Annotated in this window: 40 protein-coding genes (2 of these 40 running past the window's edge); 22 read left to right on the top strand and 18 right to left on the bottom strand. The window is 72.7% G+C overall.

Annotated features, from left to right (window positions below; all coding sequences use genetic code 11):
* Together WMF19_RS39695 and WMF19_RS39690 are read left to right on the top strand one after the other, a co-directional pair.
* Positions 1-364, top strand: the end of a protein-coding gene (locus WMF19_RS39695; RefSeq protein ID WP_437895101.1) for a metallophosphoesterase family protein. Its footprint begins 896 nt before the window's first position; only the last 364 of its 1,260 coding nucleotides appear in the window; its start codon lies off the left edge, out of view; the stop codon is at positions 362-364.
* A 203-nt stretch (positions 365-567) separates the two neighbouring features.
* On the top strand, positions 568-1,785 hold the full coding sequence (locus WMF19_RS39690) for a cytochrome P450 family protein (RefSeq protein WP_437895100.1): 1,218 nt from the start codon (positions 568-570) through the stop codon (positions 1,783-1,785).
* A 12-nt stretch (positions 1,786-1,797) separates the two neighbouring features.
* Here WMF19_RS39690 and WMF19_RS39685 read toward each other — a convergent pair whose 3' ends face one another.
* The 5 genes from WMF19_RS39685 to WMF19_RS39665 form a co-directional block, all read right to left on the bottom strand.
* Entirely contained in the window at positions 1,798-3,870 is a 2,073-nt protein-coding gene (locus tag WMF19_RS39685) for an amylo-alpha-1,6-glucosidase (RefSeq protein ID WP_437895099.1), read from the bottom strand.
* On the bottom strand, positions 3,860-5,806 hold the full coding sequence (gene treZ, locus WMF19_RS39680) for a malto-oligosyltrehalose trehalohydrolase (RefSeq protein WP_437895098.1): 1,947 nt from the start codon (positions 5,804-5,806) through the stop codon (positions 3,860-3,862). Before treZ ends, WMF19_RS39685 begins: the two co-directional genes overlap by 11 nt.
* 349 nt (positions 5,807-6,155) lie before the next feature.
* Entirely contained in the window at positions 6,156-8,447 is a 2,292-nt protein-coding gene (locus WMF19_RS39675) for an ATP-binding cassette domain-containing protein (RefSeq protein ID WP_437895097.1), read from the bottom strand.
* Positions 8,444-11,440, bottom strand: coding sequence for an ATP-binding cassette domain-containing protein (locus WMF19_RS39670; RefSeq protein WP_437895096.1), 2,997 nt, complete (start codon positions 11,438-11,440; stop codon positions 8,444-8,446). Before WMF19_RS39670 ends, WMF19_RS39675 begins: the two co-directional genes overlap by 4 nt.
* Positions 11,437-12,606: an HlyD family secretion protein gene (locus tag WMF19_RS39665; protein WP_437895094.1), complete on the bottom strand. Its 1,170-nt coding sequence runs from the start codon at positions 12,604-12,606 to the stop codon at positions 11,437-11,439. Before WMF19_RS39665 ends, WMF19_RS39670 begins: the two co-directional genes overlap by 4 nt.
* Positions 12,607-12,774: 168 nt before the next feature.
* On the opposite strand from WMF19_RS39665, the gene WMF19_RS39660 reads away from it, so the two are divergent.
* The 7 genes from WMF19_RS39660 (at position 12,775) to WMF19_RS39630 (ending at position 23,388) form a co-directional block, all read left to right on the top strand.
* A complete protein-coding gene (locus WMF19_RS39660; RefSeq protein ID WP_437895092.1) occupies positions 12,775-12,999 on the top strand; it encodes a microviridin/marinostatin family tricyclic proteinase inhibitor in 225 nt (74 codons plus the stop codon).
* Positions 13,000-13,355: 356 nt separating this feature from the next.
* A complete protein-coding gene (locus WMF19_RS39655) occupies positions 13,356-13,592 on the top strand; it encodes a microviridin/marinostatin family tricyclic proteinase inhibitor (protein WP_272103913.1) in 237 nt (78 codons plus the stop codon).
* A 45-nt stretch (positions 13,593-13,637) separates the two neighbouring features.
* The gene (locus WMF19_RS39650; protein ID WP_437895090.1) at positions 13,638-14,636 is read left to right on the top strand and encodes an MvdC family ATP-grasp ribosomal peptide maturase; all 999 of its coding nucleotides are present in this window, start codon (positions 13,638-13,640) and stop codon (positions 14,634-14,636) included.
* Complete coding sequence (locus tag WMF19_RS39645; RefSeq protein ID WP_437895089.1) at positions 14,633-15,658, top strand: MvdD family ATP-grasp ribosomal peptide maturase; 1,026 nt, start codon at positions 14,633-14,635, stop codon at positions 15,656-15,658. Before WMF19_RS39650 ends, WMF19_RS39645 begins: the two co-directional genes overlap by 4 nt.
* A gap of 185 nt (positions 15,659-15,843) precedes the next feature.
* A complete protein-coding gene (locus WMF19_RS39640) occupies positions 15,844-19,830 on the top strand; it encodes an AAA family ATPase (RefSeq protein ID WP_437895088.1) in 3,987 nt (1,328 codons plus the stop codon).
* A gap of 205 nt (positions 19,831-20,035) precedes the next feature.
* Positions 20,036-21,124 (top strand): AAA family ATPase, encoded by a 1,089-nt coding sequence (locus WMF19_RS39635; RefSeq protein WP_437895087.1) that lies wholly within the window; start codon positions 20,036-20,038, stop codon positions 21,122-21,124.
* Between the two features lie 1,556 nt (positions 21,125-22,680).
* A complete protein-coding gene (locus WMF19_RS39630; protein WP_437895086.1) occupies positions 22,681-23,388 on the top strand; it encodes a hypothetical protein in 708 nt (235 codons plus the stop codon).
* 72 nt (positions 23,389-23,460) lie between these two features.
* Here the strand turns inward: WMF19_RS39630 and WMF19_RS39625 are convergent, their stop codons facing one another.
* The 4 genes from WMF19_RS39625 to WMF19_RS39610 all read right to left on the bottom strand — a co-directional run bounded on the left by WMF19_RS39625 (position 23,461) and on the right by WMF19_RS39610 (position 26,737).
* Positions 23,461-24,561: a hypothetical protein gene (locus tag WMF19_RS39625; RefSeq protein ID WP_437895085.1), complete on the bottom strand. Its 1,101-nt coding sequence runs from the start codon at positions 24,559-24,561 to the stop codon at positions 23,461-23,463.
* A 531-nt stretch (positions 24,562-25,092) separates the two neighbouring features.
* Positions 25,093-25,812 (bottom strand): molybdopterin-dependent oxidoreductase, encoded by a 720-nt coding sequence (locus WMF19_RS39620; RefSeq protein ID WP_437895084.1) that lies wholly within the window; start codon positions 25,810-25,812, stop codon positions 25,093-25,095.
* 43 nt (positions 25,813-25,855) lie between these two features.
* Positions 25,856-26,236: a dihydroneopterin aldolase gene (locus WMF19_RS39615; protein WP_437794710.1), complete on the bottom strand. Its 381-nt coding sequence runs from the start codon at positions 26,234-26,236 to the stop codon at positions 25,856-25,858.
* A gap of 189 nt (positions 26,237-26,425) precedes the next feature.
* Positions 26,426-26,737 carry a hypothetical protein gene (locus WMF19_RS39610; RefSeq protein WP_272103899.1) on the bottom strand — a complete coding sequence of 104 codons (312 nt, stop codon included), beginning with the start codon at positions 26,735-26,737 and terminating at the stop codon, positions 26,426-26,428.
* A 216-nt stretch (positions 26,738-26,953) separates the two neighbouring features.
* Here WMF19_RS39610 and WMF19_RS39605 point away from each other — a divergent pair, with 216 nt between their 5' ends.
* Positions 26,954-27,580 (top strand): cupin domain-containing protein, encoded by a 627-nt coding sequence (locus WMF19_RS39605; protein ID WP_437895083.1) that lies wholly within the window; start codon positions 26,954-26,956, stop codon positions 27,578-27,580.
* Entirely contained in the window at positions 27,577-28,212 is a 636-nt protein-coding gene (locus WMF19_RS39600; RefSeq protein WP_437895082.1) for a sigma-70 family RNA polymerase sigma factor, read from the top strand. The genes WMF19_RS39605 and WMF19_RS39600 overlap by 4 nt, the downstream gene beginning before the upstream one ends.
* An 8-nt stretch (positions 28,213-28,220) precedes the next feature.
* On the opposite strand, the gene WMF19_RS39595 is transcribed toward WMF19_RS39600, so the two are convergent.
* The gene (locus WMF19_RS39595) at positions 28,221-28,961 is read right to left on the bottom strand and encodes a Crp/Fnr family transcriptional regulator (RefSeq protein ID WP_437325033.1); all 741 of its coding nucleotides are present in this window, start codon (positions 28,959-28,961) and stop codon (positions 28,221-28,223) included.
* Between the two features lie 93 nt (positions 28,962-29,054).
* On the bottom strand, positions 29,055-33,089 hold the full coding sequence (locus tag WMF19_RS39590) for a hypothetical protein (RefSeq protein WP_437895081.1): 4,035 nt from the start codon (positions 33,087-33,089) through the stop codon (positions 29,055-29,057).
* Positions 33,090-33,533: 444 nt separating this feature from the next.
* Here WMF19_RS39590 and WMF19_RS39585 point away from each other — a divergent pair, with 444 nt between their 5' ends.
* Positions 33,534-34,370 carry a ferredoxin--NADP reductase gene (locus WMF19_RS39585; RefSeq protein WP_437895080.1) on the top strand — a complete coding sequence of 279 codons (837 nt, stop codon included), beginning with the start codon at positions 33,534-33,536 and terminating at the stop codon, positions 34,368-34,370.
* Between the two features lie 135 nt (positions 34,371-34,505).
* Here WMF19_RS39585 and WMF19_RS39580 read toward each other — a convergent pair whose 3' ends face one another.
* Both WMF19_RS39580 and WMF19_RS39575 read right to left on the bottom strand, forming a co-directional pair.
* Positions 34,506-36,773 carry a hypothetical protein gene (locus tag WMF19_RS39580; RefSeq protein WP_437895079.1) on the bottom strand — a complete coding sequence of 756 codons (2,268 nt, stop codon included), beginning with the start codon at positions 36,771-36,773 and terminating at the stop codon, positions 34,506-34,508.
* Between the two features lie 301 nt (positions 36,774-37,074).
* Positions 37,075-38,223, bottom strand: coding sequence for a vWA domain-containing protein (locus tag WMF19_RS39575; RefSeq protein ID WP_437895078.1), 1,149 nt, complete (start codon positions 38,221-38,223; stop codon positions 37,075-37,077).
* 245 nt (positions 38,224-38,468) lie between these two features.
* Between WMF19_RS39575 and WMF19_RS39570 the strand changes: the two genes are divergently transcribed.
* Positions 38,469-40,307, top strand: a complete 1,839-nt coding sequence (locus WMF19_RS39570) for a PE-PGRS family protein (protein ID WP_437895077.1) — start codon at positions 38,469-38,471, stop codon at positions 40,305-40,307.
* 23 nt (positions 40,308-40,330) lie between these two features.
* Here WMF19_RS39570 and WMF19_RS39565 read toward each other — a convergent pair whose 3' ends face one another.
* From WMF19_RS39565 to WMF19_RS39555, 3 genes are all read right to left on the bottom strand, one after another.
* Entirely contained in the window at positions 40,331-41,839 is a 1,509-nt protein-coding gene (locus WMF19_RS39565; RefSeq protein WP_437895076.1) for a hypothetical protein, read from the bottom strand.
* Between the two features lie 469 nt (positions 41,840-42,308).
* On the bottom strand, positions 42,309-42,890 hold the full coding sequence (locus WMF19_RS39560; protein ID WP_437895075.1) for a hypothetical protein: 582 nt from the start codon (positions 42,888-42,890) through the stop codon (positions 42,309-42,311).
* A 98-nt stretch (positions 42,891-42,988) separates the two neighbouring features.
* The gene (locus tag WMF19_RS39555; protein WP_272102892.1) at positions 42,989-43,699 is read right to left on the bottom strand and encodes a helix-turn-helix domain-containing protein; all 711 of its coding nucleotides are present in this window, start codon (positions 43,697-43,699) and stop codon (positions 42,989-42,991) included.
* A 457-nt stretch (positions 43,700-44,156) separates the two neighbouring features.
* Between WMF19_RS39555 and WMF19_RS39550 the strand changes: the two genes are divergently transcribed.
* Together WMF19_RS39550 and WMF19_RS39545 are read left to right on the top strand one after the other, a co-directional pair.
* Positions 44,157-45,191 carry a serine/threonine-protein kinase gene (locus WMF19_RS39550; protein ID WP_437895074.1) on the top strand — a complete coding sequence of 345 codons (1,035 nt, stop codon included), beginning with the start codon at positions 44,157-44,159 and terminating at the stop codon, positions 45,189-45,191.
* 85 nt (positions 45,192-45,276) lie between these two features.
* Complete coding sequence (locus WMF19_RS39545; RefSeq protein WP_437895073.1) at positions 45,277-46,959, top strand: serine/threonine protein kinase; 1,683 nt, start codon at positions 45,277-45,279, stop codon at positions 46,957-46,959.
* Positions 46,960-47,032: 73 nt separating this feature from the next.
* Here WMF19_RS39545 and WMF19_RS39540 read toward each other — a convergent pair whose 3' ends face one another.
* Positions 47,033-49,276 carry a cyclic nucleotide-binding domain-containing protein gene (locus tag WMF19_RS39540; RefSeq protein WP_437895072.1) on the bottom strand — a complete coding sequence of 748 codons (2,244 nt, stop codon included), beginning with the start codon at positions 49,274-49,276 and terminating at the stop codon, positions 47,033-47,035.
* Between the two features lie 228 nt (positions 49,277-49,504).
* Here WMF19_RS39540 and WMF19_RS39535 point away from each other — a divergent pair, with 228 nt between their 5' ends.
* From WMF19_RS39535 to WMF19_RS39510, 6 genes are all read left to right on the top strand, one after another.
* Positions 49,505-50,641, top strand: coding sequence for a hypothetical protein (locus WMF19_RS39535; RefSeq protein WP_437895071.1), 1,137 nt, complete (start codon positions 49,505-49,507; stop codon positions 50,639-50,641).
* A 121-nt stretch (positions 50,642-50,762) separates the two neighbouring features.
* Entirely contained in the window at positions 50,763-51,761 is a 999-nt protein-coding gene (locus WMF19_RS39530; protein WP_437895070.1) for an NAD-dependent epimerase/dehydratase family protein, read from the top strand.
* Between the two features lie 58 nt (positions 51,762-51,819).
* The gene (locus tag WMF19_RS39525; protein ID WP_437895069.1) at positions 51,820-52,746 is read left to right on the top strand and encodes a hypothetical protein; all 927 of its coding nucleotides are present in this window, start codon (positions 51,820-51,822) and stop codon (positions 52,744-52,746) included.
* On the top strand, positions 52,743-53,894 hold the full coding sequence (locus WMF19_RS39520) for a peptidase MA family metallohydrolase (protein ID WP_437895068.1): 1,152 nt from the start codon (positions 52,743-52,745) through the stop codon (positions 53,892-53,894). Before WMF19_RS39525 ends, WMF19_RS39520 begins: the two co-directional genes overlap by 4 nt.
* The gene (locus WMF19_RS39515; RefSeq protein WP_437895067.1) at positions 53,876-54,709 is read left to right on the top strand and encodes a CPBP family glutamic-type intramembrane protease; all 834 of its coding nucleotides are present in this window, start codon (positions 53,876-53,878) and stop codon (positions 54,707-54,709) included. The genes WMF19_RS39520 and WMF19_RS39515 overlap by 19 nt, the downstream gene beginning before the upstream one ends.
* 392 nt (positions 54,710-55,101) lie before the next feature.
* Positions 55,102-55,869 carry a hypothetical protein gene (locus WMF19_RS39510; protein ID WP_437895066.1) on the top strand — a complete coding sequence of 256 codons (768 nt, stop codon included), beginning with the start codon at positions 55,102-55,104 and terminating at the stop codon, positions 55,867-55,869.
* 75 nt (positions 55,870-55,944) lie between these two features.
* Here the strand turns inward: WMF19_RS39510 and WMF19_RS39505 are convergent, their stop codons facing one another.
* On the bottom strand, positions 55,945-56,856 hold the full coding sequence (locus WMF19_RS39505) for a zinc metalloprotease (protein WP_437895065.1): 912 nt from the start codon (positions 56,854-56,856) through the stop codon (positions 55,945-55,947).
* Between the two features lie 761 nt (positions 56,857-57,617).
* Between WMF19_RS39505 and WMF19_RS39500 the strand changes: the two genes are divergently transcribed.
* On the top strand, positions 57,618-57,671 hold the beginning of the coding sequence (locus WMF19_RS39500) for a Fur family transcriptional regulator (RefSeq protein WP_272102881.1). It continues 399 nt past the right edge of the window; only the first 54 of its 453 coding nucleotides appear in the window; its start codon is at positions 57,618-57,620; the stop codon falls past the right edge of the window.

Raw genomic sequence — 57,671 nt, 5'->3', positions numbered from 1 at the left:
GCTCCGCGCCGATTTCGAGCGCTGGACGGGGCAGATCCGCGCGATCGCCAACGACCTCGGCGGCGCGCTCTGGATCGAGCGCGTCCTCTCCCGGACGATCTCGCCGCTCCAGGTGGGCGCGCTGGACGAGCGGGACGACGCGATCGGCCAGCTCACGCGGTCGCTGCGCGCGCTGCGCGACGACGAGGCGGGCCTGTCCTCGCTGCTGCGCGAGTTCGCGAGCCTCAGGAACAAGCTGCCCGTCGAGGCGCGCGAGGGGGACGACACGATCCGCCTCGACGACCCGGCGTTCCTGCGCGAGGCGCTCGACGACGTGGAGCACACGCTGATCTCGCGGCTGCTCGGCGCGAGCGACGCGCCCTGAAGGCCGGCGCGGCCCCGCGGCGCGCCCGAGCTCCGACGCCGCAGCGTGACGGCGCGCCCGAGCTCCGACGCCGCGGCGTGACGGCGGCGCGCAGCGCTCCGACCGCCGCTTGACGGCGCGCGGATCTCCACCATGCACACCTCGCGATCCGGCGTGACGCGAGCATCACCTCGAACGTCCGGACGCCATCGAACGGGGGAATCATGGTCGACCAGGACGCTTTTCCGGAGCTGTTCCATCCGAGCAGCCGCGCCGAGCCTCACGCGATCTACGCGCGCATGCGCGCCGCGGGGCGCCTGCATCGCCTCATTCACCCCCGCCTCGACGTGCCCATCTGGGTGGCCGTGCGTCACGACGACTGCGTGGAGCTCCTCAAGGATCCGCGCCTGATCCGCGACTTCCACAAGCTCCCTGGCGAGGTGCGCCGGCGTTACTTCCCGCTCAGCGAGCGCACGACCTTCATGGATCGGCACATGCTCGACGCCGATCCGCCGGATCACACGCGGCTCAGGGGCCTCGTCCAGCGGGCCTTCTCGCCGCGGATGATGGAAGCGCTGCGCCCGCGCATCCAGGAGATCGCGGACGGGCTCATCGACGCCGTGATCGACCGGCGCCGGATGGAGCTCGTGGCAGACTTCGCGTTTCCGCTCCCCACCGCGGTGATCGCCGAGCTCCTCGGCCTCCCCGTCGAGGATCGCGACCGGTTCCGCCGGTGGACCAAGGTCCTCCTCGCGCCCGCGAACAATCGCGAGTTCGTGGAGCGCGGGCAGTCCGTGGTGGAGGAGTTCGGGGCGTACTTCCGGGCGCTCTTCGAGGTCCGCCGCAAGGCCCCGCGCGACGACCTGATCAGCGGCCTCGTGCTCGCCGAGGAGCAGGAGCACAAGCTGAGCCCGACCGAGCTCTCGAGCATGGTGTTCCTGCTGCTCGTCGCGGGCCACGAGACCACGGTGCACCTCATCGCGAGCGGCATGTTCCTCCTGCTCTCGCACCCCGAGGAGCGGCGCCGGCTGGCCGAGGACCCCGGGCTCGTCGGCTCCGCGGTGGAGGAGGCGCTGCGCTGCGAGGGGCCGGCAGAGCTCTCGACGATCCGCTGGGCGCTCGAGGACATCGAGCTGTTCGGCGCCCGCGTGCCGGCGGGAGAAGGGGTCGCGGCGGGGCTCCTGGCCGCAAACCGAGATCCGGAGCACTTTCCGGATCCGGACCGCTTCGACATCGGCCGCTCGCCGAACCGGCACATCGCCTTCGGGAGCGGGATCCACTTCTGCCTGGGCGCGATGCTCGCGCGGATCGAGGCGGCGATCGCCTTCTCGACGCTCCTGCGGAGGCTGCCGCGCATCGAGCTCGCCGTCTCGCCCCGCGACATCGTGTGGAGCGAATGGCCCATCATCCGCGGCCCGGCGGCGGTGCCTGTGGGATTCTGAGCGGGCGAGCGCTCAGCCCCCCGAGGGGGCCGTCCGGGCGTAGGCGCGCAGCACCTCGGCCACGCTCCACGCCTGGGCGACGCACCCGCGGGGCGTGAACGGCGGCTCGGCGTCGAAGATCTCGCTGATCGAGCCGGCGCACGCCTCGTCGAGGTGCGGCGCGAAGCCCTCGAGCAGGCGCCGAGCCCCGCCGAGATCGGTGGGATACACCTTCAGCCAGGCGTCGATGAACGGGCCCATGAGCCACCCCCACACGGTGCCCTGGTGATAGGCCATGTCCCGCGCGCGGAGGTCGCCGAAGTACTTCGGTTTGTAGTCCGGATGCCCCGGCGCGAGCGACCTGAGGCCCACGGGCGTCCAGAGCCGCTCCTTCGCCTGATCGACGATCCCCTTCCAGCGCGCGGGATCGAGGACGGGGTGAGGCAGAGAGATCGCGAGGAGCTGGTTTGGCCGGAAGGCGTCGTCGACGCCCTGCTCGCCGTCGATCACGTCATAGAGATAGCCGTGCTTCTCGGACCAGAAGCGCCGGTTGAAGGAGGCCTTGACCTGCTCGGCGGCCGCGCCGTAGCGCTTCGCCGCGCCGTCGCCGTCGGACTCGCGCGCCCAGCGCTCGATGAGGCGCAGGGCGTTGTACCAGAGCGCGTTGATCTCCACGGCCTTCCCCCGGCGTGGCGTGACCACGTAATCGCCGACCTTCGCGTCCATCCAGGTCAGCTGATATCCCTCTTCCCCCTGGCGGATCAGGCCGTCCTGCGGGTCGGCGCGGATCCCGAAGCGCGTCCCGCGGGTGTGGTGCTCGACGATGTCGATCAGCGTGGGGAGGATGAGCCGGAGCGTCTCGCGATCGCCGGTGGTCGCCAGGTAACGATCGAGCGCGTGGAAGAACCAGAGGGTGGCGTCGGCGGTGTGGTAGAGCCCGTCGTTCTTGCCCTCCGGGAACATGTTGGGGATGAGCCCGTCCTTCACGTAATGGGCGAACGTGCGCAGGATGTAGCCCGCCTCGGTGTGGCGCCCGGTGACGAGCGTCAGCCCCTCCAGGCTGATCATGGTGTCCCGGCCCCAGTCGGTGAACCAGTGGTAGCCCGCGATGACGGTGCGCACCTCGTCTCCGGCGGCCCGGGCGCGGGCGGCGTCCTCGACGCGGCCCGCGGGGCTGATGAGGAACTGATCGGCGCCGAGGACGAGCTCCGCCGCCGGGCCGGTGCGGACCTCGGGCGCCGCGGCGAGCAGGAGCCGTTTCCGGCGCTTGCGCTCCGCGCGCTCCACCTCGTCCGTGGAGAGGGCGTTGAGCGTCTCCCAGGCCTCCGTGGACGCGATCAGCGTCGCGCTGCCGGAGACCGGGAGCTCGAGGCTGAAGCGGCCAGGGCTGTAGAACTCGCCCACGGCGTCGTATCCGCGGCTCTGCTCGATCCGGTAGCGCACGTTGCGCAGCCGGGCGCTCTCGATCCTGAACTCGGCCCGAGCGCCCTGGACCTTCAGCCGGAGCGGCGGCAGGTCGCCGGGCGACGCGAGCTCGTAGCGATCCTCGACCACGGTGAGCGCATAGGGGCCCGCCACCGGCCGATCGAGCGCGCCCTCGTGCGGCCGGAAATTCACCCACGGCTGGAGCTCGATCCGCACCGGCCCCGTCCCCTCGACGAGCGTGTACGTGACATGGACCGTGTTCTGCGCGTGGGGCATGAGGAGGCGCCGCTCGATCGCCATCCCCGCGCCCTCGTAGCGCCAGACGGGGAGCCCGGCCTCGAGGCGGAACTCGGCGAGATCGATGACCTGCGCGGCGCCGTCGTCGAGCCAGGGCTCCTGACCGCCCACCTGGTACACCCTGTCCTCCGCGGTGAAGATCCGGGTGGAGAGATCGCTGAGCATCATGGTGCGGCCGAGGGGGGCCGGCAGCGCGGAGATCAGCAGTCCATGGAAGCGGCGGGTCACCGCGCCGGAGACGGTGCCCGACGCGTAACCGCCGAGGCCGTTCGTGACGAGCCATTCCCGCGTGAGCGGGTCCGAGCCGCGCTCGGCGTCCTCCTGCGAGGTGGGGGCGGCGCCCCGGGACCAGACCATCCTCCGGCAGATCTCGTCAGCGTACATTCTTCTTGGGCTCCTCCGGGCGCGGGTTGGCGCTCGTCTTCTCGGGCACCGGCGTCCCGACCACGGGGTGGAGGAGGATCGCCGCCTCGCCCGGGATATGGACGCCCTCTTCGGTGATGACAGGTGGGCTGCCTTGGCCCCCGTAGCGGGGGGACTCGCTGGACCACGACGTCTCCCAGCGGCGCCCCGGCGGCGGGGCGAAGAGCGGCTCCGGCAACGAGCCTCGGTGGATGTCCCGCCCGAGGTTGACGAGGAGCAGCCGGTCGTCGCCGTCGTCGCCGAAGTAGCGCAGGAGGAAGGCGTGGGCCGAGAGGACGGCCCCGTCGACGCCGCGCGGGCGCTGGGCCCGGATCACCGGATCGCGCCGGCGGAGCGCGATGAGGTCCTCGTGGAGGGCGTAGATGGCGGCGTTGCGCTCGCGCTCGGAGAAATCGAGCTTGCAGCGCTCGAACGTCCGCGGGTCGCTCGGATCGTCGAGCTGCTCGCGGACCTCGGGCGCCGCGCAGGACGGGAACTGCTCGAGGAACTCCGCCCTGCCCTTGCGCACGAGCGGGGCGAGCTCGGGGTTGTGGTCGGCGAAGAAGAGGAACGGCGCCGAGGACCCGAACTCCTGCCCCTGAAAGAGCATGGGTGTCCCCGGGGCGAGGAGCAGGGCCGCCGACATCGCCCGGAGCCTGCCCGGGCTCACGATGTGGCAGAGCCGCTCGCCTCGCGCGGTGTTGGCGACCTGATCGTGGTTCTCCAGGAAGAGGACGAAGCGGGCCGGATCCACGCCGAGCGCCGGCGTCCCTCGCCGCTGCTTCTGCCAGTGGTAGCGCTGCCCCTGGAAGAGGAACCCGTGCTTCAGGGCGGAGAGGAGCTCCTGGGGCGAGCCCTCGTGATCGCTGTAATAGGCCTCGTTATGGCCGGTGAGCGCCACCTTGGCGCTGTGGTGGAAATCGTCGTTCCAGATCGCGTCGAGCCCGTAGCCGCCCCGATCGGCGGCGCGGATCAGCCACTCTTCCTGGGACTCGTTCTCGGCCACGAGGAACGTCTCCTTGCCCTTCGCCGCCTCCCGCACGCGGCGCGTGATGGCGGCGAGGATGTGGTCCTTCGAGCCATCGTAGATGTTCTGCGTCGCGTCGAGGCGGAGCCCGTCGAGGTGGAACTCGTCGATCCAGTAGCCGGCGTTGGAGATGAAGTATTCCCTCACCGCCTCGGACCGCGGGCCGTCGAAGTTGATCGCCGCTCCCCAGTCCGTCTTGTGACGATCGGTGAAGTAGTCCGCGGAGAACTGGCCGAGGTAGTTGCCGTCCGGGCCGAGGTGGTTGTAGACGACATCGAGGATCACCGCGATCCCGGCGCGGTGCGCCGCGTCCACGAAGCGGCGGAGATCGTCCGGGCTTCCATAGAGGCGCGTCGGCGCGAAGAGGTTCACGCCGTCGTACCCCCAGTTGAAGCGGCCGGGGACCTCGGCGATGGGGAGCAGCTCGATCAGGGAGACGCCGATCCGCGCGAGCTCGGGCAGCTCGCGGGCCGCGGACTCCCACGTGCCCTCCCGGGTGAACGTCCCGATGTGCATCTCGTAGACGACTTGCCCCTTCAGCGGGGCGCCCCGGAATGCCGCGTCGCTCCATGAGAACGCGCCGGGATCGATCACCTCGGAGGGCCCGTGCGGCCCCTCCGGCTGCGACCGCGAGGCGGGATCGGGATAGAGCGCCTCGCCGTCGTCGAGCCGGAACCGGTAGCGGGTGCCGCTCGCGGCGGACGCGACGAGCCCCGCGAAGTAACCGCCCTCCTCGGGCCGCAGCGGGGCGGCCCCGCCGCTCCCCGGCCCGGCCTCCAGGACGACCTCGACCTTGCGCCGGCCCGGCGCCCAGACACGGAAGTGGACTCCTTTCCCGGTGAGCACCTCCGCGCCAATGGGCAACCGCCTCTCCGTCTTGAACTCCAGCATTGAAATGAATTCTAGGCTCAACACAGATGACGTCCAGCGCCTATATGCACATGACGACGCTACCGCTGTCACTGCTCAGCTGTCGAGCGCAACGTGCCTTACGGAGCTGCCTGAGAGCGATCAGGGGCAAACCGACATCGAGGTCAGCGCTGCCTGTGTGGCGAAATTGCGCGACGTGAGCTCGCCCTGACGCGCGCGCGCCGCTTGGGCTTCCTCCTTGCCCAGGGCGTGTGTTCGTGAACACGAAAGAGATAGAGCGAGACAGGAGTCGACCCGTCGAGATGGGGAGAGGCCATGGAGTGGGCTTGACGACCGTGCGATGGAAGGCGATGAAGCGCGCTCTCCGCGGCTACGGGTGGGCGATGACCACGAGGGTGCGCGCGCGCCGGAGCACGCAGCGCAGCGCTCGCTCCAGCGTCTCCGGGTCGAGCGCCGCGAAGCTCTCGTCGAGCACGACGACCTCGGCGCCCTGCAGCAGCGCGCGCGCGATGTAGAGCCGGCTCCGCTCGCCGTGCGAGAGCTGCCAGCCCGTCTCGCCCACCACCTGCTCCAGCCCTCCCGGCATCCGGCCGAGCAGCTCGCCGAGGCCGAGCTCGTGGCAGATCTCCTCGGCCTCCGCGAGGTCGTCGGGCCTCGGCGGCCAGCGCCTGCCCATCAGCAGGTTGTACGCGAACGTCCCGGCGAGGACGTGGTTCTCGTGGAACTGCGGCGCCGCGGCCACGCGGCGCCGCCACGCGGCGGCGCCCAGCATATGGCGGTCGAGCCCGTTCAGCAGCAGCAGCCCCGCGTCGGGCGCGCGCAGCCCGGAGAGCAGCGCGCTCAGCGTCGACTTTCCGCCGCCCGAGGGCCCCTCGAGCAGGATGCGGTCGCCCGCAGCGATCCGCACCGACACGTCGATGACCGCGGGGCGCGCCCGTCCCTTGTGCCGGAACGACAGCTCGTGCGCCTCCAGGACCGCCGCGCGGGCCTCGGCGTCCGCCGCGCCAGCCGGGCCGCCGGCGATTTCCTCCACGCCGGGCGCGCGAGCCGGCGATCGCCCCGCGTCGGGGGGCAGCGGAGGCGGCGGCGGTCCGCCGCGGGCGGCCGCCTGGAACAGCGTGGAGACCTGCTCCCACGCGATCGCCGCGCTGGCGAGGCTCGACAGGCCACCCGACAGGCCCTGGAGCGCGCGGCTCGCGAGCAGGACGCCCCCCAGCGCCACGGCGTACGCCCCGGCGGAGCCGGTGCCCGCGAGGAACGGCGGCAGGAGGCCGGCGATGCCCGCGATGAGCCAGCCGCGCGGCATCAGCGCGCCGATCTCGATCTGGCTGCGGTCGATGTCGCGCGACCGCAGCAGGTACTGGGCGAGCGCCTCGTCCTCGCCGTGGTGCCAGCGGCCGTGGCGCTCCTGGGCGAGGCGGGTCCGGTGGCCGACCAGGCGCTCGACGAGGTCGTGCGTCATCGCGAGCCGCGCGGCGGTCCAGCGCGCGCGCCGCCGGTAGAACCGCACGCAGAGCGCGACGACCAGGACCGCCCAGGCGGCGAGCAGCAGCGCGTGGATCGGGCCCGCCGCGCCCTGGGCGAGCACGGCCGCCGCCGCCGCGAGCTCGAACGCCGAAGCGACCGCCGCGACGCCGCCGCCCATCGCGAGCCCCTCGATCGCCTCGGACTCGATCACGCGGCCGAGGAAGCGGCCCGCGCCCTCGCCGCGCACCTCCTCGGCGTCGAGCGCGAGCGCGCCCGAGAGCAGGCGCTGCTTGACCAGCGCGCTAGAGTCGATCGCGACGAGGCCGGACAGCCACGCCATGAGCTGGCGCAGCGGCACGACCGTCGCGAGCAGCAGCGCGCCGGCGACGAGCCATCCCTCGTCGAGGTGGTCGTCGAGGATGCTGCGCCCCACGGTCATCCACACAAGGATCCAGAGCGTGTAGGCCGCCGCGTGGGCCGCGAGCAGGCCGAGGAGGCGGCGCGGGATCCGCGCGGCCGCGGCCTGCCGCGCGAGCGGCGCGCCCGGCGGCAGGCGCAGGCTCCAGATGCCGTCGACGATCACGGGCCCGAGGCGCTCGTCGAGCAGGGCCCGCCGTGCGCGCCCGCGACGCCGCGGCCGCACGGCTGCGCGCGCGAGGACGCGCTCGATCTCCGGGAGCACCTGCGCCTCGATCGGGCGGCAGATGCGGCCGGCGATCGCCTCGACAGGGACGCGCGCCGTGGAGCGGTCGGCGCGGAGCGCCGCGAGGTCGCGCCCCCTGCGCCCCACGACGGCGAGGAAGCGGGGCGTGCCGCCGTCGCGCAGCCACACGAGCGCGGGCGCGACGCGGAGGAGCGCCTCGCCGATCTCGTCGTAGCGCGCCGCGATCGGCTCCGCCTCGACGCCGAGGTACGCCGCGGCCTGATCGATCCACGCCCCGAGCGCGTCGGCGCTGCGGAGGTGCCCGGCGGTCGGGACGGGCGCCGCGGCCGCGCGCGGGCCGAGGCCGCTCTGCGTCGCGAGCGCCTCGAGCGCGTCGCCGAGGCGCTCCGCCGGCCACTCGAGGGCGCCGAGCGGATCGACCGCCTGGTCCGGCCGCGCTCCCCACCCGGGTTGCGGCCTGGCCCCCCACCCGGGTTGCGCCTCCGCCCCGTCCGGCCGGGCTTCCCACCCAGGTTGCGCCTCGGCGGTCACCTCCGCTCGCCCTCCGCCGGCGCTCCGGCGCCCTCCGCCGGCGCTCCGGCGCCCTCCCCCGGCGCTCCGGCGCCCTCCGCCGGCGCTCCGGCGCCCTCCCCCGGCGCTCCGGCGCCCTCCGCCGGCGCTACGGCGCCCTCCCCCGCCGCCTCGGCGATGCGCCCGCGCGCGACCCTCAGCCGGCGCCACCCGCCGCTCGACCAGAGCCCTCGCTGCACGGCCGCCTCGGCCTCGAGCAGCGCGCGGTAGCGCGAGCCGGGGCGCGCCGCGAGCTCGGCCGGCGTCCCGTCCTCGACGACGCGCCCGCCGTCCACGACGAGCACCCGCTCGAACGATCGCGTCTCGCCGACGTCGTGCGTGACGCACAGGAGCGTCGCGCGGCGGAAGCGCCGCCGCGCCCGGGCGAGCAGCGCCCGGCGGCGCTCTCGATCGAGGCCGCGGAACGGCTCGTCGAGGATCGCGAGCCGCGCCTCGCTCCGCAGCATCGCCCGGCCCAGGCGCAGCCGCTGCCCCTCGCCGCCGGAGACGAGCCCTCCGCCCTCGCCGAGCAGGGTCTTCTGCCCCTCCGGAAGCCGCTCCAGCACCTCGCGCAGCTCGGCCTCCTCGACGACGGCGCCGAAGTCGGCCGCGTCGTCGGGCGCGCCGTAGCGGAGGTTGTCGAGGAACGATCGGTTCCAGATCTGGACCGCCGGGTCGACCCACGCGGTCTCCTCGCGCAGCGCGCGCACCCGCTCGCCGTCGAGGGGGCGGCCGTCGACGAGCACCCTGCCCTCGCTCGCCCTGTGCCAGCCGAGCAGGACCCCGACGAGGCTCGACTTCCCCGCGCCCGAGGACCCCACGATCGCCACGTGGCTGCCCGCCGCGATCTTCAGATCCACCCCGTCGAGGATCACATGACCTGCCGCCTGGATGCGCACGCGCTCGAAGGTGATCGCGCAGCCCGCGCCGCCGGCGCCCCCTTGCGCGAGCGGCCCCGCCGCGGCGGGCGCGCGCAAGGGGGCGCCGGCGCGCGGCTCCTCGGGCGCGCCGAGCGGCTCGAGCAAGCGCAGCGCCGTGTTGCGGTGCCCCGGGTACTGGAGCAGCGTGCTCGCGAGCGCCTGCCCGATCGCGGGCAGCGCGAGCGCCCAGTAAAAGAGCAGGAGCGCCCGCGAGAGGGCGCCCCCGCGGGCGAGGAAATCGCCGAGGATCCACGCGGCGAGCGCGAAGCCGATCAGCGCTTGCGCCCCGTCGACGGCGAGGGCGGCGCGGAGGAGCGCGCGGCCGGCGAGCGCCCACTCCCCGAGCAGGCCCGCGTGCTCGCGCCGCACGGCCCGCTCCGCCGCGTGCGCCCGGATCGGCACGAGGCCGAGGAGCGCGTCGAGGTAGAAGCCCGTGAGCGCGCCGGCGTGGGTGCGGACGCGCAGGTCTCGCTCGACCAGGACGCGGTTCCCCGCGAACGGCAGCGCGAGCGCGAGCGCCGCGCCCGGCACGGCGAGGCGCGCGCTCGCGGGATCGATCCAGACGATCGCGGCCGTGGTGACCGCGAGATCGAGCGCCGAGCGCGCGATCTGGCCGCCGAACGCGGGCAGGCCGCGGAGCACGTGCAAGCAGTGGCCGCGCTGCGCCATGTCCGAGGCCGGGCGGCTGTGGAAGTAGCGATCGCCGATGCGCGGGATCTTCGCGAGGAACGCCATCCGCAGCCGGACCTCGAGGTGGCGCCCGAGCCGGATCATCCCCGTGGTCAGCGAGAGATCGAGGGCGAGCTCCACCGCGAGGAACGCCGCGAGGGCGACGATGGCGGCGAGGCGCTGCTCGAACAGCGCGAGATCGTTCGAGATCTGGAGCAGGCCCCGGAAGAGGAGGCTCTCCAGCACCACCGTCGCGACGCTGAGCAGGAGCGCTCCGGCGAGCACGGCGGGCGTCAGCAGGCCGTCCTCGCGGATCATCCGGAGGAGCGCGCGCCCAGGCGGGATCTCGCGCTCCGCGAGGGCGGCTGCGAGGTCGGGGGGGAGGTGCGCCTCGCCGCGCGCAGCCGCCTCGCCGCGAGCCCCCGCCTCGGTATTTGCCGGAGGCGCGGGGGTGCCGGCGCCCGGCGCGCCGTCGCGGCCTGCCGGCGCGTGGGCGAGGCTGAGCGGTCTCCGCCCGCGGATCCGCACGAGCACGGCGCCCCGCGTGAGGACCTGCTCCTCCCCGCGCAGGCCGACCGGCCCCGGGCGTGCCGTCCAGAAGCCGGGCGGGATCATCTCCTCCCGGGCGGCCCCGGCGTCTCGATCGAGCAGCGCGCCCAGCACGCGCGCGGCCTCGCGTCCGCGCCCGAGGCCGCCGGAGCGCACGAGCGACGTGACAAGGCGCGCGCCGGCGTCGAGCGCGGCGATCGCTCGCCAGTCCCGGTCCGACAGCGCCGCCTCGATCGGCCCCCTCCCTGCGCCGAGCCACGCGAGCCGGCGCCCGAGCGGCCGCGTGAACCCGTCGCTCGCGGCCCACGCGCGGAAGTCCGCCGCGGACAGGGGCAGCTCGTGCTGGTAGAGCTCGGCTTCGAGCTGCCGTCGCGTGACCCAGCGCCGCCCCGTGCCCGGGTCCATGATCTGCGCGAGGCCGCCGTGCCGGCGCCAGATCACGACGATGTGGAGCGGCCCGGTCGACTGCCGCACGATCGCCAGGGCGGGCAGCGCCTGGGCCTCGTCGAGGAGCACGTGCTCCGGCGGCAGGAGGATCTGCTGGGCCACGAGCCCGAGCTGCTCCGCGAGGTCCTCCAGGGTGTCGATGGAGGTGCCGTCGACGTCGGTCTGGCAGGCCTCGCGCAGGCGCCCGTAGCTCACGCCGACGCCGAAGCCCTCGAGCACGCACTTCAGCGTCGCTGGCCCGCAATCCATCGCCGAGGTCTGCACGACCTCCGGCGCGAGGAGCCTCCGCCTCGGGCTCGGCGGCCTACGGCGTGGATCGGCGCTCGCTGCGCGCTCCGGCGCGGGTCGTGGCGAAGAACGTCGATCGGCGCCCGCCGTCCCCTGGCTCACCCGTCCGCTCCGCCGCGGACCCTCACGATCTGCCCTGCTGCCCGCAGCACGAGCGACGCCGGCGAGACGCGCTCCATCTCGATGACGACGTTGCCGGGGAGCCCGTGCTGCATGGGGATCGGCGACGCGGGATCGGGGCGCACGCCGAGCTCCACGCGGATGCGGCCCTCCTGCGCCTCGCTGGCGACGCGCTCGACGGTGGTGGCCAGGGTGCCGTATTCGGTCCAGGGGAACGCGTCGAGGCGCAGGCGCCCCGCCTGCCCCGCGCGGATCCGCCCGACGGACGAGGGCGGGAACTCCGCGATCACCCTGAGCTCGCCGGGCGGGACGACGGCGGCCACGACGTCGCCTTCGCGCACGAAGGAGCCGGCCCGCAGCACTGTGATCTCGCCGACCCGCCCGGCGATCGGCGAGCGGATCTTGCGCCGCTCGATCTCGGCGAGCAGCCCCTCGATCGTCGCCTCCAGCACGAGCCGCTCCCCCTCGAGCGAGGCCGCCTCGCGGTCGAGCCGCGCGAGCTCGGCCTGCTGCTCGCTCTGCCCGGTGCGCCGCTCGACGTCGGCCCGCGCGGCGGCGCGATCGAGCGCCTCGGTCGCCGAGCGCCTCGACAGCGCCTCGGCCGCGAGCCGCGCCGCCTCGGCCTCGGACACGAGCCCGTCCTGCCGGAGGCGCACGGCCCGCGCCGCCTCGATCTCCTGGAAGCGCGCGCCCGCCTCCGCCTCCTTGAGCCGCGCCTTCGCCTCGTCGATGCGCGCGCGCGCCGCCTCCGCCCCGTCGCGCAGCGCCTGCGAGCGCGCCGCGATCTCGGCCCGGAGCGGCCCCATTTGCCCCGCGATGGCCGAGAGCCGGGCCCGCTTGTCGTCGATGTCGCGGCGGAGCGGCTCCACGTCGAGCTCGACGAGGACGTCGCCCTCGGCGACCTCGGCTCCGAGGAGGTCGAGGCGGACCGCGGCGACCCTCCCACCGAGGGGCGCCTCGACGCGGTGTGCCGCCTGCCCCACCTCGAGGCGCGCGCTCACGCTCGCCTCGTACTGCCCGACGCGCGCGAGGAAGAACCACGCGAGCCAGCCCCCGAGCAGAAGCGCGCCGATCGCGGCGCCCGCGATCGAGCCGCGATGGCCGTCGGTCGCGATCACGTGGATCGAGCGTGAGAACCCGGCGGGCATGAAGGGTCGCGACAAGGTACACGAGCGAAGGATGCGCAGGAAGTCGCACCCATCGCCCGGGTAAAGGCGTTGAGCCTGGCAAAACTTCACGTGCAGCGCAGACCGATCGAATGAATGCTCTCCTCCGCGGCTCCGCCGCAAAGCAGTCATTCCATCTGGAGGTCCCCCATGGCTGATATCGATCGTGATCACGAGCAGAACGAGCAATCGGAGCAGGAGGAGCAGACGGAGACGGTGCCGTTCTTCGCTCGCTACCTGGAAGATCAGAAGCGAATCCGGACCGGCGTCAAAGCCGGCGGCATCTACCAGACCCTCAAGTACCCCTCGGACCGGGACGAGGACGTCACCCTGAAGTACCCCTCCGACGGCGACGAAGAGCTGGCCCTGAAGTGAACCGCGAACGCCGCGCGGCGGGTGACCACCCGCGGCCGAGCGGAACCCACCGAAATCGCCCGCAACATCGCGTACCTTCCGCAACGACGCAGCGACGCAACGACGTCGTGACAACGCGTAACCAAGCTCAACACGATTCAACACAATCAAGCGCCCGTGATTGAAAGATGGCCGCAACAGCGGAATCGCAGCGATCACGGGATCGCGGAATCACGACATCGAGCCGCCGCAATTGTGCTGAAAAGCGCCGAAATCGTCCCCGGGCTCTTGCACCCCCGCCCGGTTGCTCGCTACGGTAGCTCTCTTGTCCTCGGCGGCTCCGTCGCCGCGGCAACGCAACCATCTGGAGGTATCCCATGGCCGATATCGACAACCGTGAGCCCGAGCAGCAGGAGCAGAAGGACGACGCCGAGGCGGTGCCGTTCTTCGCTCGCTTCCTGGAGGATCAGAAGCGCGTTCGTACCGGCGTCAAGGCCGGCAGGCCGCCCTTCCAGACGTTGAAGTACCCGTCGGACCAGGAGGACGGCGGGGGCGGCGGGAAGGACCCGATCTTCACCACGCTGAAGTACCCGTCGGACGGCGACGAGGCCTGAGCATCGCATGGACCGCCCGCGCCCGTGCAAGAGAGGCACCCTGACGTGACGACGGCGAGCGCGAGCGTCCTCCTGGTCTCGCACTCACAGGACGACTTCGGGATCGGGCGCGTGGCGGAGGCGCTGCGGAGGCGCGGCGCTCGCCCCGTCCGCCTCGACGTCGACCGGTTCCCTCGCGACATCACGCTCTCGACGGCGCTCGGGCCGGGCGGCGTGCGCCGCCGCCTGGAGGACGCCGGGGCCGAGATCGGCGGAGACGAGATCTCCGCGGTCTGGCTCCGGCGCCTCTGGGCGCCGAACCTCGGCGAGGGCATCCCCGAGGCGTACCGCGGCGCCTGCGTGCGCGAGTCGATGGCGGCGCTGGCCGGGTGGCTGCGCGGGCTCCCCGCGCGGCGCTGGATCAACGAGCCCGAGGCCGAGGAGCGCGCCCAGGACAAGCTGCGCCAGCTCGCGGCGGCCGCGTCGGTCGGCCTTCGCATCCCCGAGACGGTCGTGACGAACGACCCGGCCGAGGTCCGCGCTCTCTTCGCGCGCCTCGGGGGGAACGTGGTCGCCAAGATGCTCACGCCCTTCTCGACGAGCCTCGCCGGCGGCGCGCCCTTCGTCTTCACGCACGCCGTCGCGGAGGCGGACCTCGACGCCATCTCCGGGCTGCGCCAGAGCCCCATGGTCTTCCAGGAGCGGATCCCCAAGGCGCGCGAGCTGCGCGTCGCCTGCGTGGGCGACCGGTGCTTCCCGGGCGCGCTCGACGCGACCCGCTACGAGTCGATCGCGGTCGACTGGCGCCACCCGGACGTGAGCGAGGTCGGCATCGGGTGGGAGCCGGACGCCCTCCCGCGCGACGTCGAAGCGCAGCTCGGCGCGCTCCTTCGCGCCCTCGGGCTGGTCTTCGGGGCCGTCGACCTCATCCGGACGCCCGACGGAGAGCACGTCTTTCTCGAAGTGAACCCCGCCGGCGAGTGGGGCATGCTGGAGCGGGATCTCGGCCTGCCGATCGCCGACGCGCTGGCGGAGGCGCTGCTCGCTCCGACGGAGAACCGGTGACAGTCCTCATCATCACGCACAGCGAAGACAACGAGTGCATCGACCGCGTCGCCGCCGCGATCGCCAGGCTGGGCGGCCGGGCCTTCCGCTTCGACACCGACGCTTTCCCGGCGGGGGCGCGGCTCTCGCTCTCGTCGGGGACCGGGGCGGGCCGCTCCACGCTGACCACCCGGGACAGCGCGCTCGACCTCGGCGACGTGACCGCCGTCTGGTATCGCCGGGTCGCCTACGGCGCCAGGCTGCCCTCGTCGATGGATCCGCAGCTCCGGACCGCGTCGGTCCACGAGGCGAAGCAGACAGCGGAGGGCATGCTCGCTGCGTTCCGCGTCCCGCAGGTCGACCCCTTGCCGGCGGTGCGCTTCGCGTCGAACAAGCAGGTGCAGCTCGACATCGCGCGCGAGGTCGGCCTCGACACGCCGCGCACGCTCACGACCAACGACGAAGGCGCGGCGCGGGCCTTCGCCGCGACCTGCCCCGGCGGGGTGATCGCCAAGATGCTCTCGTCGTTCGCCGTCTACCGCGACGGCGAGGAGCAGGTGGTCTTCACGAACGCCCTCGAGGCCAAGGACCTCGCGGACATGCGGGGGCTCTCGCTCTGCCCGATGACCTTCCAGGAGAACATCCCGAAGGCGCGCGAGCTGCGGGTCACGGTCGTTGGCGAGCGCGTCTTCACGGCCTCGGTCGACTCGCAGGCGGCGCCCGGCGCCGAGGTCGACTGGCGCCGGCAGGGGATCGAGCTCATCGACGCCTGGCGCAAGGACACGCTCCCGCCCGACGTCGAGACCGGCGTGCTCCGGCTGATGGATCAGCTCGGCCTCAACTACGGCGCGATCGACATCCTCCGCACGCCGGACGGCCGGCACGTCTTCCTCGAGGTCAACCCGTCCGGCGAGTTCTTCTGGCTGGAGCGGACCCCCGGGCTCCCGATCAGCGAGGCGCTCGCCGAGGTCCTGCTCGGCAAGGCGCCGCGGCGCGGCTCGTGGAGCGCCTTCCTCCACGCGCCGGCGACGCATCCCCGCTGAGCGGACGCTCGGCGCCGCCCGCCCGCCGCTTCCAGCACGACACGACCTGCCGCTCCGTGATCGGACGGACGGGCGCCGCGCAACGCGCCCCGTCGCAGCGCGTGCGGCTTGACAACGCCCGGAGGTTCCGCACTTGCTATCCGTTCAGGGGAGGGCACCGTCCCCTGCGCCCGGCAAGCGATCTCGTGAAGATCCTAGAGCTCCACCTCCTCGCGTTCGGCCCCTTCACGGATCTCCGGCTCGATTTCTCCTCGCCGTCGCCGGGCCTCCACGTCGTCTACGGCCCCAACGAGGCCGGAAAGAGCACCGCGCTCCGGGCGATCCGCGGCCTGCTCTACGGCATCCCGCACATCACGCCCGACGCCCACCTGCACCACAACACCGATCTCCGCGTCGGCGGCCGGCTCGCGGGCAGAGGCGACGCCGCGCTCGCGCTCGTCCGCCGCAAGGGGCGCGTGAAGACGCTCCGCGACCCGGACGACAACCCCCTCGACGACGCCGCGCTCGCGCCGGTGCTCGGCGGCGTGACGGAGGAGCTCTTCCGGACCTCCTTCGGGCTCACCCACGAGACGCTCCGCCAGGGCGCCGAGGCCCTGCTCCAGGGCAAGGGCGACGTCGGTCAGAGCCTGTTCGGCGCAGGGCTCGGCGGGCCGGGGCTGCAGCAGCTGCTCACCACGCTGCGCCAGGAGGCGGACGAGATCTTCACGCCCCAGGCGAGGACCCGCCCCCTCAACGAGGCCATCAAGGCCTTCGAGGCGGCCCGCAACGGGGCCAGGAGCGCCGCTCACCCGCCCGCGGACTGGACGCGCAAGCGGCAGGAGATCGACGAGCAGCGGGCCGAGCAGGAGCGCGTCGACGCGGAGCTGCGCGCGCTCCGGTCGACCGACAAGCGGCTCCGGCGCGCGCTCCGGGTGCTCCCGCTGCTGGAGGCGCGGCGGGCGATCCTGGGCCGGCGCGCCGCCCTCGGCCACGTCGTCCTGCTGCCCGAGAGCGCGCAGCGCGACCGCGAGGACGCCCAGGATCGCGCCGCCGACGCGAGCGCCCAGGCCTCGCGGCTCCGCGCCGACATCGCGGAGCTCGAGGCCCGCCACGCCGCGCTGGAGGTCCCCGCGTCGCTCGCCGACCTCGACGCGGGCGCGATCGACGGCCTCGTGACCCGGCTCGGGAGCCACCGCAAGGCCGCCGTCGACCTGCCGCGCGTCCGGGCGGAGCTCCACGGCGTCGAGGAGGACGCGCGCGCGATCCTCCGCAGGCTCGGGCGGGACGCCTCGCTCGCCGGCGGCGACGACCCCGAGCGGCTCGAGGCGATGCGCGTCGATGTCGCGACCGAGGCGCGCATCAAGAAGCTCGCCCGCGAGCGCGGCGCCGCCGAGGCCAAGCCGCGCGAGGTGGAGCGGCTGCTCTCGGCGCACCGCGCGCGGCGCGACGCCTGCGCGCGCAGGCTGGCCGAGCTGCCGTCGGGTGAGGACCCCGCCCCGCTCCGCGGCGCGCTCTCTCGCGCGCAGAAGCAGGGCGACCTCGAGCACCGCCTCCGCGAGGCCGCCGCCGCGGCGGCGCAGCTCGCCCGCGACGCGGACGCGCAGCGCGATCGGCTCGGCCTCGCGGCAGCGCGACGGGCGCGCCTCGACGACGGCGACGCGCTCGAAGGCCGGCCGCTGTCCGCGGCCGAGGCGAGCGCCCTGCCCGTCCCCCTTCCGGAGACGGTCGACCGGGCGGCCGCGCAGTGGGGCGCGCTCGCCCGGGAGCGCGAGCGGCTCGGCGAGCGCGCCGCCGAGATCGAGGCGCGCCTCCGCGAGAGCGCCCGCGAGATCGACGCGCTCCAGCGCGCCGGCGCCGTCCCCACGGAGGCCGACCTCGCGGAGGCGCGCGAGCGCCGAGACGCCGCCTTCAAGGCGCTGGTGCGCGCCCTCCAGGCGAAGGCGGGCGCCCGCGCGGCGGCGGCGACGATCCACACCGCCACGCTCTTCGACATCGGCGCGGACGCGCCCGCCTCGCCCGGAGCGCGGCGCAGGCCGTCGCTCGCCGCGCGCGACGAGCCGCCGGCCGCCCGGGGGAAGCCCGACGACTACGCCGACCTGGTCCGAGCCGCCGACGCCCTCGCCGATCGGCTGCGCCGCGAGGCCGACCGGGTCGCCCGCCTGGCGCGGCTGCTCGCGGACGAGGCGCGGGCCCAGGCGGACCAGGCGCAGCTCGCCGCGGAGCGCGCCGCGCTCGCGCGCCGGGCCGAGGAGGCCGAGGCCGCGTGGCTCGAGCTGTGGCGGCCCGCGGGCGTCGCCCCGCGCTCCCCCGAGGAGATGCGCGGCTGGCTCGGCCGCTACGCGGTCCTCACCGCCACGGTCGATCGGCTGCGCGCCGCGGAGGCCGAGGCCGAGGCGCTGCGGGCCCGGATGCAGGCGCACGCGGCCGAGCTCCACGCGGTGATCCAGGGCGCCCGCGCCGCGCCGGGCGCCTCGCGCGGGGACGCGGCCGGCGTGGGCTCGCGCAGTGATGCGGCGAGCGTGGGCGCGCGCGGCGATGCGGCCGGAGCGCCGGAGGACGCGCCCGCGCGCCTCCCGGCGCTCGTCGAGGCCGCGGAGCAGGAGCTCGCGGCCATCGAGGGCGCGGCCCGGGAGCGCAAGGAGCTCCTGCGGGAGCGCAAGGAGCTCGAGCGCGAGATCGAGGACCTCGAGCGCGAGCAGGCGCAGCACGCGCGCGCGCTCGAGGCGTGGCGTGCCGAGTGGGCCGAGGGCGTGCGGCCGCTCGGCCTGCCCGGCGACGCCTCCGCGGACGAGGCCACGGCGATCCTCGACGAGCTCGGCGCGCTGTTCCGCAAGGCGGACAGCGCGGCCCACGAGCGCCGCCGGGTGCGCGGCATGGAGCGCGACGCCCGGGCGTTCGCGGCCGACGTCGCGGAGCTCGCGTCCCGGCACGCGCCGGACCTCGCCCCGCTGCCGGCGGATCAGGCCGCCGATCAGCTGATCAAGCGCCACCACAAGGCGCGCGCCGACCTCCGCGAGCGCGGCGAGATCGCGCGGAGCCTGGCCGACAAGCGCCGCGAGCTGGATCAGCAGGAGGCGCGCCGCGCGGCCGCCGAGGCGCGCCTCGCCAAGCTCTTCGAGGCGGCGGGCGTCCCGCGCGGCGACGACGACGCCGACGACGTCGCCGCCCTCTCCCTGGCGGAGGAGCGCTCGCGCGAGGCGCGCCGGCTCGATCGCGAGCTCGTCGAGAACGAGGGCAAGCTCCTCGAGGCGGGCGAGGGCGCGGGCATCGCCGCGCTCGAGCAGGAGACCGCGGGGGTGGAGCGGGACGCGCTCGCGCTCGAGCTCGACCGGGCGGAGGAGCGCCTCGCGGCGCTCGAGGACGAGCGGCGCCGGATCGACAGGGCGCTCGGGAGCCTGGAGCAGGAGCGCGAGCACCTCCGGGCGACGGTGGGCGCCGCGGAGGCCGCCGCGGAGGCGCAGATCTGCCTCTCGCACCTGCGCGGCGAGGTGCGCCGTTACGTGCGGGCGCGCCTCGCCGCGGTGCTGCTCGAGCGCGAGATCGAGCGCTACCGCGAGCGCAACCAGGGTCCGATCCTGGCGCGCGCGAGCGCGCTCTTCCACCGCCTGACGCTGGGCGCCTTCGCCGGCCTCCGGGTGGGCTACGACGAGAGCGAGCAGGCGATCCTCCGCTGCGTCCGCGCCGCGGCGTCCGGCGCGGGGGTCGGCGGGGCAGCGGCCGCGAGGGCGCCCGGGCCGGACGGCGCCGTGGAGCCCGCGACGACGCCGGCGGACGCAGCGGCAGAGCCCGCGAAGGCGTCTGTGGATGCAGCGGCGGAGCCCGCAAAGGCGCCAGCGGACGCAGCCGCGAAGCCCGCGAAGGCGCCGGCGGACGCAGCGGCAGAGCCCGCGAAAGCGCCGGTGCAGCGCGAGGTGGACGTGACGGGCCTGAGCGACGGCACGCGCGACCAGCTCTACCTCGCGCTGCGCCTCGCGAGCCTCGAGCACCACGCCCGGACGGGCGAGCCGATGCCGCTCATCCTGGACGACATCCTGATTCACTTCGACGACGACCGCGCCCGGGCTGCCCTCGCGGTGCTCGGCGAGCTCGCGGGGACGACGCAGGTGCTGTTCTTCACGCACCACGCGCGGCTCTGCGAGCTCGCGCGCGAGGCGGTGCCGGCCGATGTGCTCCGCGAGCACCGCCTGCGGTAGAGGACCGCGGCGGGCGGGGCCAGCGGCTCCTCGGGGATGCCGGGGAGTTGAATCCCGCAGGTTGGCCCGAGCAGCGAGACGTGGAAGCTGAGCGCCGTTTCGCCGGTGAGCCAGATACGACCCGAGTGCGCCGGTTCGCTCCCCCGCAGTCAGGCTGAGCGACTCGTTTCAAGGCCGGTGACCTCGATGGGCTATCCTGGGCGGGATGACGGTCCAGGAGCTCCACGTCGCGGGATACCGCTCGATCCGTGAGCTGACCCTCCCCCTCGCGCAGGTCAACGTCATCGTCGGACCGAACGGCGTCGGCAAGACCAACCTCTATCGCACCATGGTGCTGCTCGGCTCCGCGGCGAGCGGGACCTTTGCGCGCACGCTGGCCGAGGAGGGGGGGATGCCCTCGGTGCTCTGGGCCGGCCAGCGCAGCAAAGGCCCGGTGCGGATGACGCTGCGGGTGCGGCTGGATCAGCTCGTCTACGAGCTCCAGTGCGGGCTGACGCCGCCGCCCGGAGGGCCGTTCGAGCTGGATCCGGACATCAAGGAAGAGAAACTCTGGTTGCTCGACAAGCGCCGCCGCCTGCCGATGCTGGAGCGGGCCGCGGGCTCGGCCTTCGCGCGCGACGCGGACGGCCAGCGCGTAACCTTTCCCTTCTCGCTCTGGGGCTCGGAGTCGGTGCTGGCGCAGGTGGTGGAGCCGCACCGCTTTCCATTGCTCTCGGTGGTGCGGCAAAAGCTGATGAACTTCCGGTTTTATCACCACTTCCGCACCGACTCCGGCGCACCGTTGCGGGTCGAGCAGGTCGGGGTGCGGACGCCGGTGCTCAGCACCGATGGCCACGATCTGGCCGCGGCGCTGGCGACGATCCTCGATATCGGCGACAGGAGCGCCTTGAAGGATGCCGTCTCCAGCGCGTTTCCCGGCGCGTCGCTCGAGGTCTCGTCGACGCAGGGGCGGTTCCGCGTCGAGCTCGGCTTGCCAGGGATGTCGCGGCCGCTCGACGCCCGCGAGTTCTCGGACGGCACGGCGCGCTATCTCTGCCTCCTGGCGGCGCTGCTGAGCCCGAGGCCGCCGCTGCTGCTGGCGCTGAACGAACCGGAGACGAGCCTGCATCCGGATCTGCTCGGGCCGCTCGGGGATCTCCTTGTGCACGCGGCATCCCGGAGTCAGCTGTGGATCACGACGCACTCCCGCCCGCTGGCAGAGCGGATCCGGAAGGCGACGCCCTGCCGGCTCATCGAACTCGACAAGAACGGTGGAGAGACGGTGCTGGCGCACGGCGCGGCGGAGGATGAATGACGGCCGCCCCCGCGTGAGCGCTGCGAGCGGAGCCGGCGCGGGGGAGGAGATCTTCAAGCGGAGGGCAGCGACGTCGCGGAGCTCGATCACATCGCATGGACCGCGACGGAGCCGGGCTCGCCGATGCCCGCCTCGACCTCCGCGCCCGCGCCGCAGCGGAGCCACCGCGGAGTGAACGCCGCCGAACTCGCCCCGAGCTCCTTACCGGCCCGGCGCACCCGTGCACGCCGTCAGTGCGGGTATCCAGCGCGAGCTGCACACGTTCTCCTTGACGTTCCCCCCTGAAACCACGTAGGTTTCCTCACAGTTCTCAGGCGTGTTGCCAAACGCTGGGGAGACCTACGGGAGTCAAAGAGATGTCTTGTCTCGCGCGCGTGACATTCATTGTCATGAGGCCGCCCAGCAGCCCGGACGCCCTAAGACATCATAGCCGATATACGTGTCGTTCCGGCAGGACCCCGCTACCATGTTTCTGCCAGCAGGATCGATGCGTACCATGAAACGCATTTCCCTCATCCGCTTGCTCGCTCCGCTGCTCGCTCTCCCGCCGATGATGGTGGCAGTGGTTCCTGGATGCACCCAACCCGAGCCTGATCCCTGCACTGTTCCGGGTGAGACGATCTGGTTGTGCAGGTTCTTGATCCAGCGGAAGGGGTGTGGGTGCTTCGAGCCGATGGAAGAGGCCAACTGGGCCTGCGCCGACAACCCCGGGACGGCCAGGGAGCGGGCAGAGCTCGTCCTCAACGCGGATTTTAATACCGTGGTGCTCTCCAGCAGGGGCTGCGTCAACACCGGAAGCGCGTACCCCCAAGCCGCAGAGCCGGAGCTTATCGTGGAGCATCTCCCGTGTGAGCCGGCTCCGCGCGACGACGCCTGCCATGCGTGCGCGAAGGCATCCTGCTGCAGCGAGTACGACGCATGCGTCGGCAATGCGAACTGCGCCTGTCTTATCGACTGCCTGTCCGATGGGAGAGCGCCATCTGTGTGCACGTTGCCCGAGAATTGTGGGCCAATTGATGACACCTTCGCGGCCACAGCCGTGTGCCTGGACAGTGCTTGTCGGGCCCCGTGCCCGACCCCGGGCTCGCTGGCCGGCGCCTCGACTTCCAGCTCCACGGACCCCAGCACGAGCACCGAGGAGGCGAGCACCGCATTCAAGGGAGAGATACCATAGAACGCTAACGCCAAGCACGATTCGGGTAGGCTACAGCGCTCCGAGGGCTCTCAGCCACGCGAGCAACCAGGAAGGACCAACGATGGTCAAGGCCGCTGAATCCCTCGAACGCAGAGCGCTGGTCACGCTCGGGGACGAGCTCGCCCGCGCTCACGGCGCGCGCACCCTGAGTCATGCCTTGAAGGTGAGGCTCGGCCTCGACAGGCGCGGAGGCCTGGCGACGCTCCTCAGGGCCAGCGAGGAGCGAGAGGCCGACGGACCGTTCACGGAGTCGGGGCGCTTCGCGGCGGCCCTGGTGGGGCGGCTTCGCCTTGATGGGCGCGCGGAGCTCGCGGACGCCCTGGTGTCGTTGCTAAGGAATGGCCCGATCGACTGCGACCCGATGCTCTGGCTGAACGAGATCCAGGCCAAGCTCGCGCAGAGAAGCGAAGCAGCCGCCGAGCTCCGCGCCCGCGGCCGCCATGAGTCCGCCCGTCTTGTCGAGTCCACGCTGTCGATGGACCTCCGGATCGGGCTCATCGTGCGGCTCCGTGCGGAGGGCCGTCACGATCTTGCGGACGCCATCTCGGCAGCTGCGGACGCGCTCGAAGCTCAAGAACGGCGCGAGGACGCGACGCCCGTTCCACATCGCGTGCCCGCGGGCGAGCACGCGCCACCCCCTGCTGAGCTCGCCGCCCTCCGGGCTCTCGGCGGCGAGCTAGGGCACACCCATGCCGCGGAGGTCCTAGCCTATGCGCTCGTCACACGACTTCGTGCCGAGGGGCGCCAGGAGCTCGCGGGAACCCTCATGATGTTCTGGGCGCGCGACATCGCTGGGCCAATCGCCGACCCGGCACGACTCGCGGCCGACCTGATCCTGCAGCTCCGCACCGAGGGACGTGGCGAGCTCGCGGATACGATCGCATCGTTGCTCCGCGGGACCGCCATCGACCGCGATCCGTGCGACATCATGGCAGTGTGGCTGGAAACGCTCGCCGGACCCGTCGTCGACCCGGGATCGATCGCCGCCGCCCTGGTCGCGGCCCTCCGCAAGCAACACCATGAGGATCTCGCGGATGCGGTCGAGGTCCTGCTGAACGCCCGCGGTTGAACGCTCACCGTTCAGGGAGTGATCCGGGAAGCCCCGGCGTCGACGTCTCCCAGGTGGCCGCCGATGACACGCTCACTCCGGACACGGCCCGGCGCACCCCGCACCGCCGCAATCGACGCCGGCCTCGTCGCCGTTCTTCACGCCGTCCGTGCAGGTGGGGGCCTCGCAGACGCCGGCCCAGCACACGCCGCTCGTGCAGTCCGCGCCGGTCTGGCAGCCCCGGCCCGGCGCGCAGCGCGGGCAGTACTGCTTGCCGCAGTCGACGCCGGACTCCCGGCCGTTCTTCACCCCGTCGCTGCAGGTCGGGATCACGCATGTCTCGTTCGTGCACACGCCGCTCATGCAGTCCGTGGCCGCGCGGCAGCGGTCCCCCGCCTGGCAGGGCCGGCACGGGCCACCGCAGTTGAAGCCTGTCTCTCCGAGGCCGGCGTCCTGCACGTCGTTCACGCAGTGCTCCGGCACGCACCAGACGCCATCACACGCGCGCCCGCCGGGACAGAGCAGCGACGCGTCCGTAGCGACACACTGCACGCAGGCGCCCTCATGGCACCGCCCCTCGCCCGAGGCAGGACACGTGACCTCATTCAACAGGAGATGCCGCGGCTCATCGATCTCGCAGACGTCGAGGGTGCACTGGTTGCCATCATCGTAGATATCCTGGGCCGCCACGCTGACCACACGGCCGTCGGCTGTACACTTCTCGATCTTGCAATCGCCGCGGAGCTGCGACTCGATGGGGCCCTCGTGGATCTCCACCGCGCACGCGCCGTCCACGCACCGCCCCGCGCCGCACCGCGGGTCCGGCGGGCCAGGGCACTCCGCGTCGCTCTCGCAGCCGCCGGGCGGCACGGACACCCCGGAGCACTTCTCGGTGCCCACCTCGGTGCCCTCCGCGCACTCGTCGCAGGTGAGGCACGCCTTGAAACACTCCGAGTCCTGCTCGCCGCGCGAGCCCTCCTCGCCGCGCGCGCAGCAGATGACCTTGCCCGGCTCGCCGCACACGCAGCGCTCATCGACGCAGACCGTGCCCGGCACGTACTGGTGGTCCGACTCGCAGTCATCCGTGACCGCGCAGTCGCCGCCCATATAGGGCACGTCACCACATGCAAAGAACGTCGCTGGGCCGATGAGAAGAATGCAACCAACAAACCAAGGCGCGATGGGCTTACCCATGCTCCAGTCCTCCGGCACGAGGCTGAGGCGCCGGCACCCTGGCGGCCCCAATCCGCCGGGGTGTCGTTTGCCTGTCATCCGAGGCGCGCACTATGCCGCGTCGGGCCCGCGGCCGTCACGCAAGTTTTCACCAGAATGCGCCGCTGGCGAGGCAGCCTTCCAGCAGGGCAGGCGCGAGGTCGAAGGGAGGAAAAGCGGTGCTCGTCAGCGGAAAGCCGCTGACTGACACCGTGTCCTCCGCCGAGCCGCGAGGAGGGAACGCCCGCAGCCGTGCGCCCCTGCTCGCCGGGCCGCGCCTCGTCGCACCGGGACGCTTCGCCTCCGGCTCACGAGGCGAACAGCCAGGCGATGCTCGCCGCGCCGGCCAGGAAGAGCGCCGCCGTGAAGATCAGGATCGCCTTCCGGTCAGGGCGGTACTCCCCGCGATCGATGGCGCGCGCGACGCGCAGGTAACTGCTCCCTCGCGTAGGCCTCCGTGCGCTTCACGCTCTCCTCGCCGGGCATGGTGGCTCGCCCTCCTCGGCGCCCCGCCTAGCGGCGGCCGTACCGATCGTCGAACCACGGGTACGCCGTGTTCGAGTAGCCGCGGATCTCCCAGAACCCCGGCTGATCCGCCGCGCTGAACGTGATCCGCCGGATCCACTTCGCGCCCTTCCAGGAGTAGAGCTGCGGCGTGATCATCCGCACCGGGCCCCCGTGCTCGCGCGGCAGCGGCTTGCCCTCCCAGGAGTGGACGAGCAGGACGTCGGGCAGCATGGCCTCGTCGAGCGGCAGGTTCGTCGTGTAGGGGGTCTGCGTGCCGGGCGCGATGTCGCTCGCCTCGATCAGCACGAAGCGCGCGTCCGCGAGCGGGCGCGCGCGCTCCGCGATGTCGGCGAACCGGACGCCGATCCAGTGGTTGTCCAGGCGGCTCCAGGTGGTCACACAGTGGAAGTCGGACACGTCGAGCGTCTGCGGCAGCTCCATGAACTCTTCCCAGGAGTAGGTCCGCGGCGCCTCGCAGAGCCCGTCGATCTCGAGCCGCCAGCGCTCGGTCGGGATGTCCGGCGTATCGCCGAGATCGAGCACCGGCCAGCTCGTCACCTCGCGCTGACCGATCGGCAGCCTCGGCATCCCGTGCCGGTTCGGCGGCCCGCTGCCCATCGGCGCGAGCCCGTCGAAGGCGCCCTTGCCGCGCGCCACCTGCCGCGCGGCGAACGCCTGCTTGCGCTCGATCAACGACCTCGCCCGCCGCCCCGCGTCGTCCGCCATGACGTGACCTTGGCGAGAGCCCAAGACGCCTGCAAGAGCGAGCTCATCCGACCTTGCGGCCCGAGAGCTCCACGGATGCGGCATCCACCGACACCGACGTCGGAGGGCCGAACTTCTTGACCTGAACGGTCACGAGGAGGGCCGGCGTGTCGTCGAGCACCCGCTCGATGATGCGCTCGGCGAGCGTCTCGAGCAGCTTGTACGACGCGCTCGTGCCCGATTCGACGACGAGGCTCGCGAGCCTGTCGTAATCGAAGACGCGCGCGCGCGTGTCGGCTCGAGGCAACAGCGAGATCGGGAGCTCCACCTCCAGGCACACAACGAAATCCTGGGGCAGGTCGCGCTCGGCGCGAGACACGCCGTGCTTGGCGCGAAAGCGGATGCCGTCAAGGCGGATCCGGTACGTCTTGATCACGGACTCCATCGGCGCCCCCTAGCATGCCTTCCGGCCGGCTTCCGCCGCAAGAATGCCAGACGGCAGGGTCGCCCGCTCGCCGCGGCCTTCCCGACGCGCAACGGCCGTCCCGGCGTGTCCCGGCGCGGGCGGCCTTCCCGGCGCGACCGCCCTCCAGGCGCGCGGCGGCAGCGCGCCACGCGCGCCATGTGCGGCACGTCAGAGGAGAGGCCGCTTGAAGCACACGGCGTCGATCTTCCCGGACATCTCGCTGCGCAGGAACTGCACCGGCTCCCAGCCTTCCTGCCCGAACCGCTTGAGGACCGGGTTCCATCCGGACGTGGTGGTCACCTCGATCACCTGACTGTCGCTGACGCGCGCTGTCTCCACGTCCACGCACCGAACCTCCCACCGGGGCGGATCGGTCCCCGCCTGCACCGGCGGCACCAGAAAGCGCGGCGCGACGTACGACGCGGAGCAACCGAAGAGAAATGCGACGGCGATGGCTGTTCCGGAGCTGAGCTTCGGCATGGGCGGTCCTTTCCTGCGGGGTCGACTCGCGAAGGCGTATCGACGCTTCGAGCGCCACGTCAACTGGGAACGGCGCGCGCGCCGGCGCCGAGCGCGTCGACTCCTCGGACGTGACAGGCGCGTGTCCGGGGCGCCCCGCCACGTCCGCTGGAACCGCTCGCCCTTCCCCCGCGTACTCGTCCAGGGGCACAACCCCGCCTCGAAGGAGCGGAGCCGATGATGCTCGCTGGACACCTCGATGATCCGTTGGAGGACGCGCTCCTCGCCCGCGCGGGATGGGCGCGCGACGCCGAGGTCGAAGCGCACCTCGGCGCCTGCAGCGACTGCGCGCGCCGGCTCGCCAACGCGGAGGCCGCCGTCGCGGCCGTCGCCCTCGTGCTGCCGCCGGTCCCGCCGGAGGGCCGCCTGCGCGCGCGGCTCTTCGCCTCGGTGGATCGCCTGGAGCGGTTCACCCCGATGGCGCCGCGCCTCGCCGCCCTCATCGACGTCGCGCCGGACGACGCCCGGCGCGCCCTCCACGCGCTGTCCGAGCCGGAGGCGATGAACGCCGTGCTCCCGGGCATGCGCGTCCTGCCGCTCGCGACCGGCTCGCGCCGCGCGACAACGAGCGCGGTCCTCGTCTGCCTCGAGCCGGGCGGGTGCATCCCGCGCCATCGCCACCTCGGCGACGAGCGCATCCTCGTCTTCGAGGGCGCCTTCGCCGTGGACGACGGGCGCGTCGTCCGCGCCGGGGAGGAGCTCCACAGCCCCGCCGGCTCGATCCACTCCATCCCGACCGTCGTCGGCGACGCGCCGTGCCTGTGCGCGATCGTCGGCGAGGGCGGCATCGAGGTGGCGCTTTGATCGGCGCGAGCACCGGGCCCGCGCCCGCTCACGAGGCGCCGCCGGCCCACGCCGCGGCCCCTCCCGCGCCGATGGCGGCGCCGGGCAGCGACGAGGAGCTCGTCGCCCGCATCGCCGGCGGCGACCGGGAGGCCCTCGCCGCCCTCTACGACAGGTACGCGCCCGCGCTCCTCGCGCTCGCCCAGCGGGTGCTCGGGAGCCCCGCCGAAGCCGAGGATCTCGTCCACGACTGCTGCCTCGAGGTCTGGCGAAAGGCCCACACCTACGAGCCGCTCCGCGGGTCGGCCCGCACCTGGCTCATGATGCGCCTGCGCAGCCGCGCGCTCGACCGGCTCCGGTCGACACGGCAGCTCCGCCTGGTCGCGGACGGCGAGGGGGACGACGCCCCGGCCGACCTCGGCGGCCTCGACCCGGCGCTCGGCTCCGACTGCGCCCGCGTGAGGCGCGTCGTGGCCGCGCTCCAGGAGGACCAGCGCACGGTGCTCGAGCTCGCCTATTTCGAGGGGCTCTCCCTCGTGGAGATCGGCGAGCGCCTCGCGGTGCCGGTGGGCACCGTCAAATCCCGCCTCTCGCGCGCGCTGGAAAAGCTGCGCGCCACGCTCCAGGAGCCGCCGCGCACCGCCGCGGGCTGACGCCGCCCCTAGCGCTTCCGGGCGAGCGCCTCGCGGTCCTTCACGATGAGCCGCCGCCCCGCCGCGTCGAGCACGCCCTCCTTCCGGAACGCCCCGAGCGTCAGCGTCACCGTCTCGCGCGTCGACCCGATCACCTGGGCGATCTCCGCGTGCGTGATCGGCGCCGAGATCAGCGTCCCCCGCGGCGTCGGCACGCCCCACCGCTCCGCCGCGTGCAGGAGGAACTCGGCGAGGCGCCCTCCCACGTTCTTGAACAGCATCGACTCGATCCGGTCCTCGGTCTCCCGCTGCCGCGCGACAAGCAGCGCGAACACCGCGCCCCCGAGCCCCGGGTGCCGGGCGCAGAGCTCGCGGACGAGCGCGAGCGGCACCCGGACCACCTCGGCCTCATCCATCGCGATCGCCCGCTCCGTCCGCGTCTCCAGCCCGCCGAGGCACGACTCGCCGAGCACGTCCCCCGTACCGCGGTAGCTGAGCGGGAACGCGGCCCCCGCCTCGTTGACGCGCTCGACGCGCGCGCGCCCCCGGCCGAGCACCACGAGCGTGTCCGCGGGGGCCCCCTGCTCGAAGATCGCCGCGTCGGACGCCACCACCTCGAGCACCGCGGCGTCCGTGATCGCCTCCCGCACCTCGCGATCCACCTGTGCGAACAGCGAGGAGAGCCGGAAGGCGCGCGCCACCCGCGCCTTCACGGGATCCGTGGGCTGGCGGCCAGCATCCTGCGCGTACTGGGAATCCAGATCGCTCACGGTAGGGAACAAAAGAGTAATCCATCCCGCGTGGGTTGACACACAGGAATCCCTGCGACCGAGGCCCGGCGCGGGGTGAGCGGAGCGCCGCGCTCAGCGTCCGTCGCGGTCGAGCTGCACGACGATGTCCCGGTCGAGCGCGCTGTCCGCCGCGCGGGCGAACTGCTGGAACTTCGTATAGGCATCGGGCTGCACGCGGCCCGCGGGCAGATCGAGGAAGCGATCGAGGACCAGCGCGCCCCCGTCCACGCGATCGTTCACCCGCACGGCGCGCCCCTCGTCGTCCGCCGTCGACGGAGCGAGCTTCGTGACCACGCGCGCGCCCGCGGGGAGCTTGACGCGGAGCCGCACCTCCGAGCGCGTCGCGATCTGCTCCGACAGGTAGAGCGGCGTCTCCCGGACCGGCAGGCTGGCGAGGCTGGCCACGCGCACGCCGAAGGGCGGCGTGATGACCAGCTCCCCTCCCTGCGCGCGCGCGAAGCTCGCGGCGGCGATCTTCATCTTCAGCGTGAGCGGCCGGTCGATCTCGGTCAGCTCCTTGATCTCGATCTCCTGGAGCCGCGCCCCCGGCACCATCTGCGGCAGGAGGCGCGACTCGACGGCGTCCCTGAGCTGGGCGTCGGGGAGCGACTCCAGCGCCGAGCGCAGCGCGATCGCCAGCTTGCCCTCGTAGCGCTGCTCGATCGCCAGCGACGCCGAGCCGTCCCTCGCCACCTCGGCGACGCCCTCCGTGACCACGCCGTCGTGCGCGCCGGACGAGGGCGTCACCTCGCGCGGCGTCCCGGGCTTCAGCACGATCGCGGGCTGCCCGCGGAGGGAGCTCGGCAGGTAGCCGTACGGCGCGAACTTGTCGCGCACGAACATCCAGCGGACCGCGCCCGCGCCGGGCTTCTCCCCGGTGTCGAGGCGGACGGCGAGCGCGTTGAACGTCTCGGCCTCGCTCATGGGCCCGCGCGGCGGCGCGGTGAGCCGGTCGCTCACGACGCCGTAGCCGGCGTCGATGCCGACCAGGCGGCACAGGTAGAGGAACGCCTCGGTCCGGTTGCCGCTCTTGCCGATGACGACGCGGCGGCCGTCGTCCTCGCGCCCCGGCTCCACGTTGGCGAGCACCCACCGGTAGATCCGGCGCGCCTGCTCGTCCTTCGACGGCGCCGCTCCCCCGCCCTCGCCGCGCGCGCCCTGCGCGGCCCCGGCGGCCTTCCCCTGCTCGCCGCCGCCCACGGCCGGCGAGCGCGGCGAACGTGCGATCGCCTGCGCGATGCGCACGAGCCGCGGATCGCGCGGCGTCTCGTCGGCGGCCGCGTCGACCATGCGCGCGATCGTGCTGTCCAGGCGGATGCCCCAGCCGATGCGGATGTTCGGCAGGAACTCCGAGATCGGCGCGCTCGCCGGCTCCTCCGGGAGCGCGGGGCTCTTGTCGACCCGGTAGCGGCGGGTGACGAGCGCGCCGGACTCGACGATCTCCGGCGCCGGGACGGGGCCGGAGGCCTCCACGTCGAGCGGCCGGCTCTTCGGCGACACGACGATGAACTCGCTCCGCCAGTAGGGGACCTTCTCCTCGCGGAAGAACCAGCGCGGCCCCTGGAACGTGAGGCCCCCCTGCCCGTCGCCGCGCAGCACGAACAGGTTCTCCACCTCGATGTAGTCGCCCACCTCGAGGTGGGGCATCGTCACGGTCGGCTTGCCCTCGACGAACTCCGGCTCGTGGATCGACCCGTCGCGCTTGACCGTGCGGAGCTTGAGCACGAGCCCCTCGGGCACGCGCTGCTCGGCGTGCTCCTGGATGGCCTCCCGCGACTGGATCCGGATGATCTCGTGCTGGAGCATCCGCGCCGAGCCGTCCTCGTGGACCCACATGGCCGCATAGTCGAGCACGCGCGCCGCCGTGCCCGGCATGACCTCGCCCGAGGCCTCGTGCTCGGCGATCACCTTCTTCGAGTCCAGCCGGTACGGGCTGAGCTCCGTCGTGCCGTCGAGCAGCTCGATCGCGTCGCGCAGGCCCGATGTGTCGGCGCCGGTGCGGATCGCCTCGATGAGCGCCTTCTGCAGCGCGTCGCGCTCTCCCCGCGCGAACCGCGCGTCCGCGAGCGCGAGGCGCGCGTCGGCGTCGTCCGGCGCCTTCGCGAGCGCGCGCTCGAGCTGCTCGAACGACTCGGCGCGCTTGCCGGCGCGGGTCAGGAGGTCGGCGATGCGCGCGGCGATGTCCTTGCGGTCCTTGCGGGCGGAGCCGAGGCGCTGGAGCTCCTTGATCGCCGCGGCGTAGTCGCGCCGATCGATCGCCCTCTCCAGCTCGATCTCCGCGTCCGGGTCGAGCTCCCGGATGCGCGCGGCGACGGCGTCGGCCTGCGCGATGTGCCCGTCGCCGTCGTGGATCCGGAGGAGCGCGCCCAGCACCTCGACGTCGTCCGGGAAGCGCGCGGCGGCCTCCTTCACGGTGCGGACGTGCTCGACGCGCCAGCCGAGCCGCGAGTACATCCCGGCGAGCGTCTTCAGGAGATCGGGCACCTCCCGGAAGCGGTCGGCGAGGGCCTCGATCGTGCGGGTCATCTCGGACAGGCCGACCTTGTCGGCCTCCTCGAGCGCGAGCCAGAGGCGGGGGTACCAGAGCTCCGGGTCCTTCTCCGCGGCGCGCGCGCGCACGTCCTTCACGAGGTCTTGCCCGTCGGACGCCGGGAAGATCGGGTCCTTCTCGAGGAAGACCGCCTGGGCCGCGAGCGCGGGGCCGGTGGCGCGCGCCGGATCGGCCACGAGCGGCTCGATCAGCACGGCGCTCACGTCGTCCTGGCCCTCGAGGTGCGCGATGGTCGCGGCGAGGTACCGGGCGATCGGGTCGGCCACGTCGCGCTCGGCGCGGGGCGCGCCGCGCAGGCCGAGCGCGCGCGCCACCTTCGGCGCGGGCTGCGGCGGCACGCCGAGCGCCGTGAGGAACGGCTCGATGGGGTTGGGATCCGGCAGGACCTCGGGCGGGACGAGCGAATAGGGCGGCGTCGGATCGGCGGACGTGGCCACGCCGAGGGGCGTGCCGTCGGGCGCGAGCAGGCGGATGGAGGTGTCGCGGCCCCCGACGCGGGCGACGATCCGGTGCCGGCCGGGGCCGAGGCGCAGGCGGACGCCGAAGCGGGGCCAGATCCCCCACTGCTTCGTGTCGCGCGTCAGCACCTCGACGTCGTCGACGAGGATCGCGTAGGCCCCCTGGACGGCGACGAGCATCTCGCGCTCGGCGGGCAGGTCGACGAAGGTCTCGACGTAGAAGATGCCTCCCGCGGCCCCGCCCTCGCCGGGCCCCTCCGGCGCGACGGCGGAGAGCTGGCAGCCGCGGCGCTCGGCGCCGAGCACGCGCGGCGGGCCTCTGCGCTGGGGATCGCGCGTGAACACGGGCGGCCAGGGGCCGGCGCGCTCCGCCTCGTGGTGGACGCGGTGGTCGCTCGCCGCCAGGTGGCCGAACGGGCCGGCGAAGCGGGCGCTCTCGATGCACCCGTAGCGGCGCGCCGCGAGATCGATGAGCGGCGTGACGCCGGCGTCGGCGGCGGTCCCTGCGGCGCCGGCCGGGCGCGCCGCGGCGGCCTCGTCGGGCAGCCCGTCGAGGCTCCACCATTCGACGAGCTCTCCGCGCGCGCGCCAGCCCAGCTTGCCCGGGTGGTCGATGGCGCGCAGGACGACCTCGCGGGACTTCTTCCAGAGGCCCGCGACGCTCGATCGCAGGCCGAGCAGGCGATTCGCGGCGAACCAGCCCACGAGGGGGGCGTCGGGGTGCGCGCTCACCCGGGCGGCGTCCAGCGCATCGAGGTAGGCCGCCGCCGCGCGCGCGTTGCGGCCGTGCCCCTGGTCGTCGATCGCGCGCCCGAGCGACGCGAGCATCGATTTCGCGCCCGATTTCGCGCCGATCTCCTCCAGGCGCTTGCGCGCCTCCCTGGCGCCGGCGGGCGTGCCGCCCGGGACCAGGAGCTCTCCGAGGAGCCAGCGGCCGACGATCTCGCCGTCGGTCGAATGCGCGCCGGCGTCACGGAGCGAGGCGATGGGGTCTTTCGCGCCGGGCGCGGGGACCGCGCCGCAGGCGCCGAGCGCGAGGGCCAGGGCGGCGGCGCCGGCGAGCCGGGCGAGCGTGGAGAGGGGGCGAGGAGCGCGCATCGGCCCGGTCCTTAGCGCGAGCGACCGCGTGCGCACAGAGACGCCGCGCGGCGCAGCGCTCCTGGCCCGCCCGGCCCCCGTGAGCGCCCCGCCCGGCCCGCTGGCGCGCCTCGCCCGGCGGACGGCCTCCGCGCCGTGTGGCCAGCGGCTCCACGGGCATCGTCAACGAGCCCCCTCGCCCCTAGAGGAGGAAGCGCTACGAGGTCGTGCCACGACAACGCGGCGACGCTCTGCGGAACCACCGACGACGGCGCCATGGGCCAACGATGATCTTGATTATCATTTGCATGATTGCTATGTGAAGCATCGAACTCATGGAAGACGACCTTGCGGTAGAGCTCGGCGCCCTCGCGCGCCGCGGCGCCGCCCTGCTGTCGTGATCGGGGAGCGCGCTCTTTCGAACCACCACGCCGCGATGCTTCCGCACCGACAAGGATGAACGACATGGTACCCGGCTACACAGAAGAGACGGTGCTCGAGGTCCACCACTGGACGGACAAGCTCTTCACGCTCAAGACCACCCGCTCGCCGAGCTTCCGCTTCGCGAACGGGCAATTCTGCATGATGGGGCTCGTGGTCGCGGGCAAGCCGCTCGTCCGCGCGTACTCCCTCGCGAGCGCGAACCACGAGGAGACGCTCGAGTTCTTCTCGATCAAGGTGCCGAACGGCCCGCTGACCTCGCGCCTGCAGCACATCGCCGTCGGCGAGACGATCCTCGTCGGCAAGCGCGCGACGGGCACGCTCACGATCGGCAACCTGCGGCCGGGCCGGACCCTGTGGCTCCTGGCGACCGGGACCGGCCTGGCGCCGTTCCTCAGCGTCGTCAAGGACCCCGAGACGTACGAGCGCTTCGAGCGCGTGGTCATCACGCACACGTGCCGCCGCGCGCAGGATCTCGCGTACGCGCGCTACCTCGAGCACGAGCTCGCGGCGGACGAGCTGCTCGGCGAGATCGTGCGGCCCAAGCTCCGCTATTACCCGTCCGTCACCCGCGAGGCGTTCAAGACCGAGGGCCGGATCACCACGCTCATCGAGTCCGGCCGCATCTTCGCCGATCTGGCGCTGCCCGCGCTCGACCCCGCGCACGACCGGCTGATGCTCTGCGGCAGCTCGGAGATGCTCGCCGACACCGCCGCGCTCCTGGAGTCGCGCGGCTTCGAGGAGGGCAACAGCGGCGAGCCGGGCGATTACCTCGTGGAGAAGGCCTTCGCGGGCGAGAAGCGCTCCCCGCTCGCCAGCGCGTCGCCGATCGAAAGCACGAACCTGTCCGGCCCGGCGTGACGTCGCGCGCCGCGCGTCGGGCTGCGTCCGGGACCACGCGCCGGCGTCACGGCTGACGCGCGGGTCGACGGGACGCGCAGGCCGCGTGGTCGGATCTGGACCGGGGCCACCGCCCGCCGCGGTCCAGACCGCGGCTCACGCGCTCGCTTCGACGGCGCTGGCGACCTGCTGGAGGAGCACCGTCTGCTCGATCACCTCGGGCGGCACGCCGACATCCTCGCGCACGACGGCCACATCCCCGCGCGCGCCAGCCGCGTCCTCGCGCACGACGGCCACATCCCCGCGCGCACCAGCCGCGTCCTCACGGACGACGGCCACATCCCCGCGCGCGCCAGCCGCGTCCTCGCGCGCCACGGCCGCGTCCTCGCGCTCCGCCGCCCGGCGCAGCGCCGCGATCTCCGCCTGCGCGGCGACGAGCGCCTGCTCGAGCTCCTCGTGGAGCGCCTGCGGGGAGCCGGCCGTGGCGCGCGCCTCGGTCAGCTCGCGCTCGAGCTGCGCGATCTTCCATCCCGCGGCGCGCAGGTCGGCCTCGCTCGAGGCGGCGCTCCGCGCCAGCGCGTCGAGCTGCTGCCGCAGCGCCTCGACCGCGCCGCCCGGCCCGCCCTGCCCCGCGAGCCCTCCGCCCGGCCCGCCGTCCGCCGCCTGGCCCGGCCCGCCGTGGTCGGCCGACGCCGACGCGAAGACCGTCCCGAGCTCGTCGACGAGCTCCTTGCCCACACGCTCGCTCTCGCGCAGCTGCGCCATGAGCGACGCGATGACGTGGCCCCGATCGCGCAGCGCCTCCTCGAGGCCCGCGATCTCCGCGGCCGCCGCCTCGCCGGCGTCGCGCTTCTCGAGCTCCGACGCCCGCTGCTCCAGCGCGACGACGGTCTGCTCGAGCTCCACGATCCGCGCCTCGAGCAGCAGCCTGCGCGCGTCGAGGGCGCTCCGCTGATCCTCCAGCGCGCGGCTCTCGCGCTCGTTCCGGTCCGCCCGCTCCTTCTGCCGGTCGCGGTCGCGCGCGAGCTCGGCGCGGGCGGCCTCCAGCTCCTCGATCCTCCCCGCCGCGCGCCGCGCCTCCTCCAGCGCGCGCTCGCTCTCCTGCGCGCGCCGGCGCGCCGTGTCCCGCTCCGACGTGAGCTTCGAGAGCTCCCGCCGCGCCCCCGCGGCGGCGGCCTCGAGCTCCTCCACGCGCGCCGCGAGCGCCCGGTCGGGCGCCGCCACGGCGGGCCGCGCCTCGAGCTCGGCGATCCGGGCGCGCGCGGCGTCGAGGTCGGCGGTCGCGGCGTCGAGGCGGTCGCGGGCGCCGGCGATCTCCGGCTTGTTGCGGATCATGCCGAGCTCGAGCTCGACCTTGGTCCGCACCCGCTTCTCGTCGTCGAGCTGCTTGGTGAGCCGGGTCGCGCGATCGCGCTGGCTGCGGAGCTCCTCCTCCATGTCGCGGATCTGGTGGGACAGGCGCTCGGCCCGGACGTGGGCGTCGCCCGCCCTGGCCTCGACGTCGCGGAGACGCGCCGCCCTGGCATCGAGCTCGGCCTCCACCTCGGCGAGGCGCGCGGCCGTGGCGACCGCGCTCTCGGCGCGGACCCCGGCGTCCTCGCGGTCGCGCTGGTGCCGGGTGCGCAGCTCCGCGAGCTCGCCTCCGAGCCGCTGCGCGCGGCCCTCGGCCTCGCTGAGCGCCTCGGGCGACGGGCCGGCGCTCGCGCCCGGGAAGCCGGCGAACGGCAGCTCGATCACGGCGAACGCGTCGAGCCTGGGCAGGCGCTCGCCGGCCACGGCGATGAACCACTCGGGCTCCTCGGACCCGTCGAGGATCGACGTGTCCACGCTGACCTCGGGCTCTCCCTTCGGCGCGAACTCCGCGACCGTATAGCCGACGAACGGCGCCTGGCCGACCATCCGCACCTGCTTGAACTGGAGCGCCACGACGTCGTAGAGCGCGTAGTAGCCGGGCGCCGCGCCGCGGCGCGCGCCCGCGGGGAGCAGGCCCCGCGCGGCGTCCGGGTTCGGCGACGCGATGACGGCGACGCCGCTCGCGGCGGTGAGGCGCCTGGCGCGCCGGACGACCTCGGCGGGATCGCCGAAGAGGGAGAGATCGGGGATGACGAGGGTGTCGAAGGCGCCGTCGCGCACCCCGAGGTCGCCGTCGAACACGGCGACGTTCGGGTGCGGCTGCCGCGTGGGCGCCGTCCGCGCGAGCTTCTCGGCGACGCGCGCGGCGTCCGGGTCGTAGGCATGGACGAGGCGGGCTCCGCGCTGGAGCAGCCGGTCGGCGAGGCCGATGGTGACGTCACCCAGCACCGCGACCCGCCGCCCGCGCACGAGCGGCTCGAGGTAGGCGCTCAGCACCAGGGCCGGATGGAGCGCGGCGGGGGCGGCGTGCCGCGGCGAGCCTGCGGCGGCGAGGGAGGACTCCGTCGTCATGGTTCCATCCTCTTACGGCTCTGGGGGCCCGGCGTCCACAAAGCGCAGTGCAGAGTTGCAAGGCGGCGCCCGCCGCGCCGAGCGCCGCCGGGCGCCGCCCGCGCGCGCCGGGTCCCGCGCCATCGCGCCGGCCCCATGATCCGCAGCTGCACGACCCCGGCACAGTGATCTACATCACATATGACGCTCCGCGTCTGCGCCTCCTGCTCCGGGGCTTCTATGTCGCTCCCGATGTCATCTCCACAACACCTGCAGTTCGCCCACTCTCGCTCGAGATGCGCGGTCCTTCTGCCGTGCTCGCTCAGAGGATCACCGTCTCGCAGCCGAGGAGGATCTGGATCTTCGCGATGGAAGCGCCCCTCGCGGCCTCGCAGGTGCCGGGGCACAGCACGAGGGCCGCGGGAGAACCCGGGTTGTCGTAGCGCCAGCCTGGGCCGTCGCAGCCGGGGCGCTGAGGCAGGACCTCCTGCGGTGCGCCGTCGAGCCCGAAGAGGACGTTGACGTCGTCGAACGCCACCTGTCCGCCGGCCACCTGGGAAGGGAGCTCGTACTCGCACGGGAGCGCCTGCCCCGTGACCTTCGCGAGCGCGTTCTGGAACTCGACGGCGATGTTGTTCGCCCCGACGAGGACGGCGGCGTCGGTGCCTCCCGCGGCCGCGACCTGGTTCGCGAAGCTCTGGTTCACGCCCGGGAGCCCGATCACGAAGGTGCGCACCGGAAAGCGGTAGCGCGCGGCCCGCGCCGCGAGATCCGCGATGGCGCCCGGATCTTCCGGGTTCACCCCGGCGCACTGGGCCGCGGGCCCCTGGGGCTGTCCATCGGTGACGAGCAGCACCGCCGACGCCTCGCCGGGGTGGTCCTCGGCCACGTCGATGCCCTGGAGCAGCGCGCCGCCCAGCGCCGGATAGATGGGCGTGCTGGCTCCGTTCGGCGACTCGGCCTCGATGGCCGCGACGATGGCGCCCGCGTTGTCGGGGAGCGGACCGAACGGGACGAGCGGCTCGCTGTACGCCTTCTGGTCGCAGGCAGGAACATCGTCCGCGACCCGCGGAAAGAAGCGCAGCGCCACGCGCACGCCGGCGAATCTCGCGCTGTTGACGAACGCCGTCAGGCCGGCCTTCGCGCTTGTCCACTTGTCGGCCACCATGGGGTCGTCGCCCGCCATCGAGGACGACTTGTCCATCATGATATAGAGATTGAGCGGGACCGCGATCGCCTCCTCGGTAACGAGGCCACAGGCGGCGTCCGGATCGGGGAGCTCGACAGGCGCATCGGTCGACAGCCCACCATCCGGATCGAAGGTCCCGCCAGGGCCAGTTCCGCCCGAAGAAGAAGAGGACCAGACGAGGCCAGCCCCTGAGTCCGGTGCACACGCGCCATGGAGCCCCATGGCGGCAGCGAGCCCAACCATGGAGGCGAGCGAGGTGTGGTGAAGCGATCTGAGGCGCATGAGATGAACAGATGACAGCGGGGACGGTGCGGAAGCGGGAAGGTGCGCAGGCACAGAGTACCGGAGACGGTGACAGGCGCGAGGGGCGAATCACGGAATCGTGAGCTGGCTCGCGCCGGCGCAGCACATAACGGCGCGGGCGGACGCACGGTCGATGCGAACTGCAATGTGGCGCACGGCCCATGGTGATTGGGACCGACAAGACAAAGTCTTTTCGAAAGGCGCGCGAAGGTGCAGAATTAAGCATGCGCGCACAATTCTTCCTCGAGACGGCATCTCTGCTCGCATTGCTCTCGGCGCTCGGCTGCGCCGAGAGCAGCTCGATCGACGGTCCCATCGGGCCAGTCTCGGGCACGGGAGGCGGCTCGGGCGCGGGCGGCGAATCGTCCGCGAGCAGCAGCGCCACGACCGCGTCATCGAGCAGCAGCGCGGCCGCCACGAGCGGCTCGGGCGGGGGCGAAGGCGGCTCGGGCAGGGGTGAAGGCGGCTCGGGCGGGGGCGAAGGCGGTTCGGGTGGAGAGGGGGGCAGCGAAGAGGCGGGCGGGGGCGGCGGTGGGGTCACCGATGCGTGCGCGCTGGGATGCTTGCCGGGCACACACGACCTGGACGGCAATCTCCTCACGGGCGAGTGCGGCTGTGAATACGTGTGTACACCGACCGCGGCGGGTGCGGCGGGCGAGGATCCGATCGACGGCGAGTTCATCGATGACAACTGCGATGGCGGCGACGGGCTCGTGGAGCAGTGTATCTACGTCTCGGCGAGCACGGGGGACGACGCCAGCAGCGGGACGCGCAGCGCGCCGGTGGAGACGATCGCCAAGGCCATCCAGGTGGCGCAAGCGGGCGGGGTCCCGGCGGTCTGCCTGTCGGGCGAGCTGTACCAGGAGGCGGTCACGGTCGTGTCCGGCATCAGCATCTACGGTGGGTTCGATCACAACAACGCTGACTTCAAGTTCCGAAGGACGAGCTCGGTGACCACCACCGTGAGCGCGACAGGCACGGTGTTCCATGCGCCGTCGATCGCGCAGCCGACGCACATCGAGGGCATCTCGATAGAGGCGCTGAGCCCGTCGTCGGCCGGGGCGAGCACCTATGGAGTGCGCCTCGGCGGGGGGACGGCGGATCTCTTCGTGCGGTTCAACCAGATCAACGTGGAGGAGGGCCAAGCCGGCGCCGGGGGGACGAACGGGGCGGCGCACGCGGCGGGGACGGCGACCTCGGGGAATGCGGGAGAGCAGGGCTGCAACGACTGCAGCGGCCTCGGCAATGCCGGCCCGGCGCCAGTGTGCGACGAGCCTGGCGGCAGAGGCGGGTATGGTGGACATGGCTCTAACACCGGAGCGGCCGGCCATCCGGGCAGCCGGGGCGCGGAGGGCGGCGCGGGCGGCGCCCCGCTGCGCTGCTTCAGGACCCGGTCGGCAGGACACGATGGAACGCCGGGCATGGCGGGGTCGCAGGGGATGCCGGGGACAGGGGGCGCGAATCTCGGCAGCATCGCCTCGGGTATCTACCAGCCTGCGAACGGCACCAACGGGCAACCGGGAATCAACGGCGGCGGCGGCGGCGGCGCGGGCGGCGGCGGCGGCGGCTCCTGCGAGGTAGGCCCTGATGATCGCGGCGGGGGCGGCGGTAGCGGCGGATGCGGCGGGCTCGGCGGCCGCAGCGGCACGGCTGGCCGCGGTGGAGGCGGGAGCTTTGGCGTCTTCGCGGCGGCCGGACGGGTGGTCGTCTCTCGCAACGAGATCACGACCGGAAAGGGAGGGAACGGCGGCCACGGCGGCAACGGCGGAGCGCCACAGCTCGGGGGGAACGGCGGCCCGGGCGGCCCCGGTCCTGATGACGCCGGCAACGGCGGCGTCGGCGGCAAAGGTGGTCCTGGTGGCGACGGCGGCCCGGGAGCGGGCGGCGGCGGCGGCCCGAGCGCCTGCCTGGCGCGAGCCGCGAGCGTCAGCTTCACGTTCGGAGGCAACAGCTGCTCGACCGGCGCCCCCGGGTACGGCGGCGCTGGCGGCACGACCCCGAGCGGCGGCGCCGCGGGCGCGGGACAGGACGGCAAGGCCGCCGCGAACCTGCAGATCAACTGACCAGCGCCGCTGAGCTGGAGAAGCTATCTCCCAACCCGTCCCAGGTCGATCTTCGTCACGACAGCGCTGAACTCTCCCGGCGCCACGACCTTCATCTCATTGCCCCAATCCAGCGTTCCGTCGTTGAGCCCGACGACCACGACGGCATTCGTCCCGGGATCCGTGTCAATGCCAACCACCGCTTGCCCTGTCGCAGCATCACCGAAACGCCTGCTCCAGAGGTGCGCTCCGCCAGCGCTCAGCTTCGCGACAGTCCAGTCGCGCTCCTGTCTGCCGCCGAGCAGCCCGCCCCCGAAGTCGACGGCGCCTGCGGCCCCGGCGCCGAGCACGATGTCTCCAGAAGTGTCGGCGGCGACGTGAACCCCGAAAGGTGAAAGAGACTCGACGTCCGATCCAAAAATACCTGACTTCGGTTCTACACCCAACTGGGACGAATCATCGCCGAATCGCAATGACCACAGGTGGTTCCCCGCGGACGAGAGCTTCACGAGCAGGATATCCGAGTCCTCTGGCCCGCTGGTCTCGTGGGCGCCTCGGACCCCATGGGCATGGATGGCAATCGCTCCTGCGAGAGCGCCAGCCGCGAGGATATCTCCACGCGCATCGACGTCGATGTCAGTCACCCAGGCACGCCCCTCTCCCAGGAGGCCAACAGTCCAATCTCGCTCCCCCGTGGACGAGAGCTTGAGGATGAAAGCTCCAGCCCCCGACGGGCTCGGGCCGATGCTTCTGTCGAAGCCGAAGTCGGTGAATCCCGTGAACCGGCCCCCCACAACGATATTACCCGCAGGATCCACCGCCACCGCCTTGGCCTCGAGGCTCGTTGTTGCCGTGGTGTATTCAGGGTCGCCCAACTGAAAGCTCCATCGCGGATTACCCGTCTCGCCGTCCAACCTCACGACAAAGGCGTCCTCGGATGCAGTGGTCAGGGTCGACGAACCCAGGCTCACCTCGCGCCTGAAAGAGCCGACCAGGACTACGTCACCGTCGGGCATAGCCGCCGAATCCAGGACAGCGAGGCGGCCCGTCCCCGTGAACAAGTTGCGCCCCCAGATCAACTTGTTGTCTGACGAGAACCTGGCCACGAAGCAACCATTCTCGTCGAGAGTGGGCGCCGTGATGGATTCGCCAGCATCAAGCTCGATCTCTTCCTCGTACAGGCCCGACAAGACGACGCTATCATCAGGCAGCACCGAAAGACGCGATCCCAACGCGCCATCCAAGACTTTCAGCCGCAGCCACCGGCTGAAGCCGTGGCTACCGTCCGGCTTCAGCTTGGTGAGAAAGAAAGCGAATTGAGACGATATCAGCGGCGGGCCGCCGAAATCAGTGGTACCTCGAAAGACTCCTGCGAGAAGAACATTTCCCTTCGAGTCGAGCCGAGCGCTCTCTGGAAAGACCAACTCATGGCTATCGAAGCTCTTCGCCCAGAGCACTCCTGAGCAGGAATCTTCGTCGCAGTCCTCGAACTCGTCGAGGCCCAGGACCTGGGCGCACGACGCGGTGCCCAGGAGGGCACCGAGGGCGAGCACGCGGGAGGCGCGAACGAAGAGCGGAGAAGGCGGAGCGCGGCGCATGGTGGCGTATGAGGCATCAAAGCGTCAGGCCCGTCAAGGGTGAAGCAAGATGCATAGAAGCCCTGCTCGCTCGCGCCGGAGGGCACCGCGGCTCTGTATGGGCCGACATGACTGCGCATAACGTCAGGCTCGGCTTCAGCAGCGAGTCGACATAGAGACAGAATCATGGTCGGTGGAACCGACCGAGCCCATCCCGCTCACGCTCGCACGACCCCGCTGGTCGCCCCCTCAACCCTCATGACCGCCGCAAACCCGGCCTCGCCTGGACGCCGCCCCAGCGCGCCCCGGGCGGAGCGGCCGCCACTATCGTGGATACTCGTCCGCCCGGGGCGCCGGCGCCTCCAACGCCGTGGAGGCGCCTCCGCTAGACTGGAGCAAAGCGACACGCGCCCGTGTTAACGCGTTGCGACGTCACGCCGACCGGCTAGAACGGCTCCCGGAAGCAACGAGCGCTGACGACAGGAGCCCCCATGACCACCGCAATGCAGATGCCCATGATGCCGCAGACGATGTCCCCCATGATGTCGACGCCGGAGATGGCCGCTGGCGCATCCATGATGCCCGGCATGATGGGCATGGGCATGCCGATGATGCCCATGATGGGCATGATGCCCGGCGCGATGGGCATGAGCATGCCAATGATGCCCAGCATGATGGGCATGGGCATGCCGATGATGCCCGGCATGATGGGCATGGGCATGCCGATGATGCCCGGCATGATGGGCATGGGCATGCCGATGATGCCCGGCATGATGGGCATGGGCATGCCGATGATGCCCATGATGGGCATGAGCATGCCGATGATGTGCAAGATGTCGTGTGAGATGACGAAGGACGGAATGACCTGCAAATTGATGCCGCCCGAGGGCATGTCGATGGACATGCTGAAGGAGCGCTGCGAGGCCATGACGAAGATGATGTCGGCCGGGATGCCCATGATGATGATGTGCGGCGGGATGCCCATGATGATGTGCACGCCCGCCATGACGAAGTAACGCGGCCGCAAACCCTCCTCGGAGCAGCGGAGCGTCGGCGCTCGCCGGCGTTCTCGCGCTGCTCCGCGCCTTCCGCTCCCCCGCCCCTCGGCGAGGAAAGCTCCACGCCTCAGGGCGCCGACAGCGAATACGTCATCACCAGGTACATCAGCGAGTCGACGTTCGCCGGGTTGCGGTAGACGTGCGGGACATCCGCCTGGAACACGAGCGCATCGCCCGTCGCGAGCAGAAACCGCTGTCCGTCGACGCTGATTTCAACGGTCCCCTGACATACCACGATGTTCTCGGTCGTCCCGGGCGGGTGGGGATCGGCATTCTCGACGCCGAGCGAGGCCAGGTGCAGCTCGTAAAACTCGACCGTTCGCGGCGCATCGAACGGGAAGAGCGCGCGCGAGGTGAACTTGCCGTCGTGCGATGTCAGCCGCTTCGCCCGATCCCCGCGCAGCAGCATCGGGCCGCTCGCCGCGCGATCGCTGACGAGCGCCGAGAACGGCACGCAAAGCGCGCGGGCGATCTTCCAGACGACGTTGATCGTGGGCGCGCTGCGGCCGAGCTCGACCTGGCCGAGCATCGCACGGCTCACGCCGGAGATCTTCGAGAGCCGCTCCAGCGAGAGGCCGCGCCGCGTGCGCAGCCGCCGAAGGTTCTCCCCGACAACATGCGTGAGATCCGACGGCGCGTCGTGGTGAGCGACCTCATAGGTCCACTCCTCCTCCAGCTCCTGCTCCTGCGCGCCGGGCCTGGCCGGCTGCACGTCGAGCGCGACCGGAACCGCACCGTTCGCCTGGGGAAGGTCGCTGTTCTGTCGGACAGATCTCATACGAGGATGGGCGCCACTCTACACGGGATCTCAGGGTCGGCAAACCAACCAAATTCGTCGCTGCGTCAGGATGAGTGGAGTCAATCATCAGGCAATTTCCGTCACTCCTAGGATGTCGCCTGAACCCGATCCGTGACCGTCCCTGTCGCATTCACCTTCCCCCCTCGGCGCGTTCGCCCTCCCGAGCACGGTCGCGCTTCCTCCCAGCGTGCTTGGCCGTGCGCTCACTCCCCGCAGGCTCACCCGCCGGAGGCGTCTTCCGCCCGCAGGCTCCTTCCCACGGACCGCGTCCCCGGGCGCTCGCGCTTCCCCGCTCCTCCCGCCTCGGGGTCCGCCCCCGGCCGGCGGATCGGGTCGGCGCCGAACCGTCCCTACCGCCAGCGCGCCGGAGCGGCTACAACCTGGGCTCGCTGTGCGGCACGCTGACGCAGCGCGCTCGAACACCGAGGGCTTGCCGATGGACCACGACATCGACGACGTGATCGACGGCCGGTACAAGCTGATCGAGGTGGTCGGTCAGGGAGGCCAGGGCGTGGTCTACCGCGCCCTGGATCAGGAAACGGGCACGCACGTCGCCGTCAAGTACCTGAGGCCCGAGTTCGCCAGCGATCCCGCCCTGAAGACCCGCCTGCGGCGCGAGGCCCGCGCCATGGGGGAGCTGGCCGGCACCAGCGCGACCCACGTCTTCGCGTTCAGCGAGGCGGCCAACGGCACGCTCTACATCGTCATGGAGTTCCTGAAGGGCAGCGATCTCGAGACGACGCTGCGCCGGCTGGAGGCGCGGAACCAGCGGCTCCCGCTCGACGAGATCCGCGAGCTGTTCCGCCCGATCATCGACACCCTCGACGCCGCGCACGCGCGCGGCATCGTCCACCGCGATCTGAAGCCAGCGAACATCTTCGTCCTCGACGACGACACGGGTGCTCCTTCCTCCATCTCCCCTCACCACGGAAGCGCGCCGGCCCGCGCCGCCCATCCGGCGCCCCCCGCCGGCGCGCAGCTCCCCGTCACGGGCGACGGCGCGCAGGGCCACGCCGGCGCAGCGGCGCGCGGGCGCGTGCGCTTGCTCGATTTCGGTCTTGTCAAGGTGATGCAGGCCGACCCCCTCACCCGCGAAGGCGCGATCCCCGGCTCGCCCAGCTACATCGCGCCCGAGGTATGGAAGGGCCGGCCCCAGGAGATCGACCACCGGATCGACATCTATTCGCTCGGCGCGGTGCTCTTCCGCGCGCTCGCGGGGCGCCTGCCGTTCGCCGGCGCGAGCCGGGTCGACATCCTCCTCGCCGCCGCCCGCGGCCCGCGGCCGAGCCTGCACGCCTTCCGGCCCGACCTGCTCCCCGAGGTGGACGCCTGGGTCGCGCGGGCGCTCGCCGTGGCCCCCGAGGAGCGCTTCCAGGACGTCCGCTCGCTCTGGAGCGCGCTGGAGCCGCTCCTCGACCGCGCCGCTCGATCCGGCGGCGAGGCCGCCGGCGGAGGCGCGATCCTTCGCTGAGCACGTTCCTCACCCGACCGCCTTGCGACGCGGGAAGCGGCGCTGGTAGCGTGGTGCAAACCATGCCTGAACCGAGGGCCGCAGGATGAGCTCCTCGCCCGGCCTGTTGCAGCCGAATACGCGGTTTCGCAACCGTTACCAGGTGCTGCGCGTCATCAAGGCGGGCGGCATGGGCGCCGTGTACGAGGTGATGGACGACGTCACCGCGACGCGCCGCGCGCTCAAGGTGATGCTGCCCAGCCTGCTCGACAGCGAGGAGCTGCGCGCCCGCTTCGCCCTCGAGGCCCGCATCACCGGCGTCATCGAGAGCGACCACATCGTCAGGACCTCGGACGCCGGGGTCGACGACGAGACCGGCACCCCGTTCCTCGTCATGGAGCTGCTCCGCGGCGAGGAGCTCGGCAGCCTCGTCAAGAAGCGCGGCGCCCTCCCCGCCGAGGACGTCGCCCTCTACCTGTTCCAGGCCGCGCTCGCGCTCGACAAAACGCACGCGGCGAGCATCGTCCACCGCGACCTCAAGCCCGACAACCTGTTCGTCACGGTCCGCGACGACGGCTCGCCGTGCGTGAAGATCCTCGACTTCGGGATCGCCAAGGTCATCGAGCAGCACAACGCCTCCACGCTGACGCGGCAGATGCTCGGCACGCCCGTGTACATGGCGCCGGAGCAGATCCGCGCCGAGCGCAACGTCGGCCCGCGCGCCGACATCTACGCGCTCGGGCACGTCGCGTACGCGCTCCTCGTCGGCGAGTCGTACTGGTCCCAGGAGGCCGAGGCGACCGCGTCCCCGTACATGCTGGCGGGGGAGCTCCTGCGCGGCGCGATGGAGGCGCCCAGCGCGCGCGCGGCGCGGCGGTCCTCGGCGGCGCTGCCGACGGAGTTCGACGGCTGGTTCCTCAAGGCGACGGCGCTCAAGCCCGAGGACCGCTTCGAGCGCGCGTCCATCGCGGTCAGCGCGCTCGCCGCCGCGCTCGACGTCGCCATCCCGCGGGCCTCGCGCGTCATCCTCCTGCCGGAGCCGGCGGCGCCCGCGCCGAGCGCGAACCCGAGCCCGACCGACCCGACGCTGCCCTCGAAGCCAGGCACGGCGAAGGGCTTCGCCGAGGTGCCGACCGTCACCGTGCCGGAGCTGTCGTCGAAGACGCCTCCCTCACGCCCCGGTCCCGCCTCGAACCCCAGCCCGCCCCCGCGCTCCATTACGCCGCCACCCAATCCGCCCTCGCGCTCCGTCCCTCCCTCGTCGTCCGCGCCGCCCGCGCAGTCGGCCGCCTCGAAGTTCGCGGAGACCCGACCCCGGACGTCGCCCCTGGACCCGCCGGGCCGGGCAGGCCTCTCCGGGAGCGAGCCGTTGAGGAGGTCCGAGCTCACGTCGCGGCGCGAGCGCGCCCCGCAGCGGCGGTTCAACGTCAGGCCCGACACGTCGACCGGGGTCCTCCACGTGAAGGTGTGGGGGTTCTGGGACATCGACGAGGGCAAGGCGTACCTCGACGAGTTCCGTCAGAAGGCCTCGACGCTGCTCAACCTAGGGAAGCCCTGGTACGTGCTCGCCGACATCGCGGACTTCCCCCCGCAGAAGCCCGAGGTGAGCCCGTACGTCGAGCAGACCATGGCCTACGCCGTCGAGCACGGCATGCGCAAGGCGGCGAACCTCGTGAACAGCGCGCTCTCGAAAATGCAGATCTCCCGCCTGTCGGCCGCCATGGGGCTGCCCGAGTACTCGTTCTTCACCTCGGAGGCTGACGCCGTCGCGTGGCTCCTGAAGGGCTGAGCGCGAGGGGGCCGAGCGCGAGGCCAGCCACGAAGCGCCGAGCGCGAGGCCAGCCACGAAGGGCTGAGCGCGCTCAGCCGAGGACGAACCGCCGGATGCGCCCGGCGAGGCTCCGCACCTTCTCCTCGGCCTCGAGGTAGCGCTCGGCCGCGTCGCGCAGGTGGGCCTGGCGCGACGCCATGAGCAGGCTCAGCTCGATCACGAGCTGCGGGCGCGCCTCGATGATCGGCTGCAGGGCCTCCTTCGTGATCTGGTAGAGCACCACCTCGTCGACGGCGCGCACCGTCGCGGTGCGCTCCTCGCCCGTGAGCAGCGCGAACTCCCCGAAGACGGCGCCCTTCTCGAGCGCGGCGACCGTCGAGTCCTGCCCGTCGGGGTGCCGCACCAGGACCTCGACGGCGCCGGACGCGACGACGAACATCGACGAGTCCCGCTGCCCCTGCAGCACGATCCGGTCGAGCGGGCCGTACTCGATCCGGCGCGCCTTCGTCGCGAGCTTGCGGAGCTCGCGATCGAGCAGCGGCTTGAAGACCGGCGTCCGCCGGAGCAGCGTCATGAGGTCCTCGGCGCTCGCCTCGCGCGTCACCTTGCTCGGCTCCTCGAGCTCGATCGACGCCGCGGCCCCGTAGCCGTCGCGCCGCTGCAGCGCGGCGAGGTGCGACGGGTTCTTCTCCATGTACGCCTCGAGAAGGCTCGCGTTCCGCGGGATGCACTCGTCGCCCGTGTAGTCCATGAGGTTCCGCTCGGCGGCCCACCGGGCGACGTCGTTCATCGACTTCCGGTACTGCCGGCACGCCGCGGGGAAGATGCCGTCCTGATCGCCGAAGAGCCCCGTCAGCGCCTCGGGCATCAGGCTGAGGCCGAACAGCCGCATGTCCCCCCGCTGGTGCCAGAGCGCGAAGTCGCGCCACCGCGGATCGAGGTGCGCGAGCTCCGGGAACGCGAGCACGTTGTTCTTGAGGACGGCCCGCTCCGCGTCGCGGAACACCCGGTGCCACGTCTCCTGCGCGTTCCACAGGTTGGGGCCCGCGAGCTCGATCGCCTTCTGCAGGTCCGCGTGGTGGGCGTGCAGGAAGGCGAGCGTGGCCTTCTGCTTGCGCATCAGGTTCGTCAGGCTCACGGGCCCGGCCGCGAAGAAGCCGGCCGCGCGCGGCGCGATGTGCCGCATGTCCCAGACCTGCGCCCACGCCGCGACGTCGATCGACGCGCGGATCGGCGCGAACGCCGCGCCCTCCTCGAAGGCCTCGCGCTCCCCCGGCGAGAGCATGTCCGGGTAGTCGTGCTTCACGGCCTCGAAGATGCCGAGGCACGTGAGCAGCTCGAGGTAGAGGCCCACCCTGAGCAGCCAGCGGGGGTCGGGGAGGTTGCGCCGGTGCTGCTCGAGGTCCTGATGGATGGCCCGGAGGTACAGGAGCGCCTTGTCCATGCCGATGGTCAGCACCGGGAACCACGGGTGATAACCGACGTGGAGCTCGTCGATCCCGAGCGCCCGCTGCTGGATCTCCGTGTCCGCCTTGACGAGCCGGTCGAGCAGGCGCGCGTAGAGCGAGCCGAAGCGGCCTGTGTCGAAGATCTCGATGTCCGTCGACTCGGAGGAGACCGTCCTGCCCGCCTCGCTGAGCTTGATCTCGACCCGGAGCTGCTGCCGGAACAGGCTCGCGAACGTGAACGGCTCGAAGCCGTCGGTGACGCGCCGCCGGAACGACTCGGGCATGTCGGCCCAGAAATAGCCGCCGCCGGTCTCCTCGCCGGGGGGGTGCGGCACGAGCTGCCGCGCCGGCACGATGGTGGCGACGTAGACCGTCTGATGGAACGAGTTCCACGGGGCGGGCTCGAGCTTTGGGACGGGGTAGGACGAGGTCGAGACGATCTGCGGGCTGAGCGGCACGTCCATGAGCCCGGGCACCGGGCACGGCTCGCCGTCGCCGGGGCTCGCGGGGAGGAACCACGCGGACAGGGTCACCTCGAACGGCCGCTCGAAGGGCGCGACGAACGCGTAGAGGTCGCGCAGCCGGTAGAGCAGCCACACCTCGTCGCCCAGCTCCGACGGGTCGCCGGAGGTGTTGATGCAGCCGACGCGCTCGCTGCACCCGTGCCCCGGATAGAGCGCCTCGTCGACGGGCCGCTTGCCGGGCTCGAACGGGATGAGCTCCAGCGACGGAGACAGCTCGGCCGACTCCTCCTCCGGGCTCTGGCGTGCCTCGAGCTGGCGCAGGTACTGGCGGACCCGGGCGAGCTTGTCCTCCCAGTCCATGCCCTCCACGCGGCTCATGAGCAGCCGCTTGAACTGCCTCTGGAACTCCTTCGGGGTCATCATGCTGCGTCCACCTGAGTTGCCGGGGGCCGGACAGGCCCGCCGCGAGAGCTTACCGGCTTCGCGCACGCTGCGTCGTGCGATCAGCGCGGCGCGCGGCGTCCTGCTCTCAACGCGGCGCGCGCCGCCCGGCGATCAGCGCGGAGCGCGGCGCTCCGCGATCGGGGCCGAGACCACGTCCGTGCGAGCCTCTTGCAGCGCCGCGTCTCGGAAGGTACGGGCTCAAGCCCTATGGCTATCGAGATCCGCGAGCTCCGGAAGGGCGACAAGAAGGTCCTCAAGGACTTCCTCAACGTGGTCGACACCGTCTACGAGGGTGAGCCCAACTATATCCGCCCGCTCGACTTGGACATCTCCGATCGGCTCGACAAGAAGAAGAACCCGTTCTTCGAGCACGCCGAGGGGACGGCGTGGGTGGCGTACAAGGACGGCAGGCCAGCGGGCCGGATCACCGCGCAGGTTGATCACGAGCACCTCCGGGTCCACCGCGACGACACTGGCTCCTTCGGCTTCATCGATACGATCGACGACGCCGAGACGGCCGGAGCGCTGTTCGCCGAGGCCACGGGCTGGCTGCGCGCGCGCGGGATGAAGCGCATGCGGGGCCCCTACTCGCTCTCGACCAACGAGGAGATCGGCTGCCTCATCGAGGGCTTCGAGCTCCCGCCGGTGATGATGATGCCCTACCACCGGCCGCACCAGGGCCGGCTCATCGAGCAGGCCGGGCTCGAGAAGGTGAAGGATCTCTACGCGTGGGGCTACGAGGTCGGCAACGTCCCCGCCCGGGCGCAGAAGGCCCACGCCGAGGTCCTGGCGATGCCGGAGGTGCACACGCGCTGCGGCGATCCGAAGAACCTGCTCCGCGACATCCGCATCCTCATGGACGTCTACAACGACGCCTGGAGCGACAATTGGGGCTTCGTCCCGATGACCGAGAAAGAGCTCGTCAAGTGGTCGAAGGACGTGCGGCTCATCCTGATGCCCGAGCTCACCAAGATCACGTTCATCGACGGCGAGCCGGCCGCCGTGTCGCTCGGGCTGCCCGACCTCAACCAGCTGATCAAGGACTTCCACGGCAAGCTCCTCCCGGCCGGCATCTTCAAGCTGCTGTGGCGGCTGCGCGTGCGCGGCCCGAAGCGCGGGCGCCTCGTCGTGCTCGGCATCCGCAAGAAGTGGCGCCACGTGCGGCGCTACGCCGGGCTCAGCGCCTTCCTGTACGTCGAGATGAACCGCGCGGCGCATCTGCTCGGCATGGAGGGCGGCGAGCTCGGGTGGACGCTGGAGGACAACGCCGCCATCAACGCGGGCATCCGGCTGATGGGCGGCCGGGTCCACAAGAAGTACCGCGTCTACGAGCGGGCGCTGTGATGGGCGCGGGGGCCAGCGCCGAGCGGCGCGGGCGGCTCGACGCGGGCGCCGGCAGCTCGACGTGGGCGCCAGCGCCGAGCGCCTCGGGCGCGCGCCGGGACCGTAAAGAAGGAGCGGATCGATGAGGGTGCTGGTCACGGGCGCGAGCGGGTTCCTCGGCTCACACGTCGCCGAGCAGCTCGCGCAGCAGGGGCACAGCGTCGTCGCCCTGGTGCGGCGCTCGTCGGACACGAGGTTCCTGTCGTCGCTGCGCGGGGTCGAGCTCGCGTACGGCGCCGTCGAGGACGCGGAGAGCGTCCGCCGCGCGGTCGTCGGCCCGCCGGGCGTCGACGCGATCGTGCACTCGGCCGGGCTGGTCAAGGCGCGCGACGAGGCGGAGTTCTTCCGGGTCAACGTCGACGGCACGCGGAACCTGCTCGACGCGGCGAAGGCGGCGCCGGCGGGCGCGATACGGCGGTTCGTGTTCGTCTCGAGCCTCGCCGCCATCGGCCCGAGCCTGGACGGGCGCCCCATCGCCGCCGACGCGCCCCCGGCCCCCGTGACGCGCTACGGGCGCTCGAAGCTCGAGGCCGAGCGGCTGGTCCTCGCCGAGAAGGGCGCGTTGCCCGTGGTCGTCGTCCGCCCCCCGATGATCTACGGCCCGCGCGACCAGGAGTCGTTCGCGTTCTTCCAGAGCGTCGCGCGCCGCTTTCTCCCGATGCTCGGCGACGGCAGGAACACGCTCAGCGTGATCTACGCCTCCGACGCCGCCGCCGCGTGCATCCGGGCGATCGAGAGCGACGTGCCGAGCGGCCGCGCCTACTTCATCGACGACGGAAGCGTGTATGTGTGGCGCGAGATGCTGGCGGACGTCGAGGCGGCGCTCGGCGCGCGGGCGCTCGTCCGCGTCGGCGTCCCGTTCTCGCTCATGCGCGGCGCGGCGCTCGCGAGCGAGGGGCTCGGCCGCCTCACCGGCAAGGCCGTGATGCTCACGCGCGACAAGCTGAACGAGCTCTCCGCGTCGCACTGGGTCTGCGACTCCAGCGACGCCCGCAGGGAGCTCGGCTGGGCGCCCGCGGTGGGCTGGGCGGAGGGGACGCGCCGAGCGGTCGCCTGGTACCGCGAGCACGGCTGGCTGTGACGTGACGCCGCGCCGCGCGCCGTTTGACGCTCGCCCGCGGCCTCCGTACCGTGAATGCATGTTCCGCCGTCCGCCGGCTGCCCCGGGCCTCGTCGCGATGGCGCTCGGCCTGACGGCGGCGCCCGCGCAGGCCCAGGAGCCGCCTCGTGGCGGCGCCGACGCGGCGGCTCCGGACGCGGGCAGCGCGGCGGCGGCGCCGGCCGCGCGCGGCGCGCCGGACGCCCCCGCCGCACGGTCGGCCCTGCGCGGCGCCGTCGTGGTGGCGGTGGACGACGCGAGCGCCGAGGCGGCTCGCGCGCTCGCTCGCGCGATCTACGGCGACCCCGCGCTCCGCCCGCCCATCGACGAGGCGACAGCGCAGGTGCTCACCGGCGATCCGCCGCGCCCGGACGCGCCGGCCGCCGTGAAGGAGCTCGCCGAGGTGCGCCGCTCCGCCGGGCACGCCGAGTCCGAGCCGGTCGCGCGCGGGCTGCTCGCGTCGCTCGGCGCGGGCGCAGGCGCGGCGCTCGTCGTCGCGGTGAGCACGGCGCACGGCCACCCCGTGGCGCGCGTGCTCCGGGTCGCGGGCGCGAGCTACGCGCCGATCGAGCTCGGCGCGACGGTCCAGCGGACCGCGGACGGCGCGGCCGCCCCCGCCGGGGCGACCTTCGACTGGCCGGGCGCGGGCGCGGCCCTCCGCGCGCTGCTCGCTGGAGACGAACGGAGCGGAGGCGCGGCGGGTCGCGCTGCGACGCCGCCCGCGCCCGCGTCATCGCGGCGCGGCGCCTTGGGACCTCGCGCCGACGTCGCCCAGGCGGCGCCGAAGTCCGCGAACGGCGGCGCCAGCTCGTCGGAGCCGTCGGAGCGGCGCTCGACGTGGAGCTCCCCCTGGTTCTGGGGCCCGCTCGCGGGCGTGGTCGCCACGGGGATCGTCGTGGTGGTGCTGGCCCAGACGGGCGGCGATTCCGGCGACACCGTGCACCTCCGGGGTCGGATCGCGCCATGACGCGCTCCTCCCGGCGCAGCCCAGCGGGGTTGGGGCTGAGGCTCGCCGCGCTGCTCTGCGTCGCGATCGTCGCCGCGCCCGCGCGGCTCGCCGGCGCCGCGCCCCGCGTCTACGACGCGCCCGCCGCGTCGAGCGACGGCGGCGCCGATCTTCCCGTGCCGCCGCCGCCGCCGGCGTACCACACCGAGGATCTCGGCTGGATCGAGTTCGCCTATCACCCGTCCACCCGCGACCGTGTCCGCCCTCTCATCGCCCGCGCCGGCGATCTGCGCGCCGAGCTCGGCGCCCTGCTCGGCCGCGACGTGCTGACCGCGCCTGTGAAGGTCCGGATCGCGGATGTGCCCGCCGAGCTCGACGACCTCGTCCCCAGGGGCCTCGCTGGCCCCGTGACGGCCGTCTCGTTCGGCGCGCTGCGGCTCGCGGTCCTGAGCGCCTCTCCGCGGCTCGGCGCCGAGACGCCCGATCTCGAGGGCGCCTTCCGTCACGCGCTCGCGCACCTCGCCCTGGATGAAGCGACCGGAGGCGCCGTGGTCCCGCGCTGGTTCCACGAGGGGTTCGCCGCCCACGTGGCCGGTGAGCGCGTCGCTCGGCGCGCGCAGGCGCTCTCGGTCGCCGCGCTCCGGGGGCGCCTCCTCCCGCTCGACGAGCTCGAAGCGAGCCTCGCGGGCGCAGAGGATGCGACCGGCTCGCTGCCCTATGCGCAGGCGGCCGACGTCGTCCGCTTCCTCGTCGAGGACGAGCGGCGGCAGAGCTTCGTGCGTGCCCTGGCTCGGGTGCGCGGCGGCGTGCCGCTCGAGGCCGCGCTCGGGGCCGCCTATGTCTCGACAGGCCGAGAGATCGAGCTCGCGTGGCGCGCCAACGTCGCGCGGCGCTACGGCTTCGTCCCGGTGCTGGCTGGCTCGCTGCTGGCGCTCGGGCTGCTCGTCTCCGGCCGGCTGGCCGTGCGGCGGCTCCGCAGCCGGAGGTCGCCGCCGCCTCCCGCGCCGCGCCGGCGGCTCCGCGCGGTGTCGGAGGCGCGCCACCGCCCCGCGCGCCCGTCCACGGTCCAGCTCGTCGCCACCCTGGGCGCGCGTCACCGCAACGAGGCCGACGGCGACGCGGACGTCCCGAAGGTGGAGCACAACGGCCAGTGGCACACGCTCCATTGAACGCCGCCGAGGAGGCCCGTCGGCCCGATCCCGCCGGACCGCAGCGCCGCCTGACGGAGCTCGCGCTCGGCGCGGCCTGGCTCGTCGGCCTCGCCGCGGCCCTGCAGATCGTGTCCGTGCTCCTGTCGTCGAGCCCGCTCGCGGCGGCGCTCGGCGGCGCGGTCGTCGCCGACGTCGTCGCGGCGCGGGCCGGCGTGCAGTGGACCGACCCTCTGGAGCCGGACGGCCCAGGCCGCCGCGCGCGCATCGCCCGTCGCGTCGGGCTCGGCGCTGCGCTGGGCGCGCTCGCCGTGCTGATCACGCTCGGCGTCTCCGCGGTGCTCGGGTGGGCGACCGTCGAGGCCGGGGCGCCCTCGGCGAGCCTCGGCTTCGCCCTGGCGCGCTCGATCGCCCTCGCTGTCCGCGACGAGCTCCTGCTCACTGGCATCCCGTTCGCCACCGCGGCGCGCGCCGGCCTCTCGCCTCGCCCCGCGCTGGTCTTCTCCGCCCTCGCGCACGGCGCCGCGCTCGGGCTCGCGCCGGGCGCGTCCCCGTCAAGCTTCGCCCTCGCGACCGCGCTCGGCGCGCTCGCCGCGGCGCTCTTCCTGCGCGCCCGCGGCGTGTTCGCGGCGGTCGCCGTCCACGCGAGCTTCACCTCGCTCGCGGGCGCAGGTCTGCGCGGCGCCCTGCTCGACGCCACGTGGACCGACGGCGCGCTCGCCACGGGGACGCAAGCCTTCGGCCGGCCTGCCTGGCTCGGCGCGGCCGTGCTCGCGATCCTCGCCGCGCTCACGCTCCGCGCCGGCGCCCGGCAGCCTGACCGTCCAGCGCGGTGAGCGCCCCCGCCCCGCGCGGCCGCCACCGAGCTCTCGCCGCCGCGCCGGCATGAAGCGCGCCGCACCCGCGTTGTAGCTCCGGACAGCGGCGCTGGCGGCGCGACGTCCATCGCAGCGGCGCACTCGGCCGCTCCCCTTCCACCACCGGCGTCCGGCTTCCAGCGCTCGGCGCGTCACATCCACCGGACCGACACCGACATTTCACAGCGCCGTGAGAGCACGTGCCGCGCGAGCGGCTCGCAGGCGAACACGCGCGATGTCCCACAGCGCCTCACCCCTCGGACACGGCTATGTCATATTTCAGCGCACCGCGTCAAGCACACATTGACGCGCCGCCTTCGAGGAACCAACGATCAGGTATGCATTGCGAAAGGATCGTTCGGATTGCGCCGATGATGCTGCTCGCGCTCGTGTCGACGGGCTGCGGCATGGCGACGATGATCGACACGAACACGCGCTCCATCCAGGCAACGACGGAGGAGATGCGGCGGACCCGCGCGACGATCGAGGATTCGAATCAGACGCTGCGGAGCTCGCAGGAGAGCATCGATCGGCTCGCCGAGCTGCGTCAGCCGATGGAGAAGCTCGCCGAGATGCAGGCTGCGATGGAGCGGCTGGCCGAGCTCAAGGGGTCGATGGACGCAATGCAGCAGAGCATGCGTGAGACCGCGCGACTCAAGGAGTCGATGGATCGGCTGAGCCAGATGGAGGCCACCATCGCCGCGATGAACGAGAGCCTCGTGGGCATCCGCGGCCCGCTCACGGACGTCGCCGCCCTGAACGCACCGATGCGTGATGTCGCCGCCCTGGACGCGCCGATGCGCGACGTCGCCGGGCTGAAACAGCCGATGGAGCAGGTCGCGACGCTGCGCGAGCCGATGAAGGAGGTGAGCAAGCTGTCGGCCCCGATGGAGCAGATCAGCCAGATCGGGGGCGATTCGTCGCGCCAGACCGGCCTCGTCGCCGTCGGCCTGCTCGGCTGGGGCGTCGTGACGTTCCTCGGCGTGTACTTCGGCGTCCAGGCCGGCACCCGCCGCCAGCAGCGCCTGGCGCAGGGAGATCGGGACTCCAGCGCGGGGCCGGCGCCTGCCGAGCCCGCGCCGCGCGTCCTCTCCGAGAGCCGGAGCTTCGAGCGCCGGGCCCAGATCAAGTCGATGTGATCGAGCTCTGCCGGACGCCTGTCCGGCCGGCGAGCGGCGGAGTCACCCGCCGCCCGCCGTCACATCATCCACCGATCAACGATACGTGTCCCAGTGCGCCGACATGCGATCGGCCTGCCCTGCAGTGAACCCATCCATGCAGGAGTCGTCGGTGTAATCCATGAAGTTCTGGACCGGGTCGAGCCCACCTCCCCGGCAGCTGTCCCTGTTCAGCGGGCAGCCATACGCGGCGCTGCGCTCGGACGCCGTGTCCGCCACGCCATCGCCGCTCTTGTTGCAGCCGCCTTCGAACGTATGGAAGAGGCCGAGCCAGTGACCGACCTCATGCGTACCGGTATCTCCCTCGTTGTACGGCGCCGCATTGCCGCCGGGCAACGTGGAATGGAGCAGGACGACGCCGTCGTCGCTCGGACGGGCCGCGTAGCTCGAGGGGAACGTCGCCCAGCCCAGCAGACCGCCGCCCGGGTTCGCCGTGTAGAGATTGAGGTGGTCTGGCCCACCAATACGGAGCGCCGCCTTGGCCTGCCGCTCGGCCGCGGAGCCCGACGACATGGTGTACCAGGTCGCGTTCCTCGTCCGATCGACGGAGGCCAGCGTGAAGCTGAAGCGGGTGCTCGCGTACGCCTCGTTGAGCACCTCGATCTGCTCCGCGATCATCCCGTCCGTCACGTCGCCGTTCGACAGGCCCACGCCCTTGTTGATGACGTGGACGTGCACGGGGATCTCGACCGCCGCGCCCGCCGAGAACCCGAGCGCCATCCGGCTGCGGACGAACTGCTCGACGGCTTCCTTCTCACCGTCGCTCAGCTCGACGGTCGCGCAGCCGCGCCGCAGGGGCGCCGGCGCTGCCTCGACCTGCTCATCAGGCACGACGTCGGCGACGGCCGGCGCATCCTCCGCGGGGGTCGAGGGGTCGGCGCCGCACGCGACGCCCAAGGCAGCGATCAAGACTAAGGCAAATACATCCGCACACGTCCGAGCTCGCATGGACACTCTCCTTGGTTCATTTCCCCGCAAAGGAAGCATGAATATATATCCGCGATCACAATCGGTTCAATTCCAAAAGGGCTGATTCCACTCGCGACGACAAAGGAAGATTCCACGTCTTGGTCGTTCTGGTCGTCTTGGTCGTCTTGCGTGTCTTGCGCCCTCTCGCCGAACGCCGACAGGACCCCGGGACACGCAGAGCGATGACGAGGCGCGAGGGCCCGCGTGGAACGGACACGCCGATTGCTCCAACTTGGATCGATCGCTCCATTATGGAGCACACGTCGAGAGCGGCGCGGACCGAGGGAGCCCCCCTCGACTCGAGATCAGACGATGCGGACCCGGCCGTTCCGCCTGTTCCATGTCCTCCGCGCTTCGGGGTCAGCGCCGGAGGAGCTCACCCCGATTTCGAGGCGCTTTCCCGAGGAGCGCCGCACCGCGCGCCCATCCGCCTGGTCTGTGCAGTTCGAGCGACGCTCAAAACCAGGTGCACGACGTCATCCAAACTCTCCGCCTGCCACATTCTCTCGCAGCCGGGTCGGCGCTCGTCGCCGCCGGTCCTCTCGGGGCCGCGCCGGGCACGCGCGCACGCGGCCCGAGCGGGAGCAGACGCTGCGTTCTCGCTGACGGTGGCGCGGCGGGCTCGGCGGCGATCTTGCGATCTCGCCCACACTGGCGCGCGGCCGACCCGGGCGCTGCGCGGCCGGCGGCGGCGATGCATCGTGATTGCAGTACCCTCCTGGCGACGGTAGATGTCTTGCATGGCGCGTACGAAAGCAGGTCAGTCCGCGGAAGAGCTCCGTGAGCAGATCCGG

The sequence above is a fragment of the Sorangium sp. So ce124 genome (assembly GCF_051525235.1).
Classification (GTDB): domain Bacteria; phylum Myxococcota_A; class Polyangia; order Polyangiales; family Polyangiaceae; genus Sorangium; species Sorangium atrum.
Note: the sequence above shows the minus strand (reverse complement) of the source record. Positions and strands in the feature narration are given on the sequence as shown.

What these genes read in the sequence shown, in the direction of transcription:
- WMF19_RS39690 (WP_437895100.1), top strand. Translation starts at nt 568, where the DNA reads ATGGTCGACCAGGACGCTTTTCCGGAGCTGTTCCATCCGAGCAGCCGC.
- WMF19_RS39685 (WP_437895099.1), bottom strand. Translation starts at nt 3,870, where the DNA reads ATGTACGCTGACGAGATCTGCCGGAGGATGGTCTGGTCCCGGGGCGCC.
- treZ (WP_437895098.1), bottom strand. Translation starts at nt 5,806, where the DNA reads ATGCTGGAGTTCAAGACGGAGAGGCGGTTGCCCATTGGCGCGGAGGTG.
- WMF19_RS39665 (WP_437895094.1), bottom strand. Translation starts at nt 12,606, where the DNA reads ATGCCCGCCGGGTTCTCACGCTCGATCCACGTGATCGCGACCGACGGC.
- WMF19_RS39660 (WP_437895092.1), top strand. Translation starts at nt 12,775, where the DNA reads ATGGCTGATATCGATCGTGATCACGAGCAGAACGAGCAATCGGAGCAG.
- WMF19_RS39655 (WP_272103913.1), top strand. Translation starts at nt 13,356, where the DNA reads ATGGCCGATATCGACAACCGTGAGCCCGAGCAGCAGGAGCAGAAGGAC.
- WMF19_RS39635 (WP_437895087.1), top strand. Translation starts at nt 20,036, where the DNA reads ATGACGGTCCAGGAGCTCCACGTCGCGGGATACCGCTCGATCCGTGAG.
- WMF19_RS39630 (WP_437895086.1), top strand. Translation starts at nt 22,681, where the DNA reads ATGCTCTGGCTGAACGAGATCCAGGCCAAGCTCGCGCAGAGAAGCGAA.
- WMF19_RS39625 (WP_437895085.1), bottom strand. Translation starts at nt 24,561, where the DNA reads ATGGGTAAGCCCATCGCGCCTTGGTTTGTTGGTTGCATTCTTCTCATC.
- WMF19_RS39620 (WP_437895084.1), bottom strand. Translation starts at nt 25,812, where the DNA reads ATGGCGGACGACGCGGGGCGGCGGGCGAGGTCGTTGATCGAGCGCAAG.
- WMF19_RS39615 (WP_437794710.1), bottom strand. Translation starts at nt 26,236, where the DNA reads ATGGAGTCCGTGATCAAGACGTACCGGATCCGCCTTGACGGCATCCGC.
- WMF19_RS39610 (WP_272103899.1), bottom strand. Translation starts at nt 26,737, where the DNA reads ATGCCGAAGCTCAGCTCCGGAACAGCCATCGCCGTCGCATTTCTCTTC.
- WMF19_RS39605 (WP_437895083.1), top strand. Translation starts at nt 26,954, where the DNA reads ATGATGCTCGCTGGACACCTCGATGATCCGTTGGAGGACGCGCTCCTC.
- WMF19_RS39590 (WP_437895081.1), bottom strand. Translation starts at nt 33,089, where the DNA reads ATGCGCGCTCCTCGCCCCCTCTCCACGCTCGCCCGGCTCGCCGGCGCC.
- WMF19_RS39585 (WP_437895080.1), top strand. Translation starts at nt 33,534, where the DNA reads ATGGTACCCGGCTACACAGAAGAGACGGTGCTCGAGGTCCACCACTGG.
- WMF19_RS39580 (WP_437895079.1), bottom strand. Translation starts at nt 36,773, where the DNA reads ATGACGACGGAGTCCTCCCTCGCCGCCGCAGGCTCGCCGCGGCACGCC.
- WMF19_RS39575 (WP_437895078.1), bottom strand. Translation starts at nt 38,223, where the DNA reads ATGCGCCTCAGATCGCTTCACCACACCTCGCTCGCCTCCATGGTTGGG.
- WMF19_RS39570 (WP_437895077.1), top strand. Translation starts at nt 38,469, where the DNA reads ATGCGCGCACAATTCTTCCTCGAGACGGCATCTCTGCTCGCATTGCTC.
- WMF19_RS39555 (WP_272102892.1), bottom strand. Translation starts at nt 43,699, where the DNA reads ATGAGATCTGTCCGACAGAACAGCGACCTTCCCCAGGCGAACGGTGCG.
- WMF19_RS39550 (WP_437895074.1), top strand. Translation starts at nt 44,157, where the DNA reads ATGGACCACGACATCGACGACGTGATCGACGGCCGGTACAAGCTGATC.
- WMF19_RS39545 (WP_437895073.1), top strand. Translation starts at nt 45,277, where the DNA reads ATGAGCTCCTCGCCCGGCCTGTTGCAGCCGAATACGCGGTTTCGCAAC.
- WMF19_RS39540 (WP_437895072.1), bottom strand. Translation starts at nt 49,276, where the DNA reads ATGATGACCCCGAAGGAGTTCCAGAGGCAGTTCAAGCGGCTGCTCATG.
- WMF19_RS39535 (WP_437895071.1), top strand. Translation starts at nt 49,505, where the DNA reads ATGGCTATCGAGATCCGCGAGCTCCGGAAGGGCGACAAGAAGGTCCTC.
- WMF19_RS39530 (WP_437895070.1), top strand. Translation starts at nt 50,763, where the DNA reads ATGAGGGTGCTGGTCACGGGCGCGAGCGGGTTCCTCGGCTCACACGTC.
- WMF19_RS39525 (WP_437895069.1), top strand. Translation starts at nt 51,820, where the DNA reads ATGTTCCGCCGTCCGCCGGCTGCCCCGGGCCTCGTCGCGATGGCGCTC.
- WMF19_RS39520 (WP_437895068.1), top strand. Translation starts at nt 52,743, where the DNA reads ATGACGCGCTCCTCCCGGCGCAGCCCAGCGGGGTTGGGGCTGAGGCTC.
- WMF19_RS39510 (WP_437895066.1), top strand. Translation starts at nt 55,102, where the DNA reads ATGATGCTGCTCGCGCTCGTGTCGACGGGCTGCGGCATGGCGACGATG.
- WMF19_RS39505 (WP_437895065.1), bottom strand. Translation starts at nt 56,856, where the DNA reads ATGCGAGCTCGGACGTGTGCGGATGTATTTGCCTTAGTCTTGATCGCT.